Genomic DNA, 46,579 nt, shown 5'->3' with positions numbered 1-46,579 from the left:
GTGGGAATGCCTCAACGGACGCTCTGCGTTCGGCTTTGGAAGGGACGCGGAGCGTCCCGGCTGCATTCCCACGCAGAGCGTGGGAACGATCAATGAGACGTTGTGATTGCTCGCGAAGGCGACCTTACAACCAACGCATGTTTCAGCCATAAAAAACGCCGCACCGCGCAGTCGGGACGGCGTTTTTTAATGCCGGTTACTGCGCAGTCAGTATCTGCTTGGGCGCAATATTGCCGAAGCTCAGTTGCTTGCCGTTGATGTACCGCGTACCCCGCAAAATTTGCTCACCTTCGACCTCAACGAAGTCCTCATCCATGTACATCAGCACGACCTTGGTCACTGGCGCAATGACTCCAGGGATCATCAGATCGGTTTGCAGCAGATTGAGCGCCCAATGAAACTGGATGGCCGGCAAATCTCCGATTTCGATCTGACCCGTGTCATCCAGCGATCTGAAGTCTCTGCGTGCAGTCACGCGGAATTTTCGCCCGACCTGCACAAGCTCCGGTTTGCCATAACGCACCTGCCGATGAGGGCCGGTCGCCCATTGATCGTTGTAATAACTAGGCGAGGTGAAGAGTTCGAACAACGCCTGATTGTCGCGGATGTTTCCCGCTGCACCGAACAGGTAGTTGTAGGAATAGTGGTTAGCCAGGCCGTCCAGTTCAGGCCTGATCGCGTTGATCGGGTTGTCGAGATAATCCGGGATATAAGCATTGGCCATCTGTTTGAAATGGGTGAAATCCAGATCCATGTCGAAAGTGACGGTGTAGCAGATGGCCCGCTCTTTCGGGTTCTGTTCCAGTCGCCCTGACACATATTCCAGGCCCATGCCCTCGAGTTTTCGGTAAATGCGCTCTGCCATGATCATGCTCTCCTGATTCGGTAAACTTGCTCCCCTATATCGATGTCATGGACAGCCATCCGTCTACTGTAAGAGTTGACAGGTGGATGGCACTTCCAGACCAACGGTCTCTCGACGATGTAGCGAACCAAAAGAGGACATCTGCAAAGCCACCGCTCATCGGAAATACTCGATCACCTGTCAGATCTGACAGTGGCGAGAATTCTTACTTCCTGCATCAAATGGAGCCTTTCCAGGCAATCACTCGAACGCAGGAGACACCCCATGAACTCAATTTCAGCAGTCACCGATCCAGTGGCGCCAAAAGTACTTGAGGCACACGGCTCCGCAGGGGATCAACTTGACTTCGATCATGTCTATTTCGCCCAACACGTCACCGCTCAAGTTCCGCACTACACCGGCATGGCCCGCGGCCATACGGTCCGCATCACTTGGGAAAACCCTCGGCACACCTACCACTCGGAGGTGATCACCGTGGGAACCCCTGGCACCATCGACATCCGCATTCCGCGCCTGGAGGTGATCGATAGCATTGGCCATACGGTGAAGGTCTTTTACACGGTACGTACGGCCCCGGGCACGACCTTGATTCCTTCGCGCTATTTGCTGCTGCACATTCTCCCTCAGTCATTCGATCTCCTGGCACCGACCCTGTCGAGTGATCAGGAAACTGTTAGCGTCAACTACGCAGGCATGACGACTGGCTATACGGTACGTTTGCGCGCTACCGCCAACACGCTATGGGAAAGTGATACGCGACCCGTTCAGGCAGGTGTCACGCCAGTCTTTACACTTCCTTCTGACTGGCGAACAAACAATCGCGGCGCCGATGCCCTGATCAATTACACCGTGTACAAATCGGGAAGTGGTGAGCGGTTGATGTTTTCGAAGGTGTTGAGGGTGCGGGTAGGCGAGGCGGTTCCTGAGCCGATACTCTTTGAGAATTTTGATGGCCAACCCCACAGCAGCATTACCGTTGGCCAGAGCATCAGTATCCCGAGCATGACCATCACACTCACTTCCGGAGCGGGTACAACCGGCATTCAAACTTACGGTGGTCCCATAGCAGGGATGCTCACCGGCCCAGCTATCGTGACAAACGCCGGCAATGAGCTTCCGACAGGGCAACAACTGATCACGCTTAGTCTCAAATCAGCCTACTCTCGAGTCAGATTCGCATACACCTATCAACTCAGAGCTGCGGAAATCAGCTTTTCCGACAACTCTGGAAATGTGGGATCGAGAAACCTTCCTGCAGACGCTTCCAACGGCCATAAGTGGGTTGATTTTCCTGCACCCTCCGGCAGGAAAATCACTTCAATTCAAATCGTCTCAAGGGACTGGTCTTACCTGGACCACTTTCAATTCTGGGTTTGAATACTGCCGGAGGTCTGATCCTGACACTGGGCAGTCAAGAATCGCGGCGAAGATCCGGCGGAATCGGCAGGTCGTCCTTGAGCGGATCCGGACGCTTGCCCTTGCCGGCGCAGAACTGGCAAGTAAGAAAAGAGGACGGTTTTATCTAACCAGTGATTTAAACAGCGGGGCTTGATCGAGGCTTTTTCTGCTGAGCCGGATGGCCCTTTCGCGAGCAAGCTCGCTCCCACAGGGAAACGCATTCCAAATGTGGGAGCGAGCTTGCTCGCGAAGGGGCCAGTGAAGTCAGCGCAACGCGCCTCTTAAACTCTGGTGTTTAAAAGACACTTCAGGACACGCCTTCCAGGCTACAAATTCTTGCGCCATTGCCTACAGCTACGCCAGAATCCGCCGGCTTGTGCGCTTTGGGGGCGGGTTCTATTGTGGGTCGGTCGCTGACGAATCAGCGATCGGGTTAGCGACTCGAATTCAAGTCAAAGGTGCATCGGCGTTCCAGGCTTCGTTGCGGATCTGTATTTTCGCGATTTCGTCATGGTGGCTGTATGCGGGAGACCTTCGGGTCTGCCGGGTGCCTTTGACCGGTTCGCTAACCTGCGTACAGCCGCCACCCTCCTGTTTAGCGACAGGTTGTAGCGGCTCCACTTCAAAGGAGCTTCACCATGATCAAACCAACACCCAACCCACCCGAAATCGATCTCGCCTCCCCCTACGAATCCCTCGATTCAAAAAAGCTCAACGACGCCGCCGAACGCGCCCTCGATCACTATCTCTGCCCACCCGGCTCCACGCCCCCACCGCGTAAGACCCGCCGGATGTACGCCGTTACCGCCGACTTCAAAAACGAGGAACTGCTGGCCGATGCCAGCGAAACACTCGCCTCAGCCAGAACCATCGCCCATGACTTCGCCCACCTCATACCCGCGTCGCAGCGCAGGACGCTGCTGGGGATCGCGCAACTGATCATGCTCGGCGAGCTGGCGGTGAATCGGGTGATGGATAATCTGGAGTTGCCGCAGTAGCGACACGCGATGATCGTTCCCACGCTCCTGCGTGGGAATGCCTCAACGGACGCTCTGCGTTCGGCTTTGGAAGGGACGCGGAGCGTCCCGGGCTGCATTCCTTTGCTGCGCGTGGGAACGATCATAAAAAACCGCCGCCCCGTTGAATCGGGGCGGCGGTTTTTTCGTTTCAGCGGCTTTGCGATCGATCGCTCAATACCGGAGGATTTTCACTTTTCCATTCTTGCTCTTGGGCAATTCGAACTCGACCTCGCCGCCCACTTTGACGTTCGCCTGCCGGGCATCGGGCAATGGAATGCTGAATCGGTATTCTTTGGCGGTGAGAAAAAAACCCGTGGCTTCGGCAAAGGAAAGGGATCGTCCCGATTGCTTCGGCGTGATGGTGCCTCTCCCGGTTTTTTCATCGTAGCTGCTGAAAATACCTTTCATTGCCTTGCTCCCTTGCACTCGCTCGCCTGACCGCGCCAGGTTCGCGGCGCCACCTTGCATCAAACTGCAAAATCACGGGAAGCGCACCTGTCAGAGTTGACAGTAAAGGGAGATCTCAGACCAATGGCTGCACAGCAACGTCAGGAGTCGCGACGCAGATCCGGCGGAATCGGCAAGTCGTCCTTGAGCGGATCCGGGCGCTTGCCCTTGCCGGCGCGGTACTGGCGGATCTGGTAGACGTAGGCCAGGACCTGCGCAACCGCGAGATACAGACCACCAGGAATTTCCTGCTCGAGTTCGGTGGAGTAGTAGATCGAACGCGCCAGCCCCGGCGATTCGAGGAGCATGACGTTGTTGGCGACGGCGATTTCACGGATCTTCAGGGCGAGGAAGTCGCTGCCCTTGGCCAGCAGCACGGGTGCGCCGCCCTTCTCCGAGTCGTACTTGAGCGCGACGGCGTAGTGGGTCGGGTTGGTGATGACCACGTCGGCGTCGGGAATCGCCGCCATCATGCGCCGTTGAGACATTTCGCGCTGGGTCTGGCGGATGCGCTGTTTGACCTCCGGGCGCCCCTCTTGATCCTTGTGCTCGTCGCGCACTTCCTGCTTGGTCATCAGCAGTTTCTTGTGCGCTTCCCAGAGCTGCACCGGCACGTCGACGGCGGCGATGATGATCAGGCCGCAGGCCAGCCACAAGGTGCTCCAGCCAACCAGCGTGACGCTGTGGATGATCGCCATCTCCAGCGGTTCATGGGCGATTCGCAAAAAGTCATCGACGTCCGCCGACAACACCGCCAATGCCACGCCCAAAGTGATGAGGAACTTGGCCAGGGCCTTGAGCAGTTCGACCACAGCCTTGAACGAGAACATCCGCTTCAGGCCTGCCGCCGGGTTCATCCGGCTGAACTTGGGCGCCATGGAGCCCGCTGCGAACAGCCAGCCACCGAGGGAAATCGGCCCGATCAACGCGGCGAGCAACAGAGTGATCATGATCGGCTGGATCGCCAGCAGCGCCATCTGGCCCGACTGCAACAGAAACGCGCCCATGGAACCCTGATCCATGATCACTTCGCGCGACAGCGTGAAGTTCAGGCGCATCAGCTCCATCAGGTCCTCGGCCAGCATGCCGCCGAACACCAGCAGCGCACCGGCACCGGCCATGGTCACGGCCAGGGTGTTGAGTTCTTTGGAACGGGCAATCTCACCCTTTTCACGGGAGTCCTTTTTACGTTTCTCCGTGGGGTCTTCTGTTTTGTCCTGACCGCTTTCGCTCTCTGCCATGACTCAGCGCGCCCGTGCCAGTTCGCGTAACAACTGCAAGGCCTCGGTGGCTAGCGGCTGATACTGATTGAGAATGTCCGCCAGACCGACCCAGACGATAAACAGACCGAGCACCAGGGTCAGCGGAAAACCGATGGAGAAAATGTTCAGTTGCGGCGCGGCGCGGGTCATCACGCCAAACGCGATGTTGACCACCAGCAACGCCGTCACCGCCGGCAACACCAGCAACAATGCGGCGCCCAGCACCCAGCCGAGTTTGCCGGCCAGTTCCCAGTAATGCGCGGTCATCAGACCGCTGCCGACCGGTAGCGTGGTGAAGCTTTCAGTGAGGACTTCGAAGACCACCAGATGGCCGTTCATCGACAGGAACAGCAAAGTCACCAGCATGGTGAAGAACTGCCCGATCACCGCCACCGAGACGCCGTTGGCCGGGTCGACCATCGAGGCGAAGCCCATGCCCATCTGAATCGCGACAATCTGCCCGGCGACGGCAAAGGCCTGGAAAAACAGTTGCAGGGAAAACCCCAGCACCGCACCGACCAGAATCTGCTCGGCTATCAGCAGCAAGCCGCTGAGATCCAGCGGGCTGACCGCCGGCATCGGCGGCAGGCTCGGCGCAATACACACGGTGATGGCCACGGCGAAATACAGGCGCACCCGGCGCGACACCAACGTCGTGCCGAACACCGGCATGACCATCAGCATCGAGGCGACGCGAAACAGCGGCAACATGAACGACGCCACCCAGGTACTGATCTGGGTGTCGGTCAGCTGAAGCAGCGATTGCATGGCTTAGCCGATGACCATCGGGATGTTTTTGTACAACTGAATGATGTATTCCATGAAGGTCTGCACGATCCACGGACCACCGATGATCAACGTGACCAGCATCACCAGCAGACGCGGGAGGAAGCTCAGGGTCTGTTCGTTGATCTGGGTCGCGGCCTGGAACATCGCCACCAGCAAGCCGACCAACAGGCTCGGCACTACCAGAATCGCGACCATCAGGGTGGTCAGCCACAACGCTTCACGAAAGATATCGACCGCAACTTCCGGCGTCATGGCGAGACACCTCCGAAACTGCTGGCCAGGGTGCCGATGATCAGCGCCCAGCCATCGACCAGCACGAACAGCATGATTTTGAACGGCAGCGAGATGATCAGCGGCGAGAGCATCATCATACCCATCGCCATCAGCACACTGGCCACGACCAGGTCGATGATCAGGAACGGAATAAAGATCATGAAGCCGATCTGGAACGCGGTTTTAAGCTCGGACGTGACGAACGCCGGCACCAGAATGGTCAGCGGCGCCTGATCCGGCGTGGCGATGTCGGTGCGCTTGGACAGGCGCATGAACAGCTCCAGATCGCTGGTGCGGGTCTGCGCGAGCATGAAGTCCTTGATCGGCACCTGAGCTTTTTCGACCGCTTGCTGGGCGGTAAGGGTTTCCGCCAGATACGGTTGCAGCGCGTCCTTGTTCACCCGGTCGAACACCGGGGCCATGATGAACATGGTGAGGAACAGCGCCATGCCGGTGAGGATCTGGTTCGACGGCGTCTGTTGCAGGCCGAGGGCCTGACGCAGGATCGAGAAGACGATGATGATCCGGGTGAAACTGGTCATCAGAATCACGGCTGCCGGAATGAAGCTCAGGGCGGTCATGATCAGCAGGATCTGCAGGCTGACCGAATACTCCTGCGCGCCATCGGCGTTGGTGCCTAGCGTGATCGCCGGGATCGACAACGGATCGGCGGCGAACGCCAGCGGCGCGGCCAGCATCAGGGCCAGCGTCAAGACGATGCGTAACGCACCCATTACTTCTTATCCTTCTGATCCTTGCCGAGAATCTTCAGCAGATGCTGGGCAAATTCCGGGGTCGCTTTCTCGCTGGTATTCGGCACCTCGACCGGCTCTTTGAGCACGTGCAGCGCGGTGATGGTGCCGGGGCTGAGGCCGAGCAGAATCTGCTCGTTGCCGACCTGCACCAGCAGCAAACGGTCACGCGGGCCGAGCGCGCGCGAACCGATCAGCTCGATCACCTGGCCCTTGCCTGCCGGACCTGCCTGCTGCACCCGGCGCAACAGCCAGGCGAGGAAGAAGATCAGCCCCAGCACCAGCAACAGGCCGAACACCAGTTGCGTCAGTTGCCCAGCCACGCCGCTGTTGACCATCGGCGCGGTGGCGGCTGGCACTGTGGTCGCCGTTGAAGGCTCGGCGGCCAGCACACTCAATGGCAATGCCAGCAAAGCCCAGAGAAACCGTTTCACTCAGCGCAGCTTCTTGATGCGTTCGCTTGGGCTGATCACGTCAGTCAGACGGATGCCGAACTTCTCGTTGACCACCACCACTTCACCGTGCGCAATCAGCGTGCCGTTAACCAGCACGTCGAGCGGCTCACCGGCCAGACGATCAAGCTCGATTACCGAACCCTGGTTGAGTTGCAGCAGGTTGCGGATGTTGATGTCGGTGCTGCCGACTTCCATCGAAATCGACACCGGGATGTCGAGGATCACGTCCAGGTTCGGGCCGTCGAGGGTCACCGGGTCGTTGTTCTTCGGCACGCTGCCGAACTCTTCCATCGGCAGGCGCGAGCCGCTGGATGCGTCAGCCGCCAGCAGCGCGTCGATGTCAGCTTGACCATCACCGGTTTCTTCCAGGGCCGCAGCCCATTCGTCAGCCAGTGCCTGGTCGTCCTGGGCGTTCATATCGTCGTTCATCATTTGTCCTCGGCGGGCAAAAATTCAGTTAAATGCTTGGGATAGGAGCGCCGTTTCAGCGACGCTCGATCGGCTCGATCACTTGCAACGCGAGGTTGCCTTTGTGCGAGCCCATCTTGACCTTGAAGGCCGGCACGCCGTTGGCGCGCATGATCATGTCTTCCGGCATTTCGACCGGGATCACGTCACCCGGCTGCATGTGCAGGATGTCGCGCAGTTTCAACTGGCGGCGCGCCACGGTGGCGCCGATGGGTACGTCGACATCGAGGACGTCCTGACGCAGCGCGTTGACCCAGCGCTCGTCCTGATCGTCGAGGTCGGACTGGAAACCGGCGTCGAGCATTTCGCGCACCGGCTCGATCATCGAGTACGGCATGGTCACGTGCAGGTCGCCGCCGCCGCCATCGAGTTCGATGTGGAACGTGGAGACCACGATCGCTTCGCTCGGGCCGACGATGTTGGCCATGGCCGGGTTCACTTCCGAGTTGATGTACTCGAAATTGACTTCCATGATCGCCTGCCAGGCTTCTTTCAAATCGACGAAAGCCTGCTCCAGCACCATGCGCACCACACGCAGTTCGGTCGGGGTGAATTCACGCCCTTCGATCTTGGCGTGACGGCCGTCGCCGCCGAAGAAGTTGTCCACCAGTTTGAACACCAGTTTGGCGTCAAGAATGAACAGCGCGGTGCCGCGTAATGGTTTGATCTTGACCAGGTTGAGGCTGGTCGGTACGTACAACGAATGCACGTATTCGCCGAACTTCATCACCTGCACGCCACCGACGGCAACGTCCGCCGAGCGGCGCAGCATGTTGAACATGCTGATGCGGGTATAGCGGGCAAAACGCTCGTTGATCATTTCCAGAGTCGGCATGCGTCCACGGACGATGCGGTCCTGACTGGTCAGGTCGTAGCTTTTGACACTGCCGGGTTCGGCAGCGTTATCGGTCTGTACCAGACCATCGTCGACGCCATGCAACAGCGCGTCGATTTCATCCTGGGACAGCAGATCCTGCACGGCCATGTCGTGTTCCTACTGCAGTACGAAATTAGTGAAAAGCAACTGTTCGATCACCACTTTGCCCAGCTCTTTCTGCGCCACTTCCTGGACGCTGGCGGTGGCCTTCTGGCGCAACATCTCCTGGCCGACCGGGGTCGCCAAGGTGGCGAAATCCTGACCGGAGAAGAGCATCACCAGGTTGTTGCGGATCACCGGCATGTGCACTTTGAGCGCTTCCAGATCAGCCTGATTACGCGCCAGCATGGTGATGCTCACCTGCATGTAGCGCTGACGGCCGTTCTGGTTGTAGTTGGCGACAAAGGCCGGCGCCATCGGCTCGAAAATCGCCGGCTGCTTGCCGACAGGCGCTGCATCAGCGGCTTCGGCAGGCTTGCTCTGAGCGCTGTGCATGAAGAACCAGGTCGCCCCCACGGACGCGCCAATGGCCAGCAGCAACGCCAGCACGATCACAATGATCAGCTTGAGTTTGCCTTTGGTTGCGGGGTCTTTCACTGCTGCTGTTTCGCTCTTCGCCATGCCAATAATCCGTCACTAATCGGGTTTTCACAGTCGCACGGCAAGGCAAGAGCAAGTGTTATGCCAGAAGTGTCGGCCGTAGCGCAGACAACGCCAAAGTCAAAGGCACACTCACCCCAGCCCTCTCCCGGAGGGAGAGGGGGCCGACCGAGGCGTCTTGCGTTAAACATCGACGTGAAAGACCCAGTCGATTAGAGATTCACAGCAGAAGTATCAGATCGGCGTACTTCAAGAGCATCCCCCAATCGGTCCCCTCTCCCTCTGGGAGAGGGCTAGGGTGAGGGTTTTCAGGTGGCCGACCGAAGTGCAAGACTCAAACACCGACCTGAAAGACCAAGTCGATTACGGATTCACAACAGGAGTATCCGGTCGACGTACTTCGCAAGCATCCCCCAATCAGTCCCCTCTCCCTCCGGGAGAGGGCTAGGGTGAGGGTTTTCAGGGGGCCGACCGAGGTGCAAGACGTCAAACACCGACCTGAAAGACCGAGTCGATTGGAGATTCACAGCAGAAGTATCAGATCGGCGTACTTCAAGAGCATCCCCCAATCAGTCCCCTCTCCCTCCGGGAGAGGGCTAGGGTGAGGGTTTTCAGGTGGCCGACCGAAGTGCAAGACGTCAAACATCGACCTGAAAGACCAAGTCGATTATGGATTCACAGCAGCAGTATCCGGTCGGCGCACTTCAAGAGCATCCCCCAATCAGTCCCCTCTCCCTCCGGGAGAGGGCTAGGCGGGCGGCGTTCCGATGAGGGGCTCTTGATTTTGCTCAGGCGTAGTAGTCGACCGCGCTGCTGCCAATCACGCTGGTGGTTTGAGCGGCGGCTTCAGCAATAGCGGCAGGCGCCAATTCGTCATCCGCCGAATCGAGGCGACCGCCGGCCGCGCTGGTGCGACCACTCTGGCCCTGCTGCGCCTGTTCCTGACCTTGTTGCCCCTGCCAGCCACGGTTCTGGTCGGAGACATTGACGTCGACCTGACCCATGCCCTGCTGGTTGAACATTTCGCGCAGGCGATGCATCTGGCCGTCCAGCGCTTCTCGCACGCTTGGATGCGCGCTCATAAAGGTCACTTGGGTCTGCTGGTCCGGAACCATGTTGACGCGAATATCCAATCGCCCCAGTTCAGCCGGCTGCAGCTGAATGTCCGCCGCCTTCAGATTGGCACTCGACAGATACATGACGCGATTGACCACTTCTTCAGTCCAGCCGCTCTGGTGCATGGCGATCGGCTGATTCACCGGTACCGCGTTCGCTGTCTTCGGCGTGGCCGCCTGCGTCAGTGCCGCCAGACGGTTGGCGAAGTCATCGACGCGGGTATCGCTGGTCGCAGTCTTGAGATCTTTGAGGCCATCGTCGATCAAGCCGCTGAACACTTTGTCACCACCCTGGCTGGTGCTGTCCTTGTCGGCTTGCACGTCGAGCATACTGGCCATGCCGGCGGCGAAGGTTTGCGCGGAAGTCAATTCACCGTCGGCCTGAGCCTGAGCCGGCGACGCTTTCGGTTGCGCCTGGCTGGCGGCGGAAATGTGCCCGCCCTGCTCCATCGCCATGCGTACCGCCGGCATCGAGTCGAGCGGGTCGGCCGAAGGGTCGAAATCGCTGTCGGTGGCCGGTGCCGGATCTTTGACCGTACCCGGCAGTGCGGCAAGCGCAGGCGTTTCGGCTTCAGGCTGGGCACTCGCGACGACCGCCGGAGTCTGCACAACTGGCGCCGTGACTACCGGCTGCACAGCGGTTGCCAATGCCGGATCGAGCGTCGGATCAACCGGCGCCGCGTCTACCACTGGCGTCTGGGCCGTGTCTGTGTTGTCGTCGCTGCTGGCGCTGCTGTCATCGGTCGCTGCGGTTTTGTCGGCAGGCAAGTCGTTGCCGCTATCGGCAACCGCCGGCTGTGCAGCGGCAGACTGATCTTTGCCGATGTCCTTTTTGCCGCTGTTGTCAGCGACCTTGTCGCGCGCCGACTTCGGCGAATTGTCAGCGGTGGCGACAGGCTTGCTCGACCCCTGATCGGCGAACACTTTAGCGAAGCTTGAGGCTTTATCCCCGGTGTCTACGGCCATAGCCGACGTTTTGGCCGAGGCAGCTTGCGCCTTGGCCTGAGCGGCATTCTGAAGAAGGATGTTGGGGGTCGCAGGCATGAAACGGTCTCCGCTGCACTGGGATCGTAGGTACAGTTGCAGAGATAACTGCAAGTGCCGGGCCAGTTTTGCCCGGCGCTCGTAAAAAGCGCCGGACGGCGGGATCAGTGCGTGTGAGCAGGATGTTTTTCGCTTTCATAAACCGGGCGAACTTCAGCAAATTCGCCACTGATCTGAGCGACCAGTTTGACTATTTCCGCCGGGCTCTTATTTTTGGCTTCCGACTCCAGCTCCTGGCAGAGCGCCGCCAAACGGACAGCCCCCATGTTGCTGGCGCTGCCCTTGAAGCTGTGGGCAACTTCCGACAAGGCCTTGGCATCCACCGCTTTTCGCAGATCAACCAAGCGACTTTCGGAATCCGTCAGAAAGGTATCCAGCAGCTCTGGATAACCATCCTCCATGACATCGCGCAGTACGCTCAGCGCCTCGCGATCAATATGTGTGTCAGTCACTTGTTCACTCCTTGATCAAGAATTGCGCGAATTATGCCTCAACCTCCCAGGAAAACTCCACGCAGGCACTACGACCTTCGTCCGACCAACTGGCGTTATGCCCCAATTGCCGGACCAGACTGACGCCGCGCCCCGACAAACGGACACCGTCCAGCGGCCTTTCCATGACTCGCGCCACATCAAAACCCTTGCCGCTGTCCTCAACGCGAATCACCAGCCGGCCGCCCTCGCCTTGTGGCTGCACCTGCAGATGCACACGGACAAAGCCATCCTGCAGCGCCTCCAGCCGATCGTTGCGCTGCTGATAATAGCGAGCAAAACCCGCCGCATCGCGCTTGAGGCTGGAGTCCAGACCCAGCACGCCATGTTCCAGCGCATTGGAATACAACTCGGCCAGCACGCTGTACAAAGCACCACTCTGCGCCCGCAACCCATGCACCTCAAGCAGCAACTGCAACAGGTACGGCAACGGATTGAAGCGCTTGAGCGTGGCGCCACGAAACTCGAAGCTCACCGACCAGTCGAGCGGACACGACTGGCCGCTGTCGGAATACACCGGCGCCGACGGTTTGACCTGCGCCGGCTCCAGCAGGCTGACCTCGACCATGCTGACATCGTCGCGCGCCTCGCCACGAAAATCCCGCAGCGCCTGCTCGATATCCTCGAACAAGCGATCCGGCTCGCGATTGGCGGCGAACACCTGCTGCAAACGCTCGACGCCGAACAGTTGATCACTGGCGTCACTGGTGTCGATCACCCCGTCGGACAACAGGAACACCCGATCACCGGCGGCCATCGGATGCACTTCCGTACGATCATCGAACGCCTGTGCACTCAGCACCCCCAACGGCAAGTGCCGCGCGGCCAGCGGCACACGCTCGCCAGTGGCAATCCGATGCAGATAACCGTCAGGCATGCCACCGTTCCACACTTCGACCGAACGCCGCTGAAAACTCAGGCACAGCAACGTGGCACAACAGAACATGTCCACCGGCAGGATGCGCTTGAGCTTGGCATTCATCTCGCGCAGGGTTTCGGCCAGGCCATAGCCCTTGGCGGTCATGCCGTAGAACACCTCGGCCAGGGGCATCGCCCCGACGGCTGCCGGCAGGCCATGGCCAGTGAAATCGCCTAACAGCACATGCATGTCCCCTGCCGGCGTGTAGGCCGCCAGCAGCAGGTCACCGTTGAACAAGGCATAGGGCGATTGCAGGTAGCGGATGTTCGGCGCACTCAGGCAACCGGAATGCGCCACTTTGTCGAAAACGGCTTTGGCCACACGCTGTTCGTTGAGCAGGTAATCATGGTGTTTGGCGATCAGGTCGCGCTGTTGCAGCACGGTTGCCTGCAAGCGGCGCAAGCGATCCATTGCCTTGATTTTGGCGGCGAGGATCACTTGGTTGTAGGGCTTCGCCAGAAAGTCGTCGCCACCAGCCTCCAGACAACGGGCCAGCGCTTCGCTTTCAGTCAGCGAGGTGAGGAAGATGATCGGCACCAGGGTTTCACCCGCCAGCGCCTTGATCTGCCGCGCGGCTTCGAAGCCGTCCATGACCGGCATCATCGCGTCCATCAGCACCAGATCGGGTTGCTGCTGGCGAAACAGATCGACCGCTTCGGCACCGTTGGCCGCCGTCAAGACGTTATGGCCCTGACGACGGACGATGGTCGACAGCAACAGGCGATCGGCGGCGCTGTCTTCGGCGATCAGTATGGTCAGCGGCTCCTGCGCCTGCATGGTCGTCAAGTGATGTCGAAGAGTTTGTCGAAATTGGAGATGGCGAGGATCTTCTTCACATCTGAGCTGCTGTTGACGACTCGCACGTCCGAGTTATCGCCGCCAGCGTGATCGCGCAGCAGGAGCAGCATGCCCAGTGCGGAGCTGTCGAGGTAGGTGGCTTCTTTCAGGTCGACCACAATGGACTCAGGCTTGGTGTCGAGCCGCTCATAGGAATCGCGAAACTCCTGATGGCGACCAAAATCAAATCGACCCTTGACGGAAATCGTCAGCTTTTGACCATCTGGAGAGACTTCTGTAACGACTGACATTGACTGGCTTCCTTGTCATTGACGAACCTGTACAAGGTTTAGCACTTGGTAGACCCATGGGCAAGGTGCAACACCGGATCAAATGTGGGAGCGAGCCTGCTCGCGAAGGCGTCGTGCCAGTCAACAATTGAGTCAGCTGACCGAATGCATTCGCGAGCAAGCTCGCTCCCACAGGGTTTCGCGGTGCAATTTAGAAGGGATTCTGTCGCGGCAAACGCTGTGACAGTTCATCGAGCAACTTCTGCTCGCGCTTGTCTTCGAGACGTTGCGCCTCTTCGCGATAACGCTGCACCAGTTTGCGCAAACCTTCGACCTTGGCGAACGCCTGTTGCCATTCCTCACGCGCCTTGTCGAGTTTGTTCTGGTGCCAGACCAGACTCTGGCGCTGCTGGTCGACGGCGGTGTCGAGTTGCGCCAGAAAGCCCTGAAAACCCAGCAGCCACTGCCCGCTCACGCCGGTACTGCCGCGCACGATCCATTGCTGCGAGTAATCCAGACGAAAGGCATTGAGGTCGGCGAGTTTGCTTTCTGCGACTTTGACCTGACCCTGAAAATAGCCCAGCCGTTGCACGGCGGTTTTCTCGGCCTGTTCGGCCATGTCCACCACCGGAGCCAGGCGCGCAGCGCGGCTGACGGCCATGGTCGGTTACCCGCCCGCCGCAGGGGCGAACAAGGTCTCGAGATAGGCCTGGCTTTCACCCATGTTGATTTTGTCGTTGAGGCCCTGACGCTGGTAGCGCACCAACTGCGGTTGCAGGGAAATCGCCAGATCGGTCTCGCGGTCGCCGCCGGCAACGTAGGCGCCGACGCTGATCAGATCGCGGCTCTGCTGATAACGCGACCACAACTGTTTGAAGTACTGCGCGCGCTGCATGTGTTCCGGCGAAACCACCGCCGGCATTACCCGGCTGATCGACGCTTCAATGTCGATGGCCGGATAGTGCCCTTCCTCGGCCAGACGCCGGGACAGCACGATGTGGCCATCAAGTACGCCTCGAGCCGAGTCGGCAATCGGATCCTGCTGGTCATCGCCTTCGGACAACACCGTATAGAACGCGGTAATCGAACCACCGCCCTTCTCCGCATTACCGGCACGCTCAACCAGTTTCGGCAATTTGGCGAACACCGACGGCGGATACCCCTTGGTTGCCGGCGGTTCGCCGATGGCCAAGGCGATTTCCCGCTGCGCCTGGGCGAAACGGGTCAGCGAATCCATCAGCAGCAGGACGTTCTTGCCCTTGTCGCGGAAATACTCGGCAATTCGCGTGCAATACATGGCGGCGCGCAGGCGCATCAGCGGCGCATCGTCCGCAGGGGATGCGACGACCACGGAACGCTTGAGACCTTCTTCACCGAGGATGTGCTCGATGAATTCCTTAACTTCTCGACCCCGCTCACCGATCAGGCCAACGACGATAATGTCGGCCTCGGTGAAGCGGGTCATCATGCCCAGCAACACCGATTTACCGACACCGGTACCGGCGAACAGACCCAGACGCTGGCCGCGACCGACCGTCAGCAAACCGTTGATGCAACGGATACCGACATCCAGCGGTACGCTGATCGGGTCACGGTTGAGCGGGTTGATCGTCGGGCCGTCCATTGGCACCCAGTCTTCGGCCTTCATCCCGCCCTTGCCGTCCAGCGCACGACCGGCGCCGTCGAGGACGCGCCCGAGCATGCTCATGCCCATCGGCAAGCGACCGGTATCAGCCAGTGGTACCACACGGGCGCCCGGGGCGATGCCGGCAACGCTGCCGACCGGCATCAGGAATACTTTGCTGCCGGAAAACCCCATGACTTCCGCTTCGACCTGGGACGGGTGATAGCTGTCGTCATTGATTACCAGGCAACGCGTGCCCATGGCGGCGCGCAGGCCTTCGGCTTCGAGGGTGAGGCCGACCATGCGCAGCAGGCGACCTTCAAGAATCGGCGCGCCGGCAATCTCGGTGGCCTCAGCGTAAGTGCTCAGGCGCTTGGCGAAACTGGTGCGTTCAAGGCGCATCGGGTTCGTCCGCGAGCGGCTCTTCAGGCGAGGCCGCCGGTTTTACGTCTTCGGGAATGTCCAGAGTCAGATCCGCTTCAGCCGGGTGCAACGCCTGCTCGTGCAACTGATCGAACAGTTTGGCCATGACCTGAGTGACGCGGGTTTCAATGCTCGCATCAATGCGGCTGTGCTCGGTTTCAACCCGGCAGCCACCCGGCAACAGCGCTTCGTCTTCGACAATGCGCCAGGTTTCCTCATGACGTTCGCGCAAAGCCTTGGCCTGCTCGAAGTCCTGCGGATTGACGTACAGACGCACATTGTCGACGCCCAGCGGCAACAGCTTGAGGGCATCGCGCATGACGTGTTCGATCTGGCTGGAATCGATGGCCAGCTCGCGCTTGATTACCTGTCTGGTGATGTGTTGCACGAGGTCGACCAGCGACTTTTCGATCTGCGTATCTTGCTCAGCGATGGGCTCGAACAGGTTCGCCATCAACTGCTCAAGGCTGGCAAGTTTTGCCGCCAGCGCCACTTCAGCTTCCTGACGAACCTTGAGCGTGGCGCTGTGAAAGCCTTCTTTCTCGCCGATGCCAAAGCCCTCGTTGTAAGCCTCCTGACGGATGCTTTCGAGTTCTTCCAGGGTCAGTGGCTGGACTTCTTCCAGCGGCACCTCTTCCATTTCCGGTGGTTCGGGTTCCGGCTCTGGCTCGGGTTCCGGTTTCGGCGGGTCGAAGCTGGGCATGGCCCAGGATTCGAAACCACGGACATCGCGGGCACGGATCAGATCCGTCACATCGTCGTCGTGCTTGTCCATGGGCTTAGATCATTTCCTCGCCACCCTTGCCACCGAGGACAATTTCGCCGGCTTCGGCCATACGACGGGCAATGGTGAGGATTTCTTTCTGTGCGGTTTCGACATCGCTGACGCGCACCGGGCCTTTGGCCTCGAGGTCGTCGCGCAACAGTTCGGCAGCACGTTTGGACATGTTCTTGAAGATCTTCTCTTTGACGCCTTCGTCCGAACCCTTGAGGGCCAGCACCAGCACGTCCGAGGACACTTCGCGCAGCAACGCCTGAATGCCACGGTCGTCGACATCGGCGAGGTTGTTGAACACGAACATGAGGTCTTCGATCTGACCGGACAGGTCTTCGTCGACTTCGCGGATCGAGTCCATGAGCTGGCCTTCGATCGAGCTGTCGAGGAAGTTCATGATGTCGGCCGCACGCTTGATGCCACCCAGGGTGGTGCGCGAGGCATTCGAGTTGCCGGAGAACTGCTTCTCGAGAATCTGGTTCAGCTCTTTCAGTGCTGCTGGCTGTACGGTGTTCAACGACGAGACGCGCAGGATGATGTCCAGACGCACCTTGTGGTCGAAGTTGCCCAGCACTTCACCGGCCTGATCCGGGTCGAGGTACGCGACCACGATTGCCTGAATCTGCGGGTGTTCGTAACGGATCACGTCGGCAACGGCGCGCGGCTCCATCCATTTCAGGCTGTCGAGGCCACTGGTGTTGCCACCGAGCAGGATGCGGTCGATCAGGCCGTTGGCCTTGTCTTCACCCAGGGCCTGGGTGAGCATTTTGCGCACGTAGTCGTCGGAACCGACGCCGAGGCTGGTCTGGTCGCCGACGATATCGACGAACTCGCTCATGACCTGCTCGACCTGCTCGCGATGGACGTTGCCCATCTGGGCCATGGCCACGCCGACACGCTGAACCTCTTTCGGGCCCATGTGGCGCAGCACTTGTGCGGCGTCGGTCGAACCCAGGGACAGCAGCAGAATCGCGGCTTTGTCGACCTTGGTCAGTTTGACGGTAGCGGCTCGGTTATCACTCATCTGCGTTAATCCACTCTTTCACGACCTGAGCCACGCGACCCGGATCCTCGGCCACCAGACTCTTGATTGCATTCAGTTGCGCGTCATAACCCTCACTTGGGCTCGGCAACAGAATGCTCTGCGGACCACCGAGGCTTACGCGGTCGTTGGCCAGGTCGCCGTCCAGGCCGCCCATCCCACCGAGTTCCACGTCGCTGCCCAGACCGGCCAGCTCCTTGCCTTTGCCGCCGCCGGTAATGTTGTTGAGCACCGGACGCAGCACACCAAACACCAGCACCAGGATGAACAACACACCCAGCACTTGTTTGACGATGTCCCAGAACCATGGCTGGGAGTAGAACGGAATATCGGCAATCACTTCGCCGCGCTCGGCGGAGAACGGCATGTTGATCACGCTGACGCTGTCGCCACGACTGGCGTCGAAACCGACGGCGTCCTGGACCAGACGGGTGAAACGCGCCAATTCGTCGGCGCTCCACGGCGCGCGTGTGGTTTCGCCGTTGGCCGCGTTGACCTTGACCTGATCGTCGACCACCACCGACACCGACAGGCGATTCAGGCGACCCTGCTGCTGTTTGGTGTGGCTGATGGAACGGTCGAGCTCGAAGTTCTTGGTCGATTGTTGACGCTTGTCTGCCGGGTATGGCGCGAGCATCGGCTGGCCGGTGGCCGGGTCCATGATCTGCTGACCGTTAGCGTCAACCAATGGCTGACCTGGCTGCACCATAGCGGCCGGCGCTGCAGCGCCACCGGTGGTTTGCGGCGCCGAGGCTGGCGACGGCGGCTGGTTGCTCAGGGCACCCGGCACACCTTGCGGGCCATTGCTGGCGGTGCGTTGTTCGTTGACCGACTGCTCGCTGCGCAACGCCGGTTGATCCGGGTTGAACTGCTCGGCAGTCGACTCGACGGCATTGAAATCGATGTCGGCCGAGACCTCAGCCTTGTAGCGATCATTGCCCAATACCGGCTGCAGAATGTTGTGCACGCGCTGGGTGAGCATGCTTTCCATGCGGCGGCTGTAATCGAACTGCTTGCCGGCCATGGTCATTTCGGAGTTCTCCGCCTGATCAGAGAGCAGGTTGCCCTTCTGGTCGACGACGGTGATCTGCGACTTGCTCAATTCAGGAACGGAGGTGGCCACCAGATTAATGATCGCCACCACCTGCCCCGGCTCCAGCGAACGACCGGAATACAACTCGACCAGAATCGAAGCACTTGGCTTGCGTTCATCACGCACGAACACCGAACTCTTCGGAATCGCCAGGTGCACGCGGGCACCCTTGACGTTGTTCAAGCTGGAGATGGTCCGCGCCAGTTCACCTTCGAGGCCACGACGGTAGCGCGTCGCTTCCATGAACTGACTGGTGCCCAGCCCCTGTTCCTTGTCGAGGATTTCAAAACCGATGTTGCCGTCGCTGGGAGTGACACCAGCAGCGGCGAGTTTCATCCGCGCACGGGACAGGTCATCGGCCTTGACCAGCAAGGCGCCGGAGTTCGGTTCGACGGTGTAAGGAATGTCAGCAGAGGCCAGGGTGTCCATGACCTGCTTGGCGTCCATGCCGGCAAGGCTGCCGTACAACGGACGGTAATCCGGCTGCTGCGACCACAGCACCACGGCAAAGCCAATCGCCACGCTCGCAGCCAGGCCGACCAACAGGCCCACCTGACGCAGCATGGTCATCTCGGAGAGGTTTTCCAGGAAGGACAGGCCGAACAGCGGCGGTTTGCCGTCTATCGGGGTGGCCTTGGCCGGAACGTTATCGGCGACTGCTTCTGCCATGACTCAATCTCGTCCTTAAACCGGCATCTGCATGATGTCTTGATAAGCCTGAACCAGCTTGTTGCGCACCTGGGTCAGAGCCTGGAACGACACGCTGGCTTTTTGCGAAGCGATCATCACGTCCGTCAGATCGACGCCGCTCTTGCCCACTTCGAATGCGTTGGCCAACTGAGTCGACGCGGTCTGGGTATCGCTGACCTTGTTGATCGCCTGACCGAGCATGTCGGAAAAGCTGCTGCCTCCCAACTCAGGGACAGCGGTCGTCGATTTCGGCGCAGACATGGCATCCAGCTTCATGGCCTTCATGTCTGTCATCAACCGATTAAATTCAATACCTTGGCTCATGGTCTACTCTCTTGGGCGGCCCGCAATTTTTTGACACTCACTCGGCGGGTACACAGGTATTAGCAACAAGGGTGCCAGCTCATGGGCACCCCTTTCAGAAAAGCGTTTTCAAATCGTTGCGCCAGACGTCAGGTGGCGAACAGATAACCTTCGACGTCCATCCCGGCATCGCGCATTTGCGCCAGCTTGTAGCGCAGGGTGCGCGGGCTGATACCGAGCTTTTCCGCCGCTTCCTTTCGTCGGCCGCGCTCGGCGCGCAGGGTGTCGATGATCATCTGAAACTCCCGGCGCCGCAGGTCATCGCCCAATGCACCGGCGGAATCCGCTTCGATTTCCACCTCGCGAAGCACCGCTGACACCGGCGCGACGACGGGCATCGCGGTGTACGTCACGGGACCGGCCAGACAGAAATCCTGCGGCTGAATCAAACCGCCCTGCTGCAAGATCAGCGCACGCTGAATGGCGTTATCCAGCTCACGCACATTGCCCGGCCACGGGTAAGCGGTCAGGCAAGCTTGCGCTTCAGGTGAGAGTTTCGCCGCCGCGTGCTTCATTTTATTGACGTGTTTGGCCAGCAACCTTTCGGCCAGCGGCAGGATATCGGCAGTGCGCTCGCGAAGTGGACGCCAGGCCAAGGGGAAAACCGACAAACGGTAAAAAAGATCCTCACGGAAACGCCCCGCCGCCACTTCGCCCGCCAGATCGCGGTTGGTGGTAGCGACCACGCGAATATCCAGGGCAATCGGTTTACGCGCCCCGACGCGCTCGACCTCGCGCTCCTGCAACACGCGCAGGAGTTTGGCTTGCAGGCCGAGGGGCATTTCGGAGATTTCGTCGAGCAACAGCGTGCCACCGTCGGCTTGTTCGAACTTGCCGGCCTGCGCCGCGATGGCGCCGGTGAACGAACCCTTCTCGTGGCCGAACAACGTGGCTTCGAGCATGTTGTCCGGGATCGCCGCACAGTTGATCGCAATGAACGGCTGGCTGGCGCGATGGGATTGCTGGTGAATGTAGCGCGCCAACACTTCTTTACCGGTGCCGGATTCGCCGGAGATCAGCACTGTCGAATCGCTGCGCGCCACCCGCGCTGCCAGCTCCAGCAACTGCGCACTGGCCGGCTCGACGGCCACCGGACCGTCGCCGTCGCTTGTGCCAATACTGCCTAGCGCATGCCGTGCCACCAGATCCAGCAAGGCCTTGGGTTCAAACGGCTTGACCAGATAGTCGGCCGCGCCCTGGCGCATCGCATCGACCGCACGCTCGACCGCGCCGTGCGCCGTCATCAGCAACACCGGCAATTGCGGTTGGCGGGCCCGCAACAGCGAGAGCAACTGGTGACCGTCCATGCCCGGCATGTTGACGTCGCTGACCACCAGATTGAACGCCTCACGCGCCACCGCCGTCAGCGCGTCTTCAGCGCAGCCGACCGCGTGGTAATCGTGCCCGGCCAGCAACAACGTATCGGCCAGCGCCTCGCGCAATGAGCGGTCATCCTCGACCAGCAAAACCTTGATGCCCATGTCTTTTACTCAGCTCCGTGTACAGCGGAAAACAGCGGCAGGATCACCTGCGCGCACGTGCCGCGCCCGACCCGCGAACGCAGCAGCAATTCTCCCTGATGCGCGCGGGCCACAGCCTTGACCACGGTCAGGCCGAGGCCGGTGCCGGTGACTTTGGTGGTAAAAAATGGCTCGCCAAGCCGCGCCAGAACCGCAGGCTCGATGCCGCTGCCACTGTCGCTGATACTCAGATGCAGGTTGTTGTCACGGGTGTAGCAATGCACTTTCAGGCGGACGTCGCCGACACTGGCCTGAATGGCGTTTTCGATCAGGTTCAGCAGCGCTCCGACCAGCGTGTCGCGGTTGCACAGCAGCTCACCGGCATGACTGTCGCACTGCCAGCGGATGGGCAGATCCTGGACATGCGTCAGCGCCGCCGCTTGCAGTGCCTGCATTAAGGTATTCGGGGTCAAGCGATCGGTCAGCGGCAACTCGCCGCGAGCGAAGACCAGCATGTCGCGCACCTGGTGCTCGAGCTCGTGCAGGCGCTCTTTCAGGCGCCCGGCGAAACGCTGCTGGGTAGCGACCGGCAATTGCTGCTCAGTCAAATGACTGGCGTAGAGCAAAGCAGCGGATAGCGGCGTGCGGATCTGATGGGCCAGCGAGGCGACCATGCGCCCCAGCGAGGACAAGCGCTCGTGGCGTGCCAGTTGATCTTGCAGATGACGGGTTTCTGTCAGGTCATTGAGCAGCACCAGTTGCCCCGGCTCGGCATCCAGCGAACGGGTTGCGATCGACAGGCGTCGACCATTTTTCAAGGAAACTTCATGACCGTCGTCTTCACGCGGGGCAAAGCAACGCGCAATCACATGGCGCCACAGCTCGCCCTCAAGCGGCAAGCCGAGCAGTTCGATAGCGGCAGGATTAGATTCGCGCACCATGCCGTGACCGTCGATGACGATGACGCCACCGGGCAACAGATCAAGGAGGTTTTGCAGGCGGTTGGCCAAGCGTTCTTTTTCCGCCAGCTCCTGCATGCGCTGGGCACTGACGACTGCGAGCTCACCCTTGAGCTCGGTTACCCGTGCCTCAAGCATGCTGTAGGAGTCCGTCAGTTGGCTGGACATCTGGCTGAACAGCTCGAATGCCTGCTCCAGGCCCTGTCGGCTTGCCTGCTCTACGGAGGACGGCTGCCCCTCGGGACTGGAGGCAGTAGACATCTGGGCGTGGGGCATTGTGCTTTCTCGCTTGGCTGACCGTCAGTTAAACGGAACGTTGCGAGGGCTGTAGCAATACCCGTGCCTAAAAAAAACTGCTTATAAATGAAGCAGTTGAAAAACAGGCGTCAATCCTCCGCCTGTTCATCTCCATCGCGCCGGCTCATGCCGTACTTGCGCATCTTCTCCACCAGGGTGGTGCGACGGATACGCAGGCGTTCAGCCGCACGCGCCACAATGCCATTGGCATCGTCCAGCGCCTGCTGAATCAGGCCTTGCTCCAGACCACCGAGGTAGTCTTTCAGGTCCAGGCCTTCCGGCGGCAGCATGGCGTTGGCGGTGAAGTCCGGCGTATGGCCGTTGATCGCCACGCGCTCTTCGAGATCGCTGCGCAGGCTGTCGACCATTTGCTCGTCTTCGTCGTCGACATAGCGGAATTTCTTCGGCAGCTCGACCACGCCGATCACCCCGTACGGATGCATGATCGCCATGCGCTCCACCAGGTTGGCCAGCTCGCGGACGTTGCCCGGCCAGCCGTGACGGCACAGCGACATGATCGCTGCCGAGTTGAAGCGGATCGAACCGCGCTTCTCGTGCTCCATGCGCGAGATCAGTTCGTTCATCAGCAACGGAATGTCTTCGACGCGCTCACGCAGCGGCGCCATCTCGATCGGGAACACGTTCAGGCGATAGTAAAGGTCTTCGCGGAAGGTGCCGATCTCGATCATGCTTTCGAGATTCTTGTGGGTCGCGGCGATGATGCGCACATCGACGCTCTGGGTCTTGTTGCTGCCCACGCGCTCGAAGGTGCGCTCCTGCAGGACGCGCAGCAGCTTGACCTGCATCGGCAGCGGCATGTCGCCGATTTCGTCGAGGAACAGGGTCCCGCCATTGGCCAGTTCGAAGCGGCCGGCACGGCTGGTGATCGCGCCGGTAAAGGCGCCCTTCTCGTGACCGAACAATTCGCTTTCGAGCAGCTCTGCCGGGATCGCCCCGCAGTTGACCGGCACGAATGGTGCGTCGCGGCGCTTGGAATGGTAATGCAGGTTGCGCGCAACCACTTCCTTGCCAGTGCCGGACTCACCGAGGATCAGTACGCTGGCATCGGTGTCGGCGACTTGCTGCATCATCTGGCGCACGTGCTGAATCGCACGGCTGGTGCCGACAAGGCTGCGGAACAGATTGGGTTCGCGATGACGACCGCGCTCGCGTGCCTGGTCGTACATCTCGCGATAGACCTGGGCACGGTGCAGGGAGTCGAGCAATTTGCTGTAGCTGGGAGGCATTTCGAGGGTCGAAAGCACTCGGCGACGCTGGTCTTCAGGCAAGTCAACGGAAGAATTATCGCCCATCAACAAAACCGGAAGGAACTCATCCCAGGTTGAGAGTGTCTTTAGCAAGCCCAAAAGCGCACCAGGAGCATTAACCGTCCCGATCAGTACGCAAATGACCTCACGACTAGACGACAAAGAGCCGACTGCCTGCTGCCAGTCATGGCTGCCGCAGGGTAAATTTTCTTCGCCAAGAAAATTTAGAATCACCGCCAGGTCGCGGCGGCGGACGCTATCGTCATCGATCAGCAGAATTTTGGTTTCACGCCACATGCAATAGCAACTTCCCTAGTCAACTCAATGCCCAAAATAAGGGGCAAGCGAGACGCTTGCAGGACACCATGTGCCTGTAGACGCCTGAAATCTGAAAACAGCCACTAGTTAAGTCAAAAAACCGTGCACAGTCAAATTTATGGCGCACATGTCTGGATTAACTGGGGGTTAATTAACCAAACAGATGGTAAACCTTTGCCGCCTTTTGCGCTTGCGTGATCTGCGACATCTCGTTGGCTATCGCCTGCCGCTCACCCATGGCCACCTCGAGAAGCTCCTTGTAGACGTGGAGCAACTCCTCAAGGTTGTCGCGCAACGCGACCTCGTCCAGCGCAGCCTCAGCCATGACGTCTTCCATGCAGGAACGGCAAGCCAGATCCAGTTCACCAATGGCTTCCCAATTGCGTTCAGCGAGTGCAGTAACCAACGCTTCTCGGGTATCGGCGATTCGCTGCAATACAAGACTCATGACGATCTCCTTTAAAACTGCGGAGCAGGCACAGGGGCAATAGCATCCCAGCCTTCCTTGACCGTGCTCAGCAAGCCGGCAACCTCATCAAGAATGCGCAGGTCGCTGCTGATGTTCGCCTCGGCGAGGCGCTTCATCATGTAGATATACAGCCCGTCCAGATCAGCCAGAGTATCTGCGCTGTTCTCCAGATCAAGACCTTCACGCAGACCGCTGACAATGCCAATCGCCTTGCTGATCGAAGTGCATTTGCCAGGAATGTCCTTGCGCTCGATGGCGCCTTTGGCCTGAGCGATACGGGCCAGACCACCTTCCATCAACATTTGCACCAGACGGTGCGGGCTCGCTTCGGATGTCTGAGCGTGTGCGCCGACTTTCTGATACTGCCGAAGGGCTAACATCGGATTCATGTTCTACCTCATTGCCACAATGACTCGTATAACCAGTGTATCGCCAACGAATCACAGAACTTTAGATCAAAAGACAAAAACCCGGCGCACGCCGATGAAGCGTAGCCGGGTTTTTGTCGTGCCCGCCTTTTACTTCGCGGACTGCTGAGCGTTCAGCGAGCTGAAGAACGACGTAATGTTGCTCGCCGTAGCCTTCATCTGCCCTACCAGCAAGTCCATGGCGTTGTACTTGGCCGTCAGCGTTGCCGTCAGGCTGGTGACGCGAAGATCCAGGGCTGTCTGCTGCTTTTGCAGAGCAGTGGTTCGACTCGTCAGGTTGGTACTGCGCTGATCAAGCAGACCGCCCGTTTTCGAATACGGATCAAGCGCGGTATTCATGCGCGACAACAAGCCGTTTTTGGCGTCGGTACCGCTGAACAACTGCTGAACCTGACCGGCCATGCCCGGGGTTTCCATGCGCGTTTTGAACACCGCGGTGTCGAGCGTCAGCAAACCGGTTTTGCTGTCAGTCAGAACACCCATCTGCGACAGCACGGTCAATTGCCCTGGCCCGCCCGCCCCTGGAGCGGTCAGTTGAGCACGCACATCCGCCATCAGCGAACGCGGCAATGCATCACCAGTGAACGCCGCAGACACCGTCAGATTGCCATCCTCGTCCGCCGTAGCCTTGGACAGCGTGTCAACGGTTTTCTTCAGGGTGTTGTAGGAATCGATGAACGACTGCAGAGACGTCTGGATGCCTGTTGTGTTGGTCGCTACCGAGACGGTCGCAGCGGTTTGCTTACCACTCGCGTCCACAGGACTGGCGGTAACAAGATTCAGCGTCATGCCGCTGATTGCACCGGTCACCGTATTGGACTTGCTGGTGACAGTCAGCCCGTCGATGGTCAGGATTGCATCCTTGGCCACATCTTCGACCGCACCCGATGCACCCGCCGCAGGCGAACTGCCCATTGGCTGAGTCCCATCGATTTCCAGACCCGCGATACCGCTGACCTTGAGGTCCATGCCCGCGCCGGTCTTGTTCGAACTGAGCACCAGGCGCGAGGCACCTGTGCTGTCAGTCACGATGTTGGCAGAGATACCATTGGCCGACTGCGCGGTGTTGATCGCGTCTCGCGTCGACTGCAAGGTGGCATTGGCCGGAATCGTGACAGGGTAATCAGTGCCATTCTGAGTGATTTTCAGAGTACCACTCGGAATGGCACTGGTGGCACCGCCGGCAAAGGCGGCGCTGGCTACTTTCGAGCCGGTGGCCAGGTTCTTCACGACAACACTGTAGGTACCAGGCACGGCAGTCTTGTCCGACGTTGCACCGAGCACAGCCGGGGTGTCCGACGTCGCGGTGAAACCGGCGAACGCAGGGCTCGACGCACTGTTCAGGTCAGTCATCGACTTCTGGAACGCGGCCAGCGCACTTTTCAGCGAACCAACACCGGAAATCTTCAGCGAGTTGGTTTTCGTCTGCGTGTCGATCTGGGTCTGCTTGGCAGACTTGTCGGCGTTTACCAGCGCGGTCACGATCGCGCCGATGTCCAGGCCGGAACCCAGTCCGGAACCCGGTAGAATTGGACTTGCCATGTGCATCTCCCTTCAGATTGTTGCCATTCTTTTGACCGTTACACGCATCTTGAGAACGGACAAACATAATTCATGCCAGCTATCAGACTTTGGCGTCAAACAATACGTGACTCGCATTGGCGAGGCTGTCTGCCAGCTTGAGGGCTTCTGCGGAGGGAATCTGTCGTACGACCTCACCCGTCTCGCTTGCGATCACCTTGACGATGACCTTTCCGGAATGCTCATCGATCGAGAACTCCAGATTGCGCTTGATCGATTGGACGAACTTCTCGATCTCCTGCACTGCCAGTTTCAGCTTGGCGTCATCCGTGCCCTGACTTTTCCTGTCAGCGACCGGCGCTTCGACCTTGGCAACTTTTGGCGTCTCTGACGGCTTGTCAGCAACAGGTGTCGCTGGCTTGGGAGCCGGATAAGACACGTTAAGCTTTACGCTCATGTCCATGCCCATCACCTCCTAACGAAAAAAGCGAGAGAGCGCGACCAGCGCACTCCCCCGCTCAAACTCATTCCGAAATTACTGAAGCAGCTTCAGTACAGCGGAAGGCAGTTGGTTGGCTTGAGCCAGAACAGAGGTCGAAGCCTGTTGCAGGGTTTGCTGCTTGGTCAGGTTAGCAGTCTCTGCGGCGAAGTCGGTATCTTGTACGCGACCTTGTGCAGCAGTGGTGTTCTCGGTGATGTTCTGCAAGTTCTGGATGGTGCTGGTCAGACGGTTTTGCGAAGCACCCAGGCTGGCACGAGTTGCACCGATGGCAGCGATTGCAGCGTCGATCGCGGTGATCGCGTTGTCGATGTTCTGCGAAGCGCCAGTTACGTTAGCACCGGTCAGGGACAGAGTACCGCTACCTACCGACAGGCTTACTGCGTCGAACTTGGAGCTCAGTACCAGGTCGATGTGGTTAGCCGAACCGGTGTTTGCGCCCACTTGCAGGGTCACAGTACCAGCCGAACCGTCCAGCAGGTTTTTGCCGTTCAGGTTGGTCGAAGCCGAGATACGGGTGATCTCGTCGGACATCTGAGCGAATTCAGCGTTGGTAGCGGTCTGGTCAGCAGTGCCGTTGGTACCGTTACGTGCTTTAACAGCCAGTTCACGCATACGCTGCAGGATGTCGGTAGTAGCTTGCAGAGCGCCTTCAGCGGTCTGGGCAACGGAGATACCGTCGTTGGCGTTCTGGATGGCTTGGGTGTTACCACGGATCTGCGAGGACATACGGTTCGAGATCTGCAGGCCAGCGGCGTCGTCTTTAGCGCTGTTGATTTTCAGGCCGGAAGACAGGCGCTGCATCGAAGTTGACAGAGCGTCGGAAGCGCGGTTCAGGTTTTTCTGAACGTTCAACGACGTGGTGTTGGTGTTTACTGTTAAAGCCATGACGAATTCCTCGTTGGTTGGGTACTGCGGCTTCCGGCCCTGGCAACCGCCGGGTATGGCCTAGAGAACCTTCGTAATAGTTATCGTCGGGTTTGCAGGTTGCTTGAGGGCTTTTTGAAAAAAATTTGCCATCACCCTGCCACCCCCGAGAAAACAAAGACTTAGCAGTACGTCAGCCGCAAAAAAATGACGTCATAAAACCGACTGCCGCGCAAAGCTGCGGGCCAGTGCTGTCGGCGTGTTCAGACCGAAATACTTTCCAGCAACTCGATCAATTCGTACTCCATATAATCAGCCAGCCCCAACCAGTCCTGGCGCTCCTGACATTCGAGCATTTGCGCGAGCACCTGCACCCACATTTGCTGGACATCCGCAGACCCCGAGAGCAGCAACTGCTGTGCATCTTCGAAAATATCAACCATGCCCAGCGCTGCCTCGACATCCCGCCCCAGCCGAAACAGACCGGCACACTGACGGCATTCACCGATGCACTTTTTCATCGCCGTCATTGCACAAACTCCTGATTGAATTGCGTCCCGGCGATCAGCGCACCCGCCCTGCTGCTGTTGAAGAACTCAACGTGCGGATGCGCAGCGATGTAACGTTCCAGCACACACAGGTAACCGCGAAAGTTGAGCTGGGTACTGACTCGCTGTCCCTGCCCATCGCGCACCCAGTGCCGCGCCTGATTCACACCCGGCCCCAGATCGCCATCGCTCCAGCCCGCGTGAGTCTTGTTCATCGGGAAGGCGAAATCGGCGCCAAATAGCGTGATGCGAGACGCGCCCATTTGCACCGCCAGATCGACCGCCGGATGGATCACGCTGCCGCCGACGTGCAGCAGCGCGCGCGGATGCTGTTCACGCAACCCGGCGTAGACCGGACTGGCCGAGTAACCGCCATAGCGCTTGCCCTTCCAGGCCCGCAGAACTTCGGGATCGCTCATGGGCAAATACACCAGCGGGATACCGTCAGACGCCTCGAACGGCAAATGACGGAAGCTGATGCGCTGATCAATGGTCACCACCAGATCCGGAACGATCCCGTGCTCAATCAACGGCCGATACGCCGTGTCGACACAGATGAACAGCGGGCGCTGAGCCTGAGTCCGGAGCGCTGCCAATCGTTCAAAGTGCCCTTCCAGAGTCGGCCCGGTAGCGATCACATAGATCTCGCGATCGGTGCAGGTACCAAACAACTGCGCCACATCGTCATCACCCAGCAGCACCGGCAAGCAGTCCTGCAAGCGCTGTTGAATGAACGGCGACTGCGCGTCGAATTCGCGATTGTTAAAACTCAGATGGACTTCATTGACCAGCCGATCGCGAATCTTCGCGTTGTAGTCATCAGCCAGCAACATCTCGGCAGGCAGGGCAAAAAACGGCGTGAACAAGTCCGGATGATCGGCAGCGTAAAACAACTCGACCCGCGGGTCTTCCAGCCACTGACGCTGATCGAGCAGTTGCACCACTAGCGCAAACAGCGCGCCATTGAGGATGTGCACGTACAAGCGTTGCAATCCCGTCCGCTCAAGCAGCACACCGGGCAAATCACCGAGACCGGTGCCATAGACGTGCAGTTGCGCCTTGTCCGGCAGGCTGGCCGCCTGAATCTGCGCTTCATGGAGGCGATCGTGACGACTGGTGAGCTGGATGCCGTTGATGCTCAGCGTCGAGCCTAGCCCCTCAACCAATTGAGCCGCAATGGCCGTACTGTCTTGCGCCATCAGTCGTTCGAACAGCGCCGGCCAGCGCCGTTGCAACACCTCGGCATTGGCTTGAAAAAACTCGCTCATGGCGCCTCGCGCTCCCTTCCAGGCAAAAAAATAGCGTTCAAGGTTAACCTTGAACGCTATTTTTGTATCCGCCGTTTTTGCTCGGACTCAAGGGCGATAGATGATCGCCGAGCCCCATGACAGACCGACACCAAAACCGCTCAAGGCAATACGCTGCCAGTCGGAATCGATGACGTGTTTCTCCAGCAGCAACGGAATGCTCGACGACACGGTATTCCCGGTCTCGACCATGTCCTTGATGAACTTCTCCGGCTCGCCTTCGAAGCGCCGCGCCACGGCATCGACAATCGCCGCACTGCCCTGGTGAATGCAGAAGGCATCGATGTCATCGGCCTTCAGACCGGAATCGTCGAGCAGTTCGTGCAAGTGTGCCGGGACTTTGAGCAGCGCAAAGTTGAAGACCTGACGACCGTTCATGAAGAACACGCCATCGGTCACTTTCAAGTGCGGTGCACCGGAGCCGTCGGTGCCGAACTTGGCCTTGCCCAGCGCCCAGGTCGGATCTTCACCCATCCACGTAGCGGTTGCGGCATCGCCAAACAGCATGGTGGTGTTGCGGTCTTCCGGGTCAACGATTTTCGAATACGGGTCGGCGGTGATCAGCAGGCCGTTCTTCAGGCCGGCGGCTTCCATGAAGCCCTTGATCGCGTAGATGCCGTAGACATAACCGGAGCAGCCCAGGGAAATGTCGAAGGCCGCCACGTTGGTCGGCAGACCGAGTTTGTCCTGCACGATTGCAGCCGTGTGCGGCAGGCCTTCTTCGTCACCGTTCTGGGTGACGACGATCAATGCGTCGATCGATTCACGTTTCAGATCCGGGTTGCTGGCAAACAGCGCATTGGCCGCTTCCACGCACAGGTCGGAGGTTTCTTGTTCAGCGTCTTTGCGCGGCAGGAATGCCGAACCGATCTTGCCAAGGATGAATTCTTCATCCTTCTCGAATTTTGCACCTTGTGCGTAATTGTCCACGCCGGCTACAGGAACGTAGCTCGCAATGCTTTTTATGCCAATCATTACGGCTTCCCAATAAAAAACAGCCCAAGACCACCGCTCGCAAGGATTTCGAGGGGCGCCGACAAACAGAAAACGGCCGCCACAACGGGCAGCCACGGGGAGCGCAAAGGGCTATCACTGGAATCGAAAACGAGCCAGGCGCCATCTCCCCGATCAATACAATACAGTGAAGATGCGCGTTATGACTCGCAGGTCACGCTATTTTGCCGAATCGGTGCAGATCGGGTTATTCGACCAACGACCAGTCCAGCGGCGTGCCGCGCTTGATTGGCGCGCGCGCGCGGCGGCCGAGGACGGCTTCGGCGTGCTTGGGCGGCAAGCCGAGACCGGGGCGAATGGCGCGCAGATTGTCCCCGCTAAAGGTGTCACCGGCGGCCATGTCGGCAGTGACGTACAGCGAGCGGCGATAGACCAGCGACTTGCGCTCGGCCTCGGTAACGCCGTAATGCACCTGGCCCATGGCTTGCCAGGCGCGCTCGGTTTCCACCACCAGGCTGGCCATTTCCGCCGGTTCCAGCGAGAAACTCGCATCGACGCCACCTGCTGAACGGTCGAGGGTGAAGTGTTTTTCCACCACCGTCGCCCCCAGCGCCACCGCAGCCACCGACACGCCTACGCCCATCGAGTGGTCGGACAGCCCCACCTCGCAACCGAACAGTTCCCGCAGATGCGGGATCGTGCGCACGTTGCTGTTGAGCGGTGTCGCCGGGTAGGTGCTGGTGCATTTGAGCAAGACCAGATCCTTGCAGCCGGCTTCACGCGCGGCGCGCACGGTTTCATCCAGTTCAGCGATGCTGGCCATGCCCGTGGAGATGATCAGCGGTTTGCCGGTGGCGGCCACGCGGCGGATCAACGGCAAGTCAGTGTTTTCGAAACTGGCGATCTTGTAGGCCGGCACATCAAGGCTTTCGAGAAAGTCCACGGCGCTGTCATCGAACGGTGTCGAGAACGCGAGCATCCCCAGTTCCTTGGCACGAGCAAAAATCGGCGCGTGCCATTCCCACGGCGTATGGGCCTTTTCATACAAATCGTAGAGCGAAGTACCCGCCCACAGACTGCCCGGATCCTTGATGAAGAACTCACCTTCAGACAAATCCAGGGTCATGGTTTCGGCGGTGTAGGTTTGCAGTTTCAAGGCATGTGCCCCGGCCTTGGCCGCCGCGTCGACGATTTGCAGGGCCACGTCCAGCGACTGGTTATGGTTGCCGCTCATCTCGGCGATGATGAAGGGCGGCGCATCGGCACCGATCAAGCGGTTACCAATCTTGAAACTAGTCATCGGGGTGATCCTTCAAAACACGGGTGAACGTACAGGCACTCTGAGTGAACCCGGCGTCATGAAACACATTCAACGAGGCACGATTGCCCGGCAGTACCTGAGCAGTAATGCCGGTCACTTGCGGCCAGTGGCGGGTGACGAACGCTTCGCCCCGCGCCAGCAGCGCCTTGCCCCAACCCAGGCCGAAACGTCCCTCAAGCAGATAGATCGATACTTCGGCAGCAAACCCGCGCAGGTCGTAACGCAACACACCGACCGGGCCGTCATCGGCTTCGGCGATCAACAGTAAACGCTGCGGATTACGCAGACTGGCGGTCAGCCAGTTGACGTGCTGCGACCAGTCGATTTCAGCGCTCGCCAGCGACCAACGCCGCACCGGTTCGGCATTGCGACCATCGAACAACAGCCGTGCATCCTCTAACGTGACGGGACGGATGGCCAGCACTGCGCCGGCCAGAGCGGCAGCAACGCGCAGCGCTCCGCGTCCATCGACCAGTTGCCGCGAGCGTTCGGCCAGGCCCTGTCGCAAATAATAATTGTCGGCGACGAAGCCGATGGCGTCGCGCAACTGCTCGACACTGACCTGCTCACGGGCGCCCATGAAAACATGTGCCCCCGTTACGGCCATGACTTCGCCGTTGGCCTGCTGGTTGTTCGACACGGCAATGCAAATTGTCGGCAAGCCCAACGCCGCGCGCTCCCAACTGGTGCCGCCACCGGCGCCGACAAACAGGTCGGCTTCGCTCATGCGCTGGTAGAAATCGCTGACAAAACTGTGCAGACGCCAGTTCGGCCGTGTCTCGGCCAATGCCTGCATCTGCGCCCACGCCGGATTATCGGCGCCAGCGACGAAGTCCACCTGCAGCTCGGTGAAATCCGCCAGGGCCAGCATCGCGTGGTGGGTTTGCATTGCGGCATCGAATCCGCCGAAGTTCACCAGTACCCGGCGCGCCTTGGGCTTGATCTCGATGGCAGGGCAGTTGAATTCTTCGCGCAACAGCGCATAACGCGGCCCGAGCAACGTGCGACAACCTTCGGGCAGCAACGGCGCATAGTTTTCACTGAGGCCGGAAAGATTCTGATTGAGCAACAAATCGACGCTGTAGCGCCGGGTGGCAAGATCATCCACCGCTGCAATTCGATGCGCCCAGCGCCGTGCAGCGGTTTGCCAATGATGATCGAGACCGTAGTGGTCGACGATGATCCAGTCAAACTCGGCCTGACCTTCAAGCTGCGAGCCCAGCGCATCAATGTCGGCCTGCCACGGCAGCATCGATTCGATGGCTTGCTGTGGATCTTCATTGGCGTAGCGCTCAGGCAGCGCGAACGTTTCGAAACCCTCGGCGCGCAATGCCTCCAGACGATGTCCCGGCAACCGTCGACAGGCGAAGGCGACATGACTGCCCTGCGCGCGCAGCACTCGCGCCAGCGGCAGGCAGCGGGCGATGTGCCCGCTGCCGATGGTCGGCGAGGCGTCGGCGCGAATCAGCACTCTCATTGCAGTTCTCCACCAGCCTTGAGCGCGGCGTAAAGGTACTCGGCACGTTTCCAGTCTTCGGCGGTATCGATGTCCTGGACCAGATGCCGGGGCAGAATCACCGGCAGGCTGGCTGGCGAATAGAGCACCTCGCCGCGTAACCACGCCTCACGACGGCCCCAATAAAACTGACCGGCATCCTGAAAAGCTTTGGGCAGGTCCTGCGAGCGGCTGTTGCGGAACTCGGGATACAACGCGCGCAAGGCGCCCTGCTCGTCCAGCGTCAATGCCCGTTGCACCGGAAAGCCGAAATCGCAAACGGAGAACGCAAACGACTTGTCTGCATACCGTTCCAGCAACTCCAGGCCTTCACGTAGATAACGCACCTGCAACAGCGGTGCCGTAGCGTAAATGCAGCAAGCGAAATCGAAGGATGGCAGTTGCTCCAGCGCATGCACGATAACCGCAGCAGTGCCGGTGAAATCATCGGCCAACGCCGCCGGACGCATGAACGGCACCTGTGCACCGTGCGCTCGCGCCACCTCGGCAATCTCGGCATCGTCCGTGCTGACCACCACCAGGTCGAACAAGCCGGAATCGACCGCGGTGCGGATCGAACGGACAATCATCGGCACGCCGTCGAACGGCAAAAGGTTCTTGCGCGGGATGCGTTTGCTACCGCCACGGGCCGGGATGATTGCGACGTTGCTCAAGGACGTTTTTCCAACAGGAACCAGGTGATGTCGTCCACAGGAAACTGCGGATCGCGGTGATAGACGAAACCATAATCCAGCAAGTGCAAATCGGCATAGCGATCGAGCATTTCACCGGCAAAATCGCGCTTGAACAGTTTGCCGCTGTTGCCACGATAAGACACTTCTACCGGCGCCGGATTGTAATACTCGGCGATCAGGATGTAGCGCTGGCTCAACGCGTACAACTGCGCATAAGCGGTCGGCAACAGCTCCGGGGCCAAGTGAATCAGCACGCCTTTACTCAGGGTCAGGTCGTAGCGGCGCTCGCGCGGGAAATCGAACAGCGAGCCATGCCAGATCTGCGCAATGTCCAACGCCCGTGCCTGAGCACAGGCGCTGTCGTTGATCTCGACGCCGAACAGTTCACAACGCGGCAACAGTTGATGCAACGCCTGCAAATTGTTGCCGGCATTGGTGCCCAGCTCAACCAGACTCTCGATACCTGCAGCCCGGCTCAGCGCTTTGGCAAACAACGCCAGGTTCGCCGCCACTAGCGGCTGACCGACATTGCGCGCGACGTACTGGTTGCCGAAGTCGCCCTGCCAGAACTTTTCCTGCTCACTCAAATGACGCATTGCAGATACTCATCCATTGCCTCAGCGGCAATTATTCGGTCAGCCGACGCAATTGCTCGACCACGTAATCCTGTTGCGCATCGCTCAACAGCGGAAACAGCGGCAGGCTGATCGCCTCGGCGTAATAACGCTCGGCCTCGGGGAAATCGCCCTCGGCGAAACCCAGGTCGCGATAGTACGGCTGCAGGTGCACAGGAATGTAGTGCAGATTCACGCCAACACCGGCAGCACGCAAGCCTTCAAACACCTGACGATGACTGAGGCCGATGCGGTCGGTCTGCAGCCGAATCACATACAGGTGCCAAGCCGATTCCGCCTCGGGCTGAGAGCTGGGCAACGTCACCGGCAGATACGCCAGCAAGCGATCGTATCGCGCCGCGAGTTCACGACGTCGGGCGATGAAGTCGTCGAGTTTGCTCAGTTGCGACAAACCCAGCGCGGCTTGCAGATCGGTCATGCGGTAATTGAAACCCAGCTCGATCTGCTGGTAATACCACGGGCCGTGGCTCGGTTCGCTCATCTGCTGCGCATCGCGGGTCATGCCGTGGCTGCGCAAACGCTGCAGGCGCTCGGCCAGTTGCGGCCGATTGGTCAGCACCATGCCGCCCTCGGCGCTGGTAATGATTTTCACCGGATGAAAGCTGAACACCGTCATCGCTGCGAACTCACCGCAGCCGACCGGCCGCCCGGCGTAGGAGGCACCGACCGCGTGAGACGCATCTTCGATCACGGTGAAGTTGTAGCGCTCGGCCAGTTCGGCAATCTTGCGCATGTCACAGCTCTGCCCGGAGAACGCCACCGCTACTAGCACTTTGGGCAAAGTGCCGCCCTGCTCAGCCTGATCGAGTTTCGCTTCGAGAGCGAACGCATCAAGGTTCCAGGTCAGCGGATCAATGTCGACGAAATCAACCTCGGCACCGCAATACCGTCCACAGTTGGCCGAGGCAAGAAAGGTGTTTGGCGTTGTCCACAAACGATCACCCGGCCCCAGGCCTGCGGCCAGACAGGCAATGTGCAGCGCCGCTGTGGCGTTGCACACCGCGACGGCGAAGTCAGCCTGGCAACGCTCGGCCATTGCCTGCTCGAAACGCTCGATGCTCGGCCCTTGGGTCAGCCAGTCCGACTGCAGCACTTGGACGACGGCATCGATGTCTGCCTGATCGAGGCTCTGCCGACCGTAGGGAATCATGCCGAGAGCTTCGCGTGCAGATCAGCGATCTGCCCGACCGAAAGGAAATGCGGATTGGTGTCGGAGCGGTACTCGAAATCCTCGCTCACGGCACGCCCCTGCTCGCCGAGTTTGTCGACGGCAAAATCAACATCGACGCTGGTAAAGCGAATCGACGGCTGGATGGTGTAGTGATCCGCAAACTCCAGGGTCATCCGCGCATCGTCCAGCGGCACCATCAATTCATGGAGCTTCTCGCCGGGACGAATGCCGACGTTCTTGTGCGGCAGGTGTTCAGCCATGCCGCGCGCCAGATCGACAATGCGGATCGATGGAATCTTCGGCACAAACACTTCACCGCCGTGCATCCGCGCAAAGCTGTCGAGGACGAATTGCACGCCGTGGTCGAGGGTGATCCAGAACCGCGTCATGCGCTCGTCAGTGATCGGCAGTTCCTGTGCGCCATCGGCGATCAGTTTGCTGAAGAACGGCACCACCGAACCACGGGAACCGGCCACGTTGCCGTAGCGCACCACGGCAAACCGCGTTTCCTGCTCGCCGGCAATATTGTTGGCAGCGACGAACAATTTGTCCGAGAGCAACTTGGTCGCGCCGTACAGGTTGATCGGGCTGGCGGCTTTGTCGGTGGACAGCGCGACAACTTTTTTCACCCCGTTGTCGATGGCGGCGGCAATGATGTTTTCCGCGCCATTGACGTTGGTGCGGATGCATTCGGTGGGGTTGTATTCCGCCGCCGGCACTTGCTTCAACGCCGCGGCATGCACCACGTAATCGATGCCGCGCATGGCCTGACGCAGACGATCGGCGTCGCGCACGTCACCAATGAAATAACGCATGCACGGCGCGTTGAACGTCTGCTGCATTTCATACTGCTTCAGCTCGTCACGGGAGAACACCACCACGCGCTTGGGCTGGTATTGCTCGAGCAGGCGCGTGATGAATTTGCGCCCGAACGAACCTGTGCCGCCGGAGATGAAAATCGATTTACCGTTGAACATATGCTGATTCCTGTCCGGCGCGCTTAAGCGAGCAACTGTGCCCAGTTGACCGAGGCATTTTCACCCAGGGTGAAACCTTTTCCGCTCAGCGCCAGGTTGGCGTTGTAAGCCGGATCCTGCGCGAAGACGGCGCTCCATTTCTCACGCAGTGCCGCCAGTGCTTCTGGCGCCTGCGGCAACTCGCCGGTATGCAGCACCTGCACCAACGGCGTCCACACGGTGAGGTAGCCGGCCTGACTCGCCTTGAGGCACAGATCGACATCGGCATAACCCTCGACGAACGTCACTTCATCCAGCCCGCCAAGCGCGTTGAACAGCTCTTTGCGCACCATCAGGCAGACCTTCGACACGGCCGAGTAATTCTGCTCGACGGCCAAGCGATGCATGTAGCCGTCTGCTGCGTGACTTTCGCCGATGAAGGCCGAACCCACGCCGTCGTTCAGGCCAAGAATCAAGCCGGCCTGGGCCACCTTGCCGTCACGGTCGACCAATTTCGCACCGACGATGCCCACTTCCGGACGCTGGGCGTGGTTGAGCAGCGAATCGATCCAGTTCGGGTTGACGACTTCACTGTCTGCGGCCAACAGCACCAGATACTCACCTTGAGCCTGCTCGCTGGCGGCGTTGTACAGCGCGACTTCGCTCAGCGGGTGATCGGCACGCAACACATTGACTTTGGCGTGGCGCAGCGTGCCCAGCCAGTCGTTGACCGCTGCCGACTGATTGGCGTTTGCCGCCAGCAACACTTCATAACGACTGTAACGGGTTCTGAGCAGCACGCCTTCCAGGCAGCGGCGCAGCACTGGCAGATCATCGATGACCGGCACAATGATCGAAACCAGCGGCTGTTCCGTGTGACGGTAATCGATTTGCCAGGTGCCCGGCGCCGTCGACGTGACCTTGGCCTTGTAGCCGCGATTGCCCAGATGACGCAGCAACGCCTGACGTTCGTGGGCGTTTTCTTCAAGCTCTGCCGCCTGAGTGATCAGCAACGGCTCGTCGAGATGCGCCAGACCGTCGAGGCCACCCTGCTCGATGATGCGCAACAGCAGGTCGAATTCCAGCGCTTTGCTGAAGTCAGCCTGATATCCGCCGGCTTCAAGCAACACTTCGCGGCGGATCAACCAATGGCGCGCCATCAGTGCCGGCACGCTTTGCAGCAGATCCAGGTTGAAACCCGGACGGAACACGTCAACCAGCGCGCCATTGTCCTTGCGCTGGATTTCATCGGTGGCCACCGCACGCACACCTTCGGCCGACATCAGCTCCAGACTGGCGCGCAACAGGCCGCTGGCGGTGAACTGGTCACCCGCCTCACCCAGCAGCAACCAATCGCTTGGCGACTGCTGAGCGCTCTGGTTGAGCTTGTCGACAAAGTTGCTTTGGGTGACACGAACAAAGTGCAGGGTGTTTTGTGCCGTCGTCGCCGCCGGTGCTTCGCCGGTGGTGAACACGACAATCCTGAACGCTTTGCAGTGACCTTCCAGCAGGCTGTCGAGCGACACCTGCAACTTGTCGATGTCGTTGTCCAGATCAAGCAGGAAAATGCCGAATTGCGGGCCACCGCCCTCAGTCGCCAGATGTTGGCCTATCGACTCGAGTTGTTCGATCGCCGGCGCGCGAGCCGCCAGCCACTGCAACAGGCGACCGGACTTCATTTTGCCGAACACTGGCTGATGATCTTCGACCAATAGCGCTTCGAGACGGGCGATCCACTCGCGCATGGCTTGCGCAGCGCTTTCGTCGCCGACGATGTCCAGTTGGGTCGCCAGACGTTTGACCACGGTCAGGTTGAACGCATTCAGATCATGGGCCTGCCATAACCGGTCAACCACACTTTCCGCCGTGTCGTTATTGCGCGCCTGCAACAGGTGCGCTTGCCGGGCCCACACGCCTTCCAGTCCTTCCAGTTGCATGCGACCGGCCGGCAGGGTGTGCAACATGAATTCGAACTGCTCCAGACGCTCAAAGAATGCCTGGTTGTAGAACGGCATTTCAACGTACTGCAGCGGGCCAAAACGACGATCCGGCGCCTTCAGTTCCTGGTTCCAGGTCGATTCGATAATCAGCTCGGCAGTCAGCGCCCGCCCGGACTTCAGGCTGTCGGCCATTGCCTCGAAACTCTCCAGGGCAAAGGCCTTGGCCTGCCCGGCATCCAGCCCTTCGATAGCGGTAGGCAGCGAGACGAGAAACTCGGCAAACGCCTCTCGTTCGGCGACCGATTTGGCGTCGACGTAGGTCAGCGAGTGATACACATCGGTATTGTGCTCGGAGACACCGTAGTTGATCTCGCGCACTACGTACGGAATCGGCAGGATGCGGGCCTTGGCACTGGCCAGCAGGTAGTAGACGTGGCCGATTTCCTGCCACTGGAAATTGGTCCCCGGCGGCAACGCCGAGTGCCAGTTTTTCATCAGATCAGTACGGGTCACCGCGTAGAACGGCGGGATGTACTGGTTCATGTAATCGAGGACGCGCTCCTGCGCCCGCTCGGACGCATAGTCTTCCTGGACTTTCTTGTCGCGGCGGTAGTAGTTCACGCCATGAGCCAATGACAGGTACATCAGGCAATAGCCGTGGCACATCCCGTAATCAGGGTTGGCATGCAGGAAACCGACGGACTCCGCCAGCGAATCATGCAGGATGAAATCGTCGTCGGCCGCCAGCACCATGTATGGCGTGGTCAGTTTCTCCACGCCATACGCCAGTTTGGCCTGCATGCCCCAGTAGGCGAACTGCGGCACATGGTGGTAATCGACGGCGTCAAAGTCGCCTTCAGGTCGTTCGAGTGTCGAATCGAGCACCATGATTCTGCAGGGCAAGCTGCTGTAATACTTCACCGCCCGGCGCAAAAACGCCGGCCGATTGTGAGTAATCAGGACGACGGTCAATAGCTCTTCGAGCGGTACCGCCAGTTCAGAACTGTACTTGCCTTGCATAACTTCTCTCCACAACCGGCGACTCGCCGAAACAACGCTTGGTGATGTTGCGAATTAACGGACGCGACGCAGATAGCCGTCCGGCGCCACGGTGATCAACAGCTTGTTCTGCAACTGCTGGTCGATCTCGAAATCCTGGTTCTCTTCCAGGTATTTCCACACGGCGGTTTTCGGGTTGTCGCCCGGGCCCCACGGACGATCCGGGAAGAAATCGGCCGGCATGTCTTCAACCACGGTGTCCATGACCACGCAGTAGCTGTCGACCGACACCAGCGGTGCGTACAGACGCAGCTCCTCCAGTACGTGATCGTGGGTGTGGTTGGAGTCCAGAACCAGAATGACTTTCTTGCCTTTGGCCGCCGCCTGCACCTGGGCAGCAATGCCGGCGTCGATGCTCGAGCCTTCGATCATCTTGATGCGCTTGGCCATCGGGTGGCTTTCGATCGCTTCGCGGTTGTGCGGGCGAATGTCGAGGTCGATGCCCAGCACTTCGCCGTGGCCCTGCAACTCCAGCAACGAGGCGTAGTAGATAATCGAACCGCCGTGGGCGATGCCGCACTCGATGACCAGATCCGGTTTGACCTGCCAGATGATCTCCTGCATGGCCATCATGTCTTGTGGCAACTGGATGATCGGACGGCCCATCCACGAGAAGTGGTAGCTGTATTTGTGCTTGGCCGATTCGTTGAAGAAATCGCGGGCCAGACCCGTCAGTTTCTGGTCGTCACCCTGCTGGGCAATCTGTTCCCGGCACTCGGCTTCGAAGGCTTGGTTGATGCTGTTGTCGGTCATTTTAATAATCTCAAGGGTCACTGAAACGAAGCGCTGTCGACGGCGTGATAGACGTAGCGTCCACCGGTCATCCGCTTGATCTCTTCGAGGTAATTGGAATTCATCACAAACAGGTTGGCGCCCTCGGGCAGCGCGTCCATGGCCTCTTGCGGCGAGGACACCCGCGCGCCGCTCAACGGCAGATAACGCCCCTGCTTGGCCGGATTGATATCCACCACACGATCCACCGCCACACCGGCACGTTGCAGGAACAGCGAATAAATCACGCCTTTGGACGAAGCGCCCCAGATCGCCGAACCCTGCTCGGGGGCGGACTGAATGATCTGCACGGCGCGATCGAGGCTGGCGGTGAAACCGTCAGGCAGGCTCAGGCGCGGCACCGGTTGATCCGGAGTCAGGCGCAAGGTCGACAGGTCGGCGACGATGTACAGGTATTGGCCACCGAACAGGTGACCGGCCTCGTGCACAGTGCCGAACATCCGGCGCAGGTCATCGAGACGGAAATAATTGACGTGTTCGTAGAACAGGTCGAACCAGGCTTTGTGCTCGAGGATCCAGTCAAAGCACGGCACTTCGATGTAGATCTGTCCGCCCTGATTGGCGTTGGCCATTTCCGCGAGGAAACTGACCGGATCCTGAATGTGCTCCAGCACATGGCGCAGGACGATGGCGTCCGCTGCCAGACCCAGGCCCCGTGTGAAAGGTGCCTTGATCACGTCGGCATTCTCGCCTTCGTACGCCGGATCAATGCCGGTGATCGAATAGCCGAGGCCCTTGAGCAATTCCAGGAAATAGCCTTTGCCACAGCCGACTTCGATCAGCTCCTGGCCCTTGAAGTGCTTGGCGATGATGCCTTCGACGTCACTCAAGTGCTTCTGGAACTGGCCGGAATGCGCCTGCTCGTTCTGGTAATCGGCGTCGTAGCTGAGCTTGTCGGCGTCGAACGCCGCGTTGAAGATCAGACCGCTGCGCTCGTCCTGCACCAACAGCATGTCGGCACTGGCCGAGGCCTGCGCCGACGCGGGATCGGCAAAGGTGCGATTCTGCAGCACCGGCAGGTCGGTGACCCGGTACAACTCGTGCCTCATTGCGGCTCTCCCAATAACTGTTGCAAGCGCTCGGTCACCGCCCAGAACGCCAAGGGCTCGTGGGTCGGATATGGGTAGTGGCCGAGGTTCAGATTCAGTGTCGCGCCACGTCCGCGCAGGCGCTGTTCAACCAATGAACGCACCGACACCGGTTGGCCGCTGGCGCAATTGATCACGCCGTCGAAGTCGTGTCGTTGCAGGATCGCGGCGAGGTAACCGGCAGCGTTTTCAATCGGCAGAAAATCACGCAGCTGCTCACCGGCCGACATGTTGAACGACGCCTCACCGGTATCGATCGCCCGGTCCAGAGCCGCCAACAGGCTGTTGGGGTTCTGCCCTTCGCCATGCAGATAGAACAAGCGCGCCCACTGCAACGTGAACGGCAGTTCCTGCTGCAGGTTTTGCAAAAACAGGTGCAGCGTATGCTTGGCCAGACCGTAAGGGTTGCTCGGCTGCGGCGCGGAGCTTTCGCTGAGCGGACCGCTTTGCATGCCGTATTCGAAACAGGTGCCGGTGACCAGCACCTGCTGCACGCCCGCCTCGACCGCGCTTTTGATAAAGCGGTAATCGGCCATCAGGTTGTGCTCGAAATGGAACAGCGCCCGATAGTTCGGCAAGCCCGGCCAGGCCAGATGCGCCAGCGCATCGATACCAACGGTCAACGCAGCGACATCGAGATCGGCGGCGTGAATATCCGCGCTCACAAACTCGACGTCGTTGATCCACGGCATGCCTTGCGCGGTTTCTGCGTTGCGCGCCACGGCGCGGATCTCGCAGCCACGGGCCAGCAACGCCGCAACCAGATGGCGGCCGACAAAACCGGTAGCGCCGGTAACCAGTACCTTCACAGCACTTTCAACTCGGGCACGGCGATCACAAAGCGGCCGTCCCACTGACGCACTTGCGCCAGTTGCTGACTGACTTCGTGCAGCAGGTTCCACGGCAGCACCAGCACGTAGTCCGGTTTTTCGATGTCGATCTGTGCCGGCGCGACGATCGGGATGCGGCTGCCCGGCAGGAACTTGCCTTGCTTGTGCGGGTTGGCATCAGCCACCCAGGCGAGCAGGTCCGGTTTGACCCCGGCGTAGTTGAGCAAGGTGTTGCCCTTGGCCGCCGCGCCGTAACCGACTACCCGCTTGCCGTCGGCCTTGGCCTGCAACAGAAAGCGCAGCAAGTCATGCTTGATGCGTTCAGCGGCAGGCGCGAGGGTTGCGTAGTACTCGACGGTTTTTACCCCGGCCTCGAACTCGGCCTGCAACTGTTGTTGCACCGCTGGTTGAACCGCGCGGCGTTCACCGTCCTTGCGCTGGACGAACACCCGCAGCGAACCGCCGTGGGTGGTCAGTTGGCTGACGTCGAAGACTTCCAGACCATTGCGCTCGCACAGGGTCTGCACGGCGGTCAGCGACAGGTAGGAATAGTGTTCGTGATACAGCGTGTCGAACTGCGCGCCAGCCATCAGCGTCAGCAGTTGCGGGAATTCGAAGGTGGCGACGCCGGTCGGCTTGAGCAGCGTCGCGAAGCCACCGAGGAAATCGTTGATGTCCGGCACATGGGCGAGCACGTTGTTGGCCGCCATCAGGTCAGCGCCCCAACCTTCGCTTTTCAGTTGCGCAGCAGTGTCGCAACCGAAGAACAGTTCGCGGATCTCCAGGCCTTTTTCGCGTGCCGCTTGTGCAGTGCTGCGCGTCGGTTCAACGCCCAGGCAGGCAATGCCGCGAGCGGCGACGTATTGCAGCAGGTAACCGTCGTTGGCGGCGACTTCAACCACACGGCTGTCGGCGGTCAGGCCGAAACGCTCGACCATCTCGGCGACATAGCGCTCGGCATGGGCCAGCCAGGTGCTGGAGAACGAACTGAAATAGGCGTACTCGGCGTCGAACAAGCTGTCGGCGCTGGTGTAATCCTCGGTCTGTACCAGCCAGCATTGCTGGCACACCGCGACCTTCAGCGGCACCCACTGCTCAGCCTGTTCAAGACGATCAGCGTGCACATAGGCGTTGGACGGTGGCGAGGTGCCGAGGTCGATCAGCGGCAGGCTCAGCGGTGCGGCGCACCCACGGCAGTTCATAGACGCACTCCAGCAAAGTGTTGATCGAGCGCGGGATGGCTGGAATCACGCGCTGACAAATTATTGACAGGCAACGGCCAGGCAATCGCCAGCCGTGGATCATTCACCGACAGCCCGCCCTCGTGCTCCGGCGCGTAATCGGCGCTGTGCAGGTAAAGCAGTTCGGCGTCTTCGGTGAGGGTCTGGAAACCATGGGCGAACCCGGCCGGAATCAACAGACTGCGGCCGTCGCCAGCCTTCAGATGCTCGGCGTGCCAGTGCAGAAAAGTCTCGGAGTCAGGGCGCAGATCCACCGCCACGTCCCACACTTCACCGCGCAGGCAAGTGATCAGTTTGGCTTCCGGGGCATTGGCATTCTGATAATGCAGACCACGCACACTGCCCTTTTCACGGGTGCAGGAATGGTTGATCTGACGGATATGGAACTCACTGCCAAACGCACTCAGGCTGCCTTCGCAGAACAGCCGGGCAAAGTGTCCGCGCTGATCTTCGAAACGTTTGTGCTGGACGCTGAACAGTCCGGCCAGCGGCAATGCCTTCAGGGAGAATTCGCTCACAACGCGCCTCGGTACAGGTTCAGTTGGCCGAGAGTGACGTTGCGTATGTCATCGCCGTTCTGCCACGCCAGGTGCCAGTCGAGGGTCTGGGCCAGGCATTGCTGCAAGGTCCAGCGCGGATGCCAGCCAAGTACTTGGCGTGCACGGCTGCTGTCCAGACGCAGCAGGCCGGCCTCGTGCAGTTCGCTTTTTTCGATGCGCAAACCGCACGCCTGCGGCCAGCGGCTGGCGAGCAATTCGACCACTTCGCCGACACTGCACATGTCCGCTTCACCCGGGCCGAAGTTCCACGCCCCGGCGTATTCCGGGCCTTGTTCGTAGAGCCCGGCGGCCAGTTGCAGGTAACCGGCCAGCGGCTCCAGCGCGTGCTGCCACGGGCGCACGGCTTGCGGATAACGCAGGGTCACCGGTTCGTCGGCGCTCCACGCTTTGAGCACGTCGGGAATCAGGCGCTCCGGGGCAAAATCGCCGCCGCCCAGGACGTTGCCAGCGCGCGCGGTGGCCAGGGCCAGACCGTGCTCGGCGTACTTGTCCGCCGGGAAAAACGACGCGGCATACGACTGTGCGAGCAATTCACAGCAGGCCTTGCTGCTGCTGTAAGGATCGTGGCCACCAAGGGCTTCGTCTTCGCGGTACGGCCACAGCCATTCCTTGTTGGCGTAGACCTTGTCGGTGGTCACCAGCACGCAGGCGCGCACGCAACCGACCTGACGAATCGCTTCGAGCAGGTTCAGCGTGCCCATGACGTTACTGGAGTACGTGCCGAGCGGATCGCGATAGCCTTCGCGCACCAACGGCTGAGCCGCCAGGTGCAGAACGATCTCAGGCTCGGTGTCGGCGATGATTTCCAGCAAGGCACCGAGATCCCGCAGATCACCGCGCTGATCGTTGATGCCCTCATGCACCCGCGCCAGTTCGAACAAGCTCGGCTCAGTCGACGGATCCAGGGAAAAGCCGCTGACTTGCGCGCCGAGGCTTTGCAGCCACAGGGTCAGCCAGCTGCCTTTGAAACCGGTGTGTCCGGTGACGAGGACGCGTTTGCCGCGCCAGAAATCCGCACTCAGGCCCATTGCTTCCATGGGGCCTCCCCGCTCTGCCACAGCGCTTCGAGATGGTTCTTGTCGCGCAGGGTGTCCATCGGATGCCAGAAGCCTTCGTGCTCGAAGGCTTTCAACTGTTCGTCCGCGGCCAGACGCGCCAGCGGTTCGGCTTCCCAAGTGGTGGCGTCATCGGCGATGTACGGCAGCACTTTCGGCGAGAGCACGAAGAAGCCGCCATTGATCCAGCCACCGTCACCGCGAGGCTTTTCGGTGAAGCCCAGCACTTGATCACCCTGACGCTCAAGCGCGCCGTAGCGGCCCGGCGGTTGCACGGCAGTGACGGTCGCGAGACGGCCGTGGCCTTTATGGAAATCCACGAGTTGAGCAATGTTGATATCGGAAACGCCGTCGCCGTAAGTGAAGCAGAACGCCTCTTCATCCTTGAGGTAACGGCCGGCACGCAGCAGACGACCACCGGTCATGGTTTCCTCACCGGTGTCGATGAGCGTGACGCTCCACGGCTCGCTGTAATTCTGGTGCACGTCCATGCGGTTTTCACGCATGTTGAAGGTGACGTCAGAGGTGTGCAGGAAGTAGTTGGCGAAGAAGTCCTTGATCGCATAGCCCTTGTAGCCGAGGCAGATCACGAAGTCGTGAATTCCGTGGGCGGAATACTGCTTCATGATGTGCCAGAGAATTGGCTTGCCGCCGATCTCGATCATTGGCTTGGGCTTGAGGTGCGACTCTTCACTGATGCGCGTGCCGAGGCCACCCGCCAAAATAACTGCCTTCATCGTCTCCCCTCTTGTTCTTCACCGGGCTGCGCATGGCTTTGTTGAGCGCTGCGGGCCGTCTGGCTAAACCTTTTGCCGCTCCGGGCGCCGCTGGAGTGACCGCGAGCGCTCGTTTTATGGCGATTTACAGGGGACTTGCAGGAAACGCGCCAGCTCCACAAGCCCCCTCACCCTAACCCTCTCCCAAAGGGAGAGGGGACTGACCGAGGTGTTTGGGAGAGCTACGCCGACGTGAAAGACCGAGTCGAGCTCAGATTC

The 46,579-nt window shown here is 59.8% G+C and carries 47 protein-coding genes and 1 pseudogene; 2 read left to right on the top strand and 46 right to left on the bottom strand.

Annotated elements, in window-relative coordinates:
- Nucleotides 1-196 precede the first annotated feature (196 nt).
- On the bottom strand, nt 197-865 hold the full coding sequence (locus BMY54_RS25540; RefSeq protein ID WP_093440154.1) for a hypothetical protein: 669 nt from the start codon (nt 863-865) through the stop codon (nt 197-199).
- A 264-nt stretch (nt 866-1,129) separates the two neighbouring features.
- Here BMY54_RS25540 and BMY54_RS30690 point away from each other — a divergent pair, with 264 nt between their 5' ends.
- Complete coding sequence (locus BMY54_RS30690) at nt 1,130-2,242, top strand: hypothetical protein (protein WP_175559664.1); 1,113 nt, start codon at nt 1,130-1,132, stop codon at nt 2,240-2,242.
- A gap of 34 nt (nt 2,243-2,276) precedes the next feature.
- Here the strand turns inward: BMY54_RS30690 and BMY54_RS31415 are convergent.
- Nucleotides 2,277-2,360: pseudogene (locus BMY54_RS31415) on the bottom strand (hypothetical protein); the annotation flags it as partial.
- A 541-nt stretch (nt 2,361-2,901) separates the two neighbouring features.
- Here BMY54_RS31415 and BMY54_RS25530 point away from each other — a divergent pair.
- Entirely contained in the window at nt 2,902-3,261 is a 360-nt protein-coding gene (locus BMY54_RS25530; RefSeq protein ID WP_038361600.1) for a DUF6124 family protein, read from the top strand.
- 192 nt (nt 3,262-3,453) lie between these two features.
- Here BMY54_RS25530 and BMY54_RS25525 read toward each other — a convergent pair whose 3' ends face one another.
- The 44 genes from BMY54_RS25525 to rfbF all read right to left on the bottom strand — a co-directional run bounded on the left by BMY54_RS25525 (nt 3,454) and on the right by rfbF (nt 46,321).
- Entirely contained in the window at nt 3,454-3,690 is a 237-nt protein-coding gene (locus tag BMY54_RS25525) for a hypothetical protein (protein WP_093439760.1), read from the bottom strand.
- Nucleotides 3,691-3,830: 140 nt separating this feature from the next.
- Nucleotides 3,831-4,970: a flagellar biosynthesis protein FlhB gene (gene flhB, locus BMY54_RS25520; RefSeq protein WP_093439755.1), complete on the bottom strand. Its 1,140-nt coding sequence runs from the start codon at nt 4,968-4,970 to the stop codon at nt 3,831-3,833.
- Nucleotides 4,971-4,973: 3 nt separating this feature from the next.
- A complete protein-coding gene (gene fliR, locus BMY54_RS25515; RefSeq protein ID WP_093439752.1) occupies nt 4,974-5,759 on the bottom strand; it encodes a flagellar biosynthetic protein FliR in 786 nt (261 codons plus the stop codon).
- Between the two features lie 3 nt (nt 5,760-5,762).
- Entirely contained in the window at nt 5,763-6,032 is a 270-nt protein-coding gene (fliQ, locus tag BMY54_RS25510) for a flagellar biosynthesis protein FliQ (RefSeq protein WP_038363854.1), read from the bottom strand.
- Complete coding sequence (gene fliP, locus BMY54_RS25505; RefSeq protein WP_016984314.1) at nt 6,029-6,787, bottom strand: flagellar type III secretion system pore protein FliP; 759 nt, start codon at nt 6,785-6,787, stop codon at nt 6,029-6,031. The genes fliQ and fliP overlap by 4 nt, the downstream gene beginning before the upstream one ends.
- A complete protein-coding gene (fliO, locus tag BMY54_RS25500; RefSeq protein WP_093439747.1) occupies nt 6,787-7,239 on the bottom strand; it encodes a flagellar biosynthetic protein FliO in 453 nt (150 codons plus the stop codon). Before fliO ends, fliP begins: the two co-directional genes overlap by 1 nt.
- On the bottom strand, nt 7,240-7,689 hold the full coding sequence (fliN, locus tag BMY54_RS25495) for a flagellar motor switch protein FliN (protein ID WP_008077656.1): 450 nt from the start codon (nt 7,687-7,689) through the stop codon (nt 7,240-7,242).
- A 55-nt stretch (nt 7,690-7,744) separates the two neighbouring features.
- Nucleotides 7,745-8,713, bottom strand: a complete 969-nt coding sequence (fliM, locus tag BMY54_RS25490; RefSeq protein ID WP_003222890.1) for a flagellar motor switch protein FliM — start codon at nt 8,711-8,713, stop codon at nt 7,745-7,747.
- Between the two features lie 9 nt (nt 8,714-8,722).
- Nucleotides 8,723-9,226, bottom strand: a complete 504-nt coding sequence (gene fliL / locus BMY54_RS25485; RefSeq protein ID WP_007920033.1) for a flagellar basal body-associated protein FliL — start codon at nt 9,224-9,226, stop codon at nt 8,723-8,725.
- Nucleotides 9,227-9,993: 767 nt separating this feature from the next.
- Nucleotides 9,994-11,364, bottom strand: coding sequence for a flagellar hook-length control protein FliK (locus tag BMY54_RS25480; protein WP_093439742.1), 1,371 nt, complete (start codon nt 11,362-11,364; stop codon nt 9,994-9,996).
- 104 nt (nt 11,365-11,468) lie between these two features.
- Nucleotides 11,469-11,816, bottom strand: coding sequence for an Hpt domain-containing protein (locus tag BMY54_RS25475; protein WP_093439737.1), 348 nt, complete (start codon nt 11,814-11,816; stop codon nt 11,469-11,471).
- 31 nt (nt 11,817-11,847) lie between these two features.
- Nucleotides 11,848-13,551 (bottom strand): ATP-binding SpoIIE family protein phosphatase, encoded by a 1,704-nt coding sequence (locus BMY54_RS25470; RefSeq protein ID WP_093439733.1) that lies wholly within the window; start codon nt 13,549-13,551, stop codon nt 11,848-11,850.
- A gap of 5 nt (nt 13,552-13,556) precedes the next feature.
- Nucleotides 13,557-13,862 carry an STAS domain-containing protein gene (locus BMY54_RS25465; protein WP_093439728.1) on the bottom strand — a complete coding sequence of 102 codons (306 nt, stop codon included), beginning with the start codon at nt 13,860-13,862 and terminating at the stop codon, nt 13,557-13,559.
- A gap of 190 nt (nt 13,863-14,052) precedes the next feature.
- Entirely contained in the window at nt 14,053-14,502 is a 450-nt protein-coding gene (gene fliJ, locus BMY54_RS25460; RefSeq protein ID WP_093439724.1) for a flagellar export protein FliJ, read from the bottom strand.
- 6 nt (nt 14,503-14,508) lie between these two features.
- Nucleotides 14,509-15,867 (bottom strand): flagellar protein export ATPase FliI, encoded by a 1,359-nt coding sequence (fliI, locus tag BMY54_RS25455; protein WP_093439720.1) that lies wholly within the window; start codon nt 15,865-15,867, stop codon nt 14,509-14,511.
- Entirely contained in the window at nt 15,857-16,663 is an 807-nt protein-coding gene (gene fliH, locus BMY54_RS25450) for a flagellar assembly protein FliH (protein WP_093439716.1), read from the bottom strand. Before fliH ends, fliI begins: the two co-directional genes overlap by 11 nt.
- Before the next feature lie 4 nt (nt 16,664-16,667).
- A complete protein-coding gene (fliG, locus tag BMY54_RS25445; RefSeq protein WP_016771079.1) occupies nt 16,668-17,687 on the bottom strand; it encodes a flagellar motor switch protein FliG in 1,020 nt (339 codons plus the stop codon).
- Complete coding sequence (fliF, locus tag BMY54_RS25440; RefSeq protein ID WP_093439711.1) at nt 17,680-19,467, bottom strand: flagellar basal-body MS-ring/collar protein FliF; 1,788 nt, start codon at nt 19,465-19,467, stop codon at nt 17,680-17,682. The genes fliG and fliF overlap by 8 nt, the downstream gene beginning before the upstream one ends.
- Before the next feature lie 15 nt (nt 19,468-19,482).
- Nucleotides 19,483-19,812: a flagellar hook-basal body complex protein FliE gene (gene fliE, locus BMY54_RS25435; RefSeq protein WP_007920044.1), complete on the bottom strand. Its 330-nt coding sequence runs from the start codon at nt 19,810-19,812 to the stop codon at nt 19,483-19,485.
- Between the two features lie 128 nt (nt 19,813-19,940).
- Complete coding sequence (locus tag BMY54_RS25430) at nt 19,941-21,332, bottom strand: sigma-54-dependent transcriptional regulator (RefSeq protein ID WP_093439706.1); 1,392 nt, start codon at nt 21,330-21,332, stop codon at nt 19,941-19,943.
- 5 nt (nt 21,333-21,337) lie between these two features.
- Nucleotides 21,338-22,531 (bottom strand): sensor histidine kinase, encoded by a 1,194-nt coding sequence (locus BMY54_RS25425; RefSeq protein ID WP_175559666.1) that lies wholly within the window; start codon nt 22,529-22,531, stop codon nt 21,338-21,340.
- Between the two features lie 125 nt (nt 22,532-22,656).
- Nucleotides 22,657-24,132: a sigma-54 dependent transcriptional regulator gene (locus BMY54_RS25420; RefSeq protein ID WP_007920053.1), complete on the bottom strand. Its 1,476-nt coding sequence runs from the start codon at nt 24,130-24,132 to the stop codon at nt 22,657-22,659.
- Between the two features lie 172 nt (nt 24,133-24,304).
- Nucleotides 24,305-24,601 (bottom strand): flagellar protein FliT, encoded by a 297-nt coding sequence (locus BMY54_RS25415; RefSeq protein ID WP_016984299.1) that lies wholly within the window; start codon nt 24,599-24,601, stop codon nt 24,305-24,307.
- A gap of 11 nt (nt 24,602-24,612) precedes the next feature.
- Nucleotides 24,613-25,011 carry a flagellar export chaperone FliS gene (fliS, locus tag BMY54_RS25410; RefSeq protein ID WP_093439698.1) on the bottom strand — a complete coding sequence of 133 codons (399 nt, stop codon included), beginning with the start codon at nt 25,009-25,011 and terminating at the stop codon, nt 24,613-24,615.
- A 129-nt stretch (nt 25,012-25,140) separates the two neighbouring features.
- On the bottom strand, nt 25,141-26,592 hold the full coding sequence (gene fliD / locus BMY54_RS25405; RefSeq protein WP_093439694.1) for a flagellar filament capping protein FliD: 1,452 nt from the start codon (nt 26,590-26,592) through the stop codon (nt 25,141-25,143).
- An 82-nt stretch (nt 26,593-26,674) separates the two neighbouring features.
- A complete protein-coding gene (locus BMY54_RS25400; protein ID WP_093439690.1) occupies nt 26,675-27,034 on the bottom strand; it encodes a flagellar protein FlaG in 360 nt (119 codons plus the stop codon).
- A 72-nt stretch (nt 27,035-27,106) separates the two neighbouring features.
- Nucleotides 27,107-27,958 carry a flagellin domain-containing protein gene (locus BMY54_RS25395; protein WP_093439686.1) on the bottom strand — a complete coding sequence of 284 codons (852 nt, stop codon included), beginning with the start codon at nt 27,956-27,958 and terminating at the stop codon, nt 27,107-27,109.
- A gap of 242 nt (nt 27,959-28,200) precedes the next feature.
- Nucleotides 28,201-28,467 (bottom strand): hypothetical protein, encoded by a 267-nt coding sequence (locus tag BMY54_RS25390; protein ID WP_093439676.1) that lies wholly within the window; start codon nt 28,465-28,467, stop codon nt 28,201-28,203.
- On the bottom strand, nt 28,464-29,753 hold the full coding sequence (locus BMY54_RS25385; protein ID WP_093439670.1) for a motility associated factor glycosyltransferase family protein: 1,290 nt from the start codon (nt 29,751-29,753) through the stop codon (nt 28,464-28,466). The genes BMY54_RS25390 and BMY54_RS25385 overlap by 4 nt, the downstream gene beginning before the upstream one ends.
- Before the next feature lie 87 nt (nt 29,754-29,840).
- On the bottom strand, nt 29,841-30,767 hold the full coding sequence (locus tag BMY54_RS25380; RefSeq protein ID WP_007920064.1) for a ketoacyl-ACP synthase III: 927 nt from the start codon (nt 30,765-30,767) through the stop codon (nt 29,841-29,843).
- 226 nt (nt 30,768-30,993) lie between these two features.
- Nucleotides 30,994-32,046 carry a pseudaminic acid synthase gene (pseI, locus tag BMY54_RS25375; RefSeq protein ID WP_093439665.1) on the bottom strand — a complete coding sequence of 351 codons (1,053 nt, stop codon included), beginning with the start codon at nt 32,044-32,046 and terminating at the stop codon, nt 30,994-30,996.
- Nucleotides 32,039-33,544 carry a UDP-2,4-diacetamido-2,4,6-trideoxy-beta-L-altropyranose hydrolase gene (gene pseG, locus BMY54_RS25370; RefSeq protein WP_093439661.1) on the bottom strand — a complete coding sequence of 502 codons (1,506 nt, stop codon included), beginning with the start codon at nt 33,542-33,544 and terminating at the stop codon, nt 32,039-32,041. The genes pseI and pseG overlap by 8 nt, the downstream gene beginning before the upstream one ends.
- Nucleotides 33,541-34,236, bottom strand: coding sequence for a pseudaminic acid cytidylyltransferase (gene pseF, locus BMY54_RS25365; protein WP_093439656.1), 696 nt, complete (start codon nt 34,234-34,236; stop codon nt 33,541-33,543). The genes pseG and pseF overlap by 4 nt, the downstream gene beginning before the upstream one ends.
- Nucleotides 34,233-34,853, bottom strand: a complete 621-nt coding sequence (locus tag BMY54_RS25360) for a pseudaminic acid biosynthesis-associated methylase (RefSeq protein WP_093439652.1) — start codon at nt 34,851-34,853, stop codon at nt 34,233-34,235. Before BMY54_RS25360 ends, pseF begins: the two co-directional genes overlap by 4 nt.
- Before the next feature lie 31 nt (nt 34,854-34,884).
- On the bottom strand, nt 34,885-36,042 hold the full coding sequence (pseC, locus tag BMY54_RS25355; RefSeq protein ID WP_093439648.1) for a UDP-4-amino-4,6-dideoxy-N-acetyl-beta-L-altrosamine transaminase: 1,158 nt from the start codon (nt 36,040-36,042) through the stop codon (nt 34,885-34,887).
- Nucleotides 36,039-37,040: a UDP-N-acetylglucosamine 4,6-dehydratase (inverting) gene (pseB, locus tag BMY54_RS25350; protein WP_093439643.1), complete on the bottom strand. Its 1,002-nt coding sequence runs from the start codon at nt 37,038-37,040 to the stop codon at nt 36,039-36,041. The genes pseC and pseB overlap by 4 nt, the downstream gene beginning before the upstream one ends.
- 23 nt (nt 37,041-37,063) lie before the next feature.
- On the bottom strand, nt 37,064-39,979 hold the full coding sequence (locus BMY54_RS25345; RefSeq protein ID WP_093439638.1) for a TIGR00180 family glycosyltransferase: 2,916 nt from the start codon (nt 39,977-39,979) through the stop codon (nt 37,064-37,066).
- Between the two features lie 54 nt (nt 39,980-40,033).
- Nucleotides 40,034-40,771 carry a cephalosporin hydroxylase family protein gene (locus BMY54_RS25340; RefSeq protein WP_093439633.1) on the bottom strand — a complete coding sequence of 246 codons (738 nt, stop codon included), beginning with the start codon at nt 40,769-40,771 and terminating at the stop codon, nt 40,034-40,036.
- A gap of 17 nt (nt 40,772-40,788) precedes the next feature.
- On the bottom strand, nt 40,789-41,859 hold the full coding sequence (locus tag BMY54_RS25335; RefSeq protein WP_093439628.1) for a class I SAM-dependent methyltransferase: 1,071 nt from the start codon (nt 41,857-41,859) through the stop codon (nt 40,789-40,791).
- The gene (locus BMY54_RS25330) at nt 41,856-42,707 is read right to left on the bottom strand and encodes an NAD-dependent epimerase/dehydratase family protein (protein ID WP_093439623.1); all 852 of its coding nucleotides are present in this window, start codon (nt 42,705-42,707) and stop codon (nt 41,856-41,858) included. The genes BMY54_RS25335 and BMY54_RS25330 overlap by 4 nt, the downstream gene beginning before the upstream one ends.
- The gene (locus BMY54_RS25325) at nt 42,704-43,930 is read right to left on the bottom strand and encodes a class I SAM-dependent methyltransferase (RefSeq protein ID WP_093439619.1); all 1,227 of its coding nucleotides are present in this window, start codon (nt 43,928-43,930) and stop codon (nt 42,704-42,706) included. The genes BMY54_RS25330 and BMY54_RS25325 overlap by 4 nt, the downstream gene beginning before the upstream one ends.
- The gene (locus tag BMY54_RS25320) at nt 43,927-44,487 is read right to left on the bottom strand and encodes a dTDP-4-dehydrorhamnose 3,5-epimerase family protein (protein WP_093439614.1); all 561 of its coding nucleotides are present in this window, start codon (nt 44,485-44,487) and stop codon (nt 43,927-43,929) included. The genes BMY54_RS25325 and BMY54_RS25320 overlap by 4 nt, the downstream gene beginning before the upstream one ends.
- Nucleotides 44,484-45,566: a CDP-glucose 4,6-dehydratase gene (gene rfbG / locus BMY54_RS25315; RefSeq protein ID WP_093439610.1), complete on the bottom strand. Its 1,083-nt coding sequence runs from the start codon at nt 45,564-45,566 to the stop codon at nt 44,484-44,486. Before rfbG ends, BMY54_RS25320 begins: the two co-directional genes overlap by 4 nt.
- Complete coding sequence (rfbF, locus tag BMY54_RS25310; RefSeq protein ID WP_093439605.1) at nt 45,548-46,321, bottom strand: glucose-1-phosphate cytidylyltransferase; 774 nt, start codon at nt 46,319-46,321, stop codon at nt 45,548-45,550. Before rfbF ends, rfbG begins: the two co-directional genes overlap by 19 nt.
- Nucleotides 46,322-46,579 lie beyond the last annotated feature (258 nt).

Origin of the sequence: Pseudomonas sp. ok266, from assembly GCF_900110195.1 — a bacterium.
Lineage (GTDB): Bacteria > Pseudomonadota > Gammaproteobacteria > Pseudomonadales > Pseudomonadaceae > Aquipseudomonas > Aquipseudomonas neuropathica.
The sequence above is the reverse complement of the archived record's forward strand: the minus strand, read 5'-3'. Positions and strand labels throughout refer to the sequence as shown.

Bases quoted from the DNA above. Each gene is read 5' to 3' on its own strand.
- BMY54_RS25540 (WP_093440154.1), bottom strand. From the start codon at position 865: ATGGCAGAGCGCATTTACCGAAAACTCGAGGGCATGGGCCTGGAATAT.
- rfbG (WP_093439610.1), bottom strand. From the start codon at position 45,566: ATGGAAGCAATGGGCCTGAGTGCGGATTTCTGGCGCGGCAAACGCGTC.
- fliD (WP_093439694.1), bottom strand. From the start codon at position 26,592: ATGGCAAGTCCAATTCTACCGGGTTCCGGACTGGGTTCCGGCCTGGAC.
- flhB (WP_093439755.1), bottom strand. From the start codon at position 4,970: ATGGCAGAGAGCGAAAGCGGTCAGGACAAAACAGAAGACCCCACGGAG.
- fliS (WP_093439698.1), bottom strand. From the start codon at position 25,011: ATGAATCCGATGTTAGCCCTTCGGCAGTATCAGAAAGTCGGCGCACAC.
- fliR (WP_093439752.1), bottom strand. From the start codon at position 5,759: ATGCAATCGCTGCTTCAGCTGACCGACACCCAGATCAGTACCTGGGTG.
- BMY54_RS25390 (WP_093439676.1), bottom strand. From the start codon at position 28,467: ATGACGGCGATGAAAAAGTGCATCGGTGAATGCCGTCAGTGTGCCGGT.
- BMY54_RS25360 (WP_093439652.1), bottom strand. From the start codon at position 34,853: ATGCGTCATTTGAGTGAGCAGGAAAAGTTCTGGCAGGGCGACTTCGGC.
- fliG (WP_016771079.1), bottom strand. From the start codon at position 17,687: ATGAGTGATAACCGAGCCGCTACCGTCAAACTGACCAAGGTCGACAAA.
- fliM (WP_003222890.1), bottom strand. From the start codon at position 8,713: ATGGCCGTGCAGGATCTGCTGTCCCAGGATGAAATCGACGCGCTGTTG.
- BMY54_RS25530 (WP_038361600.1), top strand. From the start codon at position 2,902: ATGATCAAACCAACACCCAACCCACCCGAAATCGATCTCGCCTCCCCC.
- BMY54_RS25400 (WP_093439690.1), bottom strand. From the start codon at position 27,034: ATGGACATGAGCGTAAAGCTTAACGTGTCTTATCCGGCTCCCAAGCCA.
- BMY54_RS25480 (WP_093439742.1), bottom strand. From the start codon at position 11,364: ATGCCTGCGACCCCCAACATCCTTCTTCAGAATGCCGCTCAGGCCAAG.
- BMY54_RS25430 (WP_093439706.1), bottom strand. From the start codon at position 21,332: ATGGGCATCAAGGTTTTGCTGGTCGAGGATGACCGCTCATTGCGCGAG.
- fliF (WP_093439711.1), bottom strand. From the start codon at position 19,467: ATGGCAGAAGCAGTCGCCGATAACGTTCCGGCCAAGGCCACCCCGATA.
- fliE (WP_007920044.1), bottom strand. From the start codon at position 19,812: ATGAGCCAAGGTATTGAATTTAATCGGTTGATGACAGACATGAAGGCC.
- BMY54_RS25395 (WP_093439686.1), bottom strand. From the start codon at position 27,958: ATGGCTTTAACAGTAAACACCAACACCACGTCGTTGAACGTTCAGAAA.
- fliN (WP_008077656.1), bottom strand. From the start codon at position 7,689: ATGAACGACGATATGAACGCCCAGGACGACCAGGCACTGGCTGACGAA.
- pseB (WP_093439643.1), bottom strand. From the start codon at position 37,040: ATGTTCAACGGTAAATCGATTTTCATCTCCGGCGGCACAGGTTCGTTC.
- fliH (WP_093439716.1), bottom strand. From the start codon at position 16,663: ATGGACAAGCACGACGACGATGTGACGGATCTGATCCGTGCCCGCGAT.
- fliQ (WP_038363854.1), bottom strand. From the start codon at position 6,032: ATGACGCCGGAAGTTGCGGTCGATATCTTTCGTGAAGCGTTGTGGCTG.
- pseI (WP_093439665.1), bottom strand. From the start codon at position 32,046: ATGACTAGTTTCAAGATTGGTAACCGCTTGATCGGTGCCGATGCGCCG.
- BMY54_RS25340 (WP_093439633.1), bottom strand. From the start codon at position 40,771: ATGACCGACAACAGCATCAACCAAGCCTTCGAAGCCGAGTGCCGGGAA.
- pseG (WP_093439661.1), bottom strand. From the start codon at position 33,544: ATGAGAGTGCTGATTCGCGCCGACGCCTCGCCGACCATCGGCAGCGGG.
- fliJ (WP_093439724.1), bottom strand. From the start codon at position 14,502: ATGGCCGTCAGCCGCGCTGCGCGCCTGGCTCCGGTGGTGGACATGGCC.
- BMY54_RS25415 (WP_016984299.1), bottom strand. From the start codon at position 24,601: ATGAGTCTTGTATTGCAGCGAATCGCCGATACCCGAGAAGCGTTGGTT.
- BMY54_RS25425 (WP_175559666.1), bottom strand. From the start codon at position 22,531: ATGTCTACTGCCTCCAGTCCCGAGGGGCAGCCGTCCTCCGTAGAGCAG.
- BMY54_RS25380 (WP_007920064.1), bottom strand. From the start codon at position 30,767: ATGATTGGCATAAAAAGCATTGCGAGCTACGTTCCTGTAGCCGGCGTG.
- pseC (WP_093439648.1), bottom strand. From the start codon at position 36,042: ATGATTCCCTACGGTCGGCAGAGCCTCGATCAGGCAGACATCGATGCC.
- BMY54_RS25525 (WP_093439760.1), bottom strand. From the start codon at position 3,690: ATGAAAGGTATTTTCAGCAGCTACGATGAAAAAACCGGGAGAGGCACC.
- BMY54_RS25465 (WP_093439728.1), bottom strand. From the start codon at position 13,862: ATGTCAGTCGTTACAGAAGTCTCTCCAGATGGTCAAAAGCTGACGATT.
- BMY54_RS25335 (WP_093439628.1), bottom strand. From the start codon at position 41,859: ATGAGGCACGAGTTGTACCGGGTCACCGACCTGCCGGTGCTGCAGAAT.
- BMY54_RS25470 (WP_093439733.1), bottom strand. From the start codon at position 13,551: ATGCAGGCGCAGGAGCCGCTGACCATACTGATCGCCGAAGACAGCGCC.
- fliP (WP_016984314.1), bottom strand. From the start codon at position 6,787: ATGGGTGCGTTACGCATCGTCTTGACGCTGGCCCTGATGCTGGCCGCG.
- BMY54_RS25385 (WP_093439670.1), bottom strand. From the start codon at position 29,753: ATGAGCGAGTTTTTTCAAGCCAATGCCGAGGTGTTGCAACGGCGCTGG.
- BMY54_RS25420 (WP_007920053.1), bottom strand. From the start codon at position 24,132: ATGTGGCGTGAAACCAAAATTCTGCTGATCGATGACGATAGCGTCCGC.
- fliI (WP_093439720.1), bottom strand. From the start codon at position 15,867: ATGCGCCTTGAACGCACCAGTTTCGCCAAGCGCCTGAGCACTTACGCT.
- fliL (WP_007920033.1), bottom strand. From the start codon at position 9,226: ATGGCGAAGAGCGAAACAGCAGCAGTGAAAGACCCCGCAACCAAAGGC.
- rfbF (WP_093439605.1), bottom strand. From the start codon at position 46,321: ATGAAGGCAGTTATTTTGGCGGGTGGCCTCGGCACGCGCATCAGTGAA.
- BMY54_RS25325 (WP_093439619.1), bottom strand. From the start codon at position 43,930: ATGAACTGCCGTGGGTGCGCCGCACCGCTGAGCCTGCCGCTGATCGAC.
- BMY54_RS30690 (WP_175559664.1), top strand. From the start codon at position 1,130: ATGAACTCAATTTCAGCAGTCACCGATCCAGTGGCGCCAAAAGTACTT.
- BMY54_RS25345 (WP_093439638.1), bottom strand. From the start codon at position 39,979: ATGCAAGGCAAGTACAGTTCTGAACTGGCGGTACCGCTCGAAGAGCTA.